51 protein-coding genes and 1 tRNA gene (1 of these 52 running past the window's edge) are annotated in these 57671 nt (G+C 60.3%); 42 read left to right on the top strand and 10 right to left on the bottom strand.

Going from position 1 to position 57671, the window contains the following annotated elements; genetic code table 11:
* The 10 genes from I2E45_RS02065 to I2E45_RS02020 form a co-directional block, all read left to right on the top strand.
* On the top strand, nt 1-234 hold the 3' portion of the coding sequence (locus tag I2E45_RS02065) for an adenylosuccinate synthase (RefSeq protein ID WP_161160904.1). It extends 1053 nt beyond the left edge of the window; only the last 234 of its 1287 coding nucleotides appear in the window; the start codon falls outside the window, past its left edge; its stop codon occupies nt 232-234.
* A gap of 118 nt (nt 235-352) precedes the next feature.
* Entirely contained in the window at nt 353-1657 is a 1305-nt protein-coding gene (gene purD, locus I2E45_RS02060) for a phosphoribosylamine--glycine ligase (RefSeq protein WP_195444037.1), read from the top strand.
* 21 nt (nt 1658-1678) lie between these two features.
* Entirely contained in the window at nt 1679-2374 is a 696-nt protein-coding gene (locus I2E45_RS02055) for an NUDIX domain-containing protein (protein WP_195444036.1), read from the top strand.
* A gap of 184 nt (nt 2375-2558) precedes the next feature.
* A complete protein-coding gene (locus tag I2E45_RS02050) occupies nt 2559-4331 on the top strand; it encodes an ABC transporter ATP-binding protein (RefSeq protein ID WP_195444035.1) in 1773 nt (590 codons plus the stop codon).
* Between the two features lie 19 nt (nt 4332-4350).
* Entirely contained in the window at nt 4351-5316 is a 966-nt protein-coding gene (locus I2E45_RS02045; RefSeq protein ID WP_195444034.1) for a hypothetical protein, read from the top strand.
* A gap of 207 nt (nt 5317-5523) precedes the next feature.
* The gene (carA, locus tag I2E45_RS02040) at nt 5524-6963 is read left to right on the top strand and encodes a glutamine-hydrolyzing carbamoyl-phosphate synthase small subunit (RefSeq protein WP_195444032.1); all 1440 of its coding nucleotides are present in this window, start codon (nt 5524-5526) and stop codon (nt 6961-6963) included.
* A 1-nt stretch (nt 6964) separates the two neighbouring features.
* The gene (carB, locus tag I2E45_RS02035) at nt 6965-10279 is read left to right on the top strand and encodes a carbamoyl-phosphate synthase large subunit (protein ID WP_195444031.1); all 3315 of its coding nucleotides are present in this window, start codon (nt 6965-6967) and stop codon (nt 10277-10279) included.
* A 268-nt stretch (nt 10280-10547) separates the two neighbouring features.
* Nucleotides 10548-11024, top strand: a complete 477-nt coding sequence (locus tag I2E45_RS02030; RefSeq protein WP_006235818.1) for a PTS sugar transporter subunit IIB — start codon at nt 10548-10550, stop codon at nt 11022-11024.
* A 14-nt stretch (nt 11025-11038) separates the two neighbouring features.
* A complete protein-coding gene (locus tag I2E45_RS02025) occupies nt 11039-11815 on the top strand; it encodes a PTS mannose/fructose/sorbose/N-acetylgalactosamine transporter subunit IIC (protein ID WP_006235817.1) in 777 nt (258 codons plus the stop codon).
* The gene (locus tag I2E45_RS02020; RefSeq protein ID WP_006235816.1) at nt 11799-12659 is read left to right on the top strand and encodes a PTS system mannose/fructose/sorbose family transporter subunit IID; all 861 of its coding nucleotides are present in this window, start codon (nt 11799-11801) and stop codon (nt 12657-12659) included. The genes I2E45_RS02025 and I2E45_RS02020 overlap by 17 nt, the downstream gene beginning before the upstream one ends.
* Here I2E45_RS02020 and I2E45_RS02015 read toward each other — a convergent pair.
* A complete protein-coding gene (locus tag I2E45_RS02015; RefSeq protein ID WP_195444030.1) occupies nt 12656-13411 on the bottom strand; it encodes a GntR family transcriptional regulator in 756 nt (251 codons plus the stop codon). The two genes, I2E45_RS02020 and I2E45_RS02015, sit on opposite strands and share 4 nt — an antisense overlap.
* 124 nt (nt 13412-13535) lie before the next feature.
* On the opposite strand from I2E45_RS02015, the gene I2E45_RS02010 reads away from it, so the two are divergent.
* From I2E45_RS02010 to I2E45_RS01985, 6 genes are all read left to right on the top strand, one after another.
* On the top strand, nt 13536-14603 hold the full coding sequence (locus tag I2E45_RS02010) for an alpha/beta hydrolase (protein ID WP_195444029.1): 1068 nt from the start codon (nt 13536-13538) through the stop codon (nt 14601-14603).
* A 331-nt stretch (nt 14604-14934) separates the two neighbouring features.
* The gene (locus I2E45_RS02005; RefSeq protein WP_195444028.1) at nt 14935-15255 is read left to right on the top strand and encodes a type II toxin-antitoxin system prevent-host-death family antitoxin; all 321 of its coding nucleotides are present in this window, start codon (nt 14935-14937) and stop codon (nt 15253-15255) included.
* Nucleotides 15252-15602, top strand: coding sequence for a type II toxin-antitoxin system RelE family toxin (locus I2E45_RS02000; protein WP_006235811.1), 351 nt, complete (start codon nt 15252-15254; stop codon nt 15600-15602). Before I2E45_RS02005 ends, I2E45_RS02000 begins: the two co-directional genes overlap by 4 nt.
* Nucleotides 15603-15938: 336 nt before the next feature.
* Nucleotides 15939-16403: a 5-(carboxyamino)imidazole ribonucleotide mutase gene (purE, locus tag I2E45_RS01995; protein WP_006235810.1), complete on the top strand. Its 465-nt coding sequence runs from the start codon at nt 15939-15941 to the stop codon at nt 16401-16403.
* Between the two features lie 36 nt (nt 16404-16439).
* Nucleotides 16440-17444: a class B sortase gene (locus tag I2E45_RS01990; protein WP_195444027.1), complete on the top strand. Its 1005-nt coding sequence runs from the start codon at nt 16440-16442 to the stop codon at nt 17442-17444.
* A 65-nt stretch (nt 17445-17509) separates the two neighbouring features.
* On the top strand, nt 17510-17929 hold the full coding sequence (locus tag I2E45_RS01985; RefSeq protein WP_229058783.1) for a molybdenum cofactor biosynthesis protein MoaE: 420 nt from the start codon (nt 17510-17512) through the stop codon (nt 17927-17929).
* Between the two features lie 109 nt (nt 17930-18038).
* Here I2E45_RS01985 and I2E45_RS01980 read toward each other — a convergent pair whose 3' ends face one another.
* The gene (locus I2E45_RS01980) at nt 18039-19268 is read right to left on the bottom strand and encodes a putative ABC transporter permease (protein ID WP_195444026.1); all 1230 of its coding nucleotides are present in this window, start codon (nt 19266-19268) and stop codon (nt 18039-18041) included.
* A gap of 297 nt (nt 19269-19565) precedes the next feature.
* Between I2E45_RS01980 and purF the strand changes: the two genes are divergently transcribed.
* From purF to I2E45_RS01925, 11 genes are all read left to right on the top strand, one after another.
* Nucleotides 19566-21236, top strand: a complete 1671-nt coding sequence (purF, locus tag I2E45_RS01975) for an amidophosphoribosyltransferase (protein ID WP_195444025.1) — start codon at nt 19566-19568, stop codon at nt 21234-21236.
* Between the two features lie 156 nt (nt 21237-21392).
* A complete protein-coding gene (purM, locus tag I2E45_RS01970) occupies nt 21393-22496 on the top strand; it encodes a phosphoribosylformylglycinamidine cyclo-ligase (RefSeq protein WP_055251557.1) in 1104 nt (367 codons plus the stop codon).
* Nucleotides 22486-23187 carry a phosphoribosylglycinamide formyltransferase gene (gene purN / locus I2E45_RS01965; RefSeq protein WP_055285383.1) on the top strand — a complete coding sequence of 234 codons (702 nt, stop codon included), beginning with the start codon at nt 22486-22488 and terminating at the stop codon, nt 23185-23187. The genes purM and purN overlap by 11 nt, the downstream gene beginning before the upstream one ends.
* Before the next feature lie 152 nt (nt 23188-23339).
* Entirely contained in the window at nt 23340-23804 is a 465-nt protein-coding gene (locus I2E45_RS01960; RefSeq protein WP_195444024.1) for a PTS sugar transporter subunit IIA, read from the top strand.
* Nucleotides 23805-23974: 170 nt separating this feature from the next.
* On the top strand, nt 23975-25195 hold the full coding sequence (locus tag I2E45_RS01955) for a peptidylprolyl isomerase (RefSeq protein ID WP_195444023.1): 1221 nt from the start codon (nt 23975-23977) through the stop codon (nt 25193-25195).
* Nucleotides 25196-25249: 54 nt separating this feature from the next.
* Nucleotides 25250-25693 carry a GatB/YqeY domain-containing protein gene (locus I2E45_RS01950; protein WP_055310319.1) on the top strand — a complete coding sequence of 148 codons (444 nt, stop codon included), beginning with the start codon at nt 25250-25252 and terminating at the stop codon, nt 25691-25693.
* 247 nt (nt 25694-25940) lie between these two features.
* The gene (locus I2E45_RS01945) at nt 25941-26672 is read left to right on the top strand and encodes an amino acid ABC transporter ATP-binding protein (RefSeq protein ID WP_022094215.1); all 732 of its coding nucleotides are present in this window, start codon (nt 25941-25943) and stop codon (nt 26670-26672) included.
* 8 nt (nt 26673-26680) lie between these two features.
* Nucleotides 26681-27556, top strand: a complete 876-nt coding sequence (locus I2E45_RS01940) for a transporter substrate-binding domain-containing protein (protein WP_195444021.1) — start codon at nt 26681-26683, stop codon at nt 27554-27556.
* Nucleotides 27557-27581: 25 nt separating this feature from the next.
* Nucleotides 27582-28328: an amino acid ABC transporter permease gene (locus I2E45_RS01935; RefSeq protein WP_035136546.1), complete on the top strand. Its 747-nt coding sequence runs from the start codon at nt 27582-27584 to the stop codon at nt 28326-28328.
* 3 nt (nt 28329-28331) lie between these two features.
* Nucleotides 28332-28970 carry an amino acid ABC transporter permease gene (locus tag I2E45_RS01930; protein WP_006235796.1) on the top strand — a complete coding sequence of 213 codons (639 nt, stop codon included), beginning with the start codon at nt 28332-28334 and terminating at the stop codon, nt 28968-28970.
* A 48-nt stretch (nt 28971-29018) separates the two neighbouring features.
* The gene (locus tag I2E45_RS01925; RefSeq protein WP_195444019.1) at nt 29019-29642 is read left to right on the top strand and encodes a cytidylate kinase-like family protein; all 624 of its coding nucleotides are present in this window, start codon (nt 29019-29021) and stop codon (nt 29640-29642) included.
* 126 nt (nt 29643-29768) lie between these two features.
* Here I2E45_RS01925 and gltA read toward each other — a convergent pair whose 3' ends face one another.
* The 6 genes from gltA to glmU form a co-directional block, all read right to left on the bottom strand.
* The gene (gene gltA, locus I2E45_RS01920; protein WP_006235794.1) at nt 29769-31178 is read right to left on the bottom strand and encodes an NADPH-dependent glutamate synthase; all 1410 of its coding nucleotides are present in this window, start codon (nt 31176-31178) and stop codon (nt 29769-29771) included.
* Nucleotides 31169-32008 carry a sulfide/dihydroorotate dehydrogenase-like FAD/NAD-binding protein gene (locus tag I2E45_RS01915; protein ID WP_006235793.1) on the bottom strand — a complete coding sequence of 280 codons (840 nt, stop codon included), beginning with the start codon at nt 32006-32008 and terminating at the stop codon, nt 31169-31171. Before I2E45_RS01915 ends, gltA begins: the two co-directional genes overlap by 10 nt.
* Before the next feature lie 374 nt (nt 32009-32382).
* On the bottom strand, nt 32383-33012 hold the full coding sequence (gene pth / locus I2E45_RS01910) for an aminoacyl-tRNA hydrolase (RefSeq protein WP_195246394.1): 630 nt from the start codon (nt 33010-33012) through the stop codon (nt 32383-32385).
* A gap of 351 nt (nt 33013-33363) precedes the next feature.
* Entirely contained in the window at nt 33364-34491 is a 1128-nt protein-coding gene (locus tag I2E45_RS01905; RefSeq protein WP_195444017.1) for a PDDEXK family nuclease, read from the bottom strand.
* 451 nt (nt 34492-34942) lie between these two features.
* On the bottom strand, nt 34943-35929 hold the full coding sequence (locus I2E45_RS01900) for a ribose-phosphate diphosphokinase (RefSeq protein ID WP_022094252.1): 987 nt from the start codon (nt 35927-35929) through the stop codon (nt 34943-34945).
* 191 nt (nt 35930-36120) lie between these two features.
* Complete coding sequence (gene glmU, locus I2E45_RS01895; protein ID WP_195444015.1) at nt 36121-37533, bottom strand: bifunctional UDP-N-acetylglucosamine diphosphorylase/glucosamine-1-phosphate N-acetyltransferase GlmU; 1413 nt, start codon at nt 37531-37533, stop codon at nt 36121-36123.
* A 205-nt stretch (nt 37534-37738) separates the two neighbouring features.
* On the opposite strand from glmU, the gene I2E45_RS01890 reads away from it, so the two are divergent.
* Genes I2E45_RS01890 through I2E45_RS01880 form a run of 3 tightly spaced genes read left to right on the top strand, consistent with a single transcriptional unit; the run spans nt 37739 to nt 40978 of the window.
* Entirely contained in the window at nt 37739-38617 is an 879-nt protein-coding gene (locus I2E45_RS01890) for an energy-coupling factor transporter transmembrane component T (RefSeq protein WP_195444076.1), read from the top strand.
* Entirely contained in the window at nt 38617-40260 is a 1644-nt protein-coding gene (locus I2E45_RS01885; protein WP_195444013.1) for an ABC transporter ATP-binding protein, read from the top strand. Before I2E45_RS01890 ends, I2E45_RS01885 begins: the two co-directional genes overlap by 1 nt.
* 4 nt (nt 40261-40264) lie before the next feature.
* Nucleotides 40265-40978, top strand: coding sequence for a DUF6580 family putative transport protein (locus I2E45_RS01880; protein WP_195444011.1), 714 nt, complete (start codon nt 40265-40267; stop codon nt 40976-40978).
* A gap of 147 nt (nt 40979-41125) precedes the next feature.
* Here the strand turns inward: I2E45_RS01880 and I2E45_RS01875 are convergent, their stop codons facing one another.
* The gene (locus I2E45_RS01875) at nt 41126-41944 is read right to left on the bottom strand and encodes an exodeoxyribonuclease III (protein ID WP_195444010.1); all 819 of its coding nucleotides are present in this window, start codon (nt 41942-41944) and stop codon (nt 41126-41128) included.
* 135 nt (nt 41945-42079) lie between these two features.
* Here I2E45_RS01875 and I2E45_RS01870 point away from each other — a divergent pair, with 135 nt between their 5' ends.
* The 4 genes from I2E45_RS01870 (at nt 42080) to I2E45_RS01855 (ending at nt 46821) form a co-directional block, all read left to right on the top strand.
* Nucleotides 42080-42832 carry an NAD-dependent protein deacylase gene (locus I2E45_RS01870; RefSeq protein WP_195444009.1) on the top strand — a complete coding sequence of 251 codons (753 nt, stop codon included), beginning with the start codon at nt 42080-42082 and terminating at the stop codon, nt 42830-42832.
* Nucleotides 42833-42927: 95 nt separating this feature from the next.
* A complete protein-coding gene (gene folP / locus I2E45_RS01865; RefSeq protein WP_195444008.1) occupies nt 42928-44670 on the top strand; it encodes a dihydropteroate synthase in 1743 nt (580 codons plus the stop codon).
* Nucleotides 44671-45372, top strand: coding sequence for a hypothetical protein (locus tag I2E45_RS01860; protein ID WP_195444007.1), 702 nt, complete (start codon nt 44671-44673; stop codon nt 45370-45372).
* Between the two features lie 252 nt (nt 45373-45624).
* Nucleotides 45625-46821 carry an ATP-binding protein gene (locus I2E45_RS01855; RefSeq protein ID WP_195444006.1) on the top strand — a complete coding sequence of 399 codons (1197 nt, stop codon included), beginning with the start codon at nt 45625-45627 and terminating at the stop codon, nt 46819-46821.
* A gap of 105 nt (nt 46822-46926) precedes the next feature.
* Here the strand turns inward: I2E45_RS01855 and I2E45_RS01850 are convergent, their stop codons facing one another.
* Nucleotides 46927-47700: a type III pantothenate kinase gene (locus I2E45_RS01850; RefSeq protein ID WP_195444005.1), complete on the bottom strand. Its 774-nt coding sequence runs from the start codon at nt 47698-47700 to the stop codon at nt 46927-46929.
* 196 nt (nt 47701-47896) lie between these two features.
* Here I2E45_RS01850 and I2E45_RS01845 point away from each other — a divergent pair.
* From I2E45_RS01845 to I2E45_RS01810, 8 genes are all read left to right on the top strand, one after another.
* Nucleotides 47897-47973 (top strand) — tRNA-Met (locus I2E45_RS01845).
* A 533-nt stretch (nt 47974-48506) separates the two neighbouring features.
* On the top strand, nt 48507-50537 hold the full coding sequence (gene bilR, locus I2E45_RS01840; RefSeq protein ID WP_229058782.1) for a bilirubin reductase, long form: 2031 nt from the start codon (nt 48507-48509) through the stop codon (nt 50535-50537).
* Between the two features lie 448 nt (nt 50538-50985).
* A complete protein-coding gene (locus I2E45_RS01835; RefSeq protein ID WP_195444001.1) occupies nt 50986-51381 on the top strand; it encodes a helix-turn-helix domain-containing protein in 396 nt (131 codons plus the stop codon).
* Between the two features lie 180 nt (nt 51382-51561).
* On the top strand, nt 51562-54444 hold the full coding sequence (locus I2E45_RS01830; RefSeq protein ID WP_195443999.1) for a proton-conducting transporter transmembrane domain-containing protein: 2883 nt from the start codon (nt 51562-51564) through the stop codon (nt 54442-54444).
* Between the two features lie 12 nt (nt 54445-54456).
* Nucleotides 54457-55044 (top strand): NADH-quinone oxidoreductase subunit B family protein, encoded by a 588-nt coding sequence (locus tag I2E45_RS01825; protein WP_195443996.1) that lies wholly within the window; start codon nt 54457-54459, stop codon nt 55042-55044.
* The gene (locus tag I2E45_RS01820) at nt 55044-55787 is read left to right on the top strand and encodes an NADH-quinone oxidoreductase subunit C (RefSeq protein ID WP_195443995.1); all 744 of its coding nucleotides are present in this window, start codon (nt 55044-55046) and stop codon (nt 55785-55787) included. Before I2E45_RS01825 ends, I2E45_RS01820 begins: the two co-directional genes overlap by 1 nt.
* A gap of 5 nt (nt 55788-55792) precedes the next feature.
* Complete coding sequence (locus tag I2E45_RS01815; RefSeq protein WP_195443993.1) at nt 55793-56881, top strand: hydrogenase large subunit; 1089 nt, start codon at nt 55793-55795, stop codon at nt 56879-56881.
* A 7-nt stretch (nt 56882-56888) separates the two neighbouring features.
* Nucleotides 56889-57230 (top strand): 4Fe-4S dicluster domain-containing protein, encoded by a 342-nt coding sequence (locus I2E45_RS01810; RefSeq protein WP_195443991.1) that lies wholly within the window; start codon nt 56889-56891, stop codon nt 57228-57230.
* Nucleotides 57231-57671 lie beyond the last annotated feature (441 nt).

The raw sequence follows: 57671 nt of genomic DNA, 5'->3' as shown, positions 1-57671 counted from the left end.
GGCGAGCGCTACACGAGCGTGCCCGAGCACCAGGTGCGTTTTGAGCATGCCAAGCCCATCTACGAGGAGCTCCCTGGCTGGAAGTGCGACATCACCGGCTGCCGCAGCTTTGATGAGCTGCCGCAGGAGGCTCAGGACTACGTGGCATTTATCGAGGATCTGGCACACACCCGCGTGACGTTCATCGGCGTCGGCGCCGGTCGCGAGCAGATCATCAACCGATTCTGGAAGTAATCGGGACTATTTGGTTATTGCGATATACCCCTTTGCAGCCCAGATGGGCGGCCGAGGGGTATATTTGCTTGTAATGGGCCCGCGCGGAGCGGGCCGGTAATCCATAGAGGAGGCACCCTTGAAGGCGGACACTCAAACCATCGACATCCTGTTGTTGGGCAGCGGCGGCCGCGAGCATGCTCTGGCAGCCAAGCTCGCAGCATCACCGCGCGCCGGCAAGCTCTACATCGCGCCGGGTAACGGCGGCACCGCGAGCTGCGGCGAGAATGTGGTTCTCGACGATTGCGATCCTGCGGCCGTGGCGGCGTTTGCCCAGAGCCATGGATGCGGACTCGTGGTGATTGGCCCCGAGGCTCCGCTCGTGGCGGGCGTTGCAGACGCCGTCCGCGCGGCGGGCATCCCGTGCTTTGGCCCGGGTGCCGAGGGCGCCCAGATGGAGGGCTCTAAGCTGTTCTCCAAGCAGCTCATGGAGCGCGCCGGTATCCCGACGGCAGCCTATGGCTCATTTACCGACGAGGCTTCGGCTCTTGCCTATGTGCGCGAGCAGGGCGCTCCGCTGGTCGTCAAGGCCGACGGCCTTGCCGCGGGCAAGGGCGTTATCGTGGCAACCGAGCTTTCGCAGGCCGAGGAGGCTGTGCGTGAGTGTTTTGGCGGCACCTTTGGCGATGCCGGCAACACGGTGGTCATCGAGGAGATGCTGACCGGCCCCGAGTGCTCGCTGCTGGCCTTTACCGACGGCAAGACCGTGCGTCCCATGGCCACCTCGCAGGACCACAAGCGCGCGCTCGAGGGCGACAAGGGCCCCAACACCGGTGGCATGGGCGTCTACAGCCCGGTGCCCATCGTGACTGACGAGGAGCACGCCACGATGGTGAAGGTCATGGAGCAGACCGTGGCCGAGCTCGCTGTCGAGGGTATCGACTACCGCGGCTGCCTGTACGGCGGCTTTATGCTCACGCCTGCCGGCCCCAAGGTGCTGGAGTTCAATGCCCGCTTTGGCGATCCTGAGACGCAGGTCGTGCTGCCGCGCCTTAAGAACGACCTGGTCGAGGTCATGCTGGCTTGCGCCAACTGCGAGCTCGATCAGATTGAGCTCGACTGGCGCGACGAGTGGGCCGTGGCCGTTGTCCTGACGAGCGCGGGCTATCCCGGCAGCTACGAGAAGGGCAAGGTCATCACTGGCATCGAGGATGCCGAGGCTATGGAGAGCGTGACGGTGTATCACGCCGGTACTGCCGTGGTGGACGGCGAGCTCGTGACCAACGGCGGTCGTGTGCTCGCCGTGACCGCGCTGGGCGATACGTTCGAGAACGCTCGCGACCTTGCCTACGAGGCCTGCGAGAAGATCAACTTTGAGGGCAAGACCCTGCGCCACGACATTGGCCTGCGTGCGCTGCGCGGCCGCGACGCCTGGGATGCCTAAAATCCGAGAGGAATGAGACGGATGGACGAGAAGAACGAAGAGCTCGTGGACGCGCAGATCGTCGAAGAGGACAGCCGCATGTATGGGCACGCCGAGGGCGAGCCTGGCGGCGAGGTCGCTGACGAGCCGGCGCTGGTGCTGGGCGACGACGACCCGCACGATGCCGAGCTGCACGAGAAGATTCTTTCGGAGGAGTGCGCCTGGAAGGGCAAGATCCTCGACGTCCACCGTCTTGAGGTTGAGCTGCCCAACGGTCGCCGCAGCGCCCGCGATATCGTTCGCCATCCGGGTGCGGCGGCCGTTGTGGCACTGACCGAGAGCGGCAAGATCGTGCTGGTGCGTCAGTACCGCACCGCCATCGACCGCGTGACGGTCGAGATTCCCGCCGGCAAGCTCGATCCGGGCGAGGACCCGCTCGATTGCGCCAAGCGCGAGCTGCATGAGGAGACGGGCTTTAGGGCTGGTCGCATTCGCTTTTTGACGTCGATTGTCACGTCCTGCGGTTTTTGCGATGAGATCATCCACATCTACTTGGCTACCAAGCTCGAGTTTGATGCGCCCGACCCCGACGATGACGAGTTTGTCAACGTCGACCTGGTGTCACTGCATGAGCTGATCGACGCCGTACTCGACGGCAAGATCGAAGACGCCAAGACCGTTGTGGGTGCCTTGGCTTGCGACAGCATTGCTCATCGTTTGGGTGGAGCGGAACTTTAACGAGCGGGGATGATCCCGCAGGTTTGTGTAAGTCAGCGAAAGTGCTCCATTTGAGACAAGGTGGCCTAAAAGAGAAGGGAAGCGTATGGATATACGCGACCGACGATTGAAGGCCAGATTGTCCAAATGGAGCACTTGCAGCGTCGAGACGAAACGCGGTTTGGTAAAACCGCGTAAGGTGACTATGTTTAAGAGGTTTCTTTCGTATTACAAGCCCCAGATAGGGCTTTTTGTTGCTGATACTCTTTGTGCTCTGGTGCTTGCCGCCATTGACCTGGCGTTCCCCATTATCTTGCGCAATCTGACCGGCGGGCTCTTTACTCAGGGTCAGGCTGCTATTATGCAGGCGCTCGGTATGATCGCGGTGGGACTGGTGCTGATGTATGTCATCCGCTGCGCCTGCCGCTATTTTGTGAGCTATTGGGGTCATGTGATGGGCGCGCGCATGGAGTCCAAAATGCGCGAGGACCTGTTCGATCAGTACGAACGGTTTAGCTTTGCGTACTTTGATCGCAACAGCTCGGGCGACATGATGAGCCGCGTGGTCAATGACCTGTTCGATATCTGCGAGGCGGCGCACCACGTGCCCGAATGGATCATTATCTGCGGTATCGAGATCATCGGCTCGTTTGTGATTCTGTTTACCATCGCGCCGGTGCTCGCACTCGCCATGGCTGTGGTGACGGTGGTGTTCGCGGTCATTATGTTTTGGCAGAATATGCGCATGCGCGAGGTCTTTAGCGATAACCGCAAAAAGATTAGCGGCATCAACGCGCAGCTGCAGGATTCGCTGGCGGGCATGCGTGTGGTCAAGAGCTTTGCCAATGAGCAGACCGAGCGCTCTAAGTTTCGCGCCTCGAACAATCGCTACCTTTCGTCCAAGGAGAACATGTATCACGCCATGGGCGTCTATACCGCGACGTATGGCCTGCTCTCGGGAGTGCTTTATGTGATCGTGGTGCTGCTGGGCGGTTGGCTCGTTGCCCAGGGTCAGCTGCAGGCGGTCGATATGGCAACCTTCGCACTCTACATTTCGCTGTTCTGCACGCCGCTCGAGACGCTCGTCAATTCGGCTGAGACGTATCAGAAAGCCATCGCCGGCTTTAAGCGCATGGATGAGGTGCTCTCGACTGTCCCCGATATTCAGGATAAGCCGGGTGCTGCGGATCTGCAGGTGACGGCTGGTGCTGTGGAGTACCGCGACGTGTGCTTTAGCTACGAGGATGTTGAATTGGCCGAGCGCGGCGCCGACGGACGCCCTGTTATCGACCACATGGACCTGTCCATCAAGCCCGGTCAGACCATCGCTTTGGTTGGCCCCTCGGGCGGCGGCAAATCGACGACTTGTTCGCTGTTGCCGCGCTTTTACGACGTTGCCGCCGGCTCCATTAGCATCGACGGCCAGGATGTGCGCGACGTGACGCAGCATAGTCTGCGCCGTGCCATCGGCCTGGTGCAGCAAGATGTGTACCTGTTTGATGGAACGATCGGCGAGAACATCGCCTACGGCAAGCCGGGCGCCACGGCAGAAGAGATCGCCGAAGCGGCCCGCCGCGCCAATATTGATACCTTTATCGAATCGCTTCCGCAAGGCTACGACACCGTGGTGGGCGAGCGCGGCAGCCGTCTTTCGGGTGGTCAAAAGCAGCGCGTCGCCATCGCGCGCGTTTTTCTCAAGAATCCCAAGATCCTTATTTTGGATGAGGCGACGAGTGCCCTGGATAACGAGAGCGAGGAAGCGGTGCAGGAGTCGCTCGAAGAGCTGGCACGCGGCCGTACCACGATCATCATCGCCCACCGTCTCTCGACTATTAAGCATGCTGACGAGATTGCGACCGTTGAGCATGGTCGCGTTGTGGAACGTGGCACGCACGAGGAGCTTCTCGCCCGTGGCGGCACCTATGCCCGTTACTATCGAATGCAGTTCGAAGGTGCGCGTGCGCACGAGCTCGACTGATTGATATGACAGGAAGATCATGGCTGATAAGAACCCTTTGACTCCGGAAGAAGTGACGGAGTTATTCTCCGAAATCGATGCATCCGGCGTCTTGGATCCTACGCTCGCCAAAAAGCGCACCGAGCGCATGCGCGAGAAAGAGGCCGCCGTCAAGCGCGGCGACAAGGCGACGCTGGCGCGGCTGCGCAGCGAGGATCGCGCGAGCCAGGCAAAACATATCGACCCGCTGTCCGAGGACGACCCTTCGGGCTCGCAGGTGAGCCATACCATTACGAAGACCGCCATGGCCGTGGTTATCGGCATTTTGGTGCTGATTGTGGGCGTGCAGATTGGCTACGGCGTGATGCGACGTCTGAATACCGCGAACCTTTCCGAAAGTGTTTCGGTGGATACCGTTTCGACCGCGCTCAAGGGTGGACTTGAATGGGGCAATGGCTTTACGCAGTTCCCGCTCGATTTTACCGTCGACGAGGCAGATGAGCGCACGGGCACGGTTGAGGTGACGGTGCTGGACACATCGTCTGCCAACGAGCTCGAGCTGCTGTCCAACGGGCAGATCCAGGCCGCGGCGCTTGCGACCAACGCGCTGCTCAACGATAAGATCGACCGCGTGGTGTATAACGTTCACGCCTATATCGACGAGGATAGCAACATTCAGCACGATTCCTTCTTTGGCATGTTCCCCGCGCGGGGCCACCAGAGCGCCATTTTGACGTTCGTGTGGACCAAGAGCTCATCCAACGCCACGAGTATCGACTGGAAGATGCGCATCGTGAGTATGGATGACACCATCGCCGAACGCATTCAGAAGCAGGTGAACTCGGTGTCGTCGTTGATTGAGGACCCGGTGGTTAGCCAGACCAAGATTGACGAGGAAAAGGCCGAACGTGACCTGGAGCATCGTCTGCATGGCCGCGAGATTTTCCGCGGTGGCAAGCCCGATCGCTCACCGTCCGATTTGCTGGAGCAGGACAAGAGAAAGTAAGACGTCATCATCCCGCGTGAGCTACAAGCCTCGCGGGATGATTTTTTAATCCCCGTCCCAGAAAAATCATTATGCATAGAAAGTCATAATTATCATTTCGTAAACATTTCGATGAAATTAACGCCATGAGGCATGCTTGCGGTTACAATACCGCGAGGCCTAACTACACACCTTTAAGCCGGTCCTGTGAGACCGGGAAGGAGAATTATGGCGAACAACCATACCGCGGGCGCTGCCGCCCGCACCTTCGCGCCCAGCGAGCTTTGCCAGCGCATGCTGGCCAAAACCAGCAAGGGCACCTGCGGTCCCTGCATCCTGTATCTTGAGGATGGGACCATTTTTTATGGACGTGCATGCGGCGCCGAGGGCACCGCGACCGGCGAAGTCTGCTTCAACACCTCGCTCGAGGGCTACTTTGAGGTCATGACCGACCCGAGTTATGCCGGCCAAATCGTAACCATGACCTATCCGCAGATCGGCAACTACGGTATCGACGAGACCGACGTCCAGTCGGCCTTCCCCGGCGACGCCGTGCGCCCTGCGAGCGCTCTGGCTATGCGCGGCATGATCGTTCGCGACATGTGCGCCACGCCTTCTAACTGGCGCTCGGCCGTCAGCGTGCCGGAGTACCTGCGCACTCACGGCATCGTCGCTATCGAGGGTGTCGACACTCGCGCTCTGGTGCGCCATCTGCGCGACAATGGTTCCAAGATGGGCATTATCTCGACCGAGATCTTCGACGTCGACGAGCTTGCCGAGCGTCTGGCCGCAGCGCCCACGCTGGTAGGTGAGAACCTGGTCAAGACCGTAAGTTGCCCCGCGCCTCACGAGTTTGTGGCCGCCGACCTGCCTGCCACGCATGGCTTTGCGCTTTCGGCTGCCGCTCCTGCCCGTCACAAAGTGGTCGCCTACGACTGCGGTGTGAAGCGCGGCATTCTGGAAGGGCTGGTCCGTGCCGGCTGCGACCTCACCGTCGTGCCGTGGGATACGCCCGCGAGTGAGGTGCTCGACATGAATCCCGACGGCGTCTTTTTATCCAACGGCCCCGGCGATCCCGATGCCGTGGTGGAGACCTATGAGCAGGTGCAGCAGCTGATCGGCAAGGTGCCGGTCTTTGGTATTTGTCTTGGTCACCAGATGATCAGCCTGGCCTGCGGCGCCCAGATGGAAAAGCTTAAGTTCGGTCACCGCGGTGGCAACCAGCCGGTTATGAACCTGGTAAGCCGCCGTGTGGAGATCACCGCGCAAAACCATGGCTTTGGCCTGCTGTTCCCCAGCTTGGGCAAGCTTGTCCCCGAGCTTTCCGGCGGCGAGACCGAGCATGCGGCCGATGGAGATCTGCGCGTCTGGGTGCGCCGCGGAATCGCGCCGGTCGTGATGAACGAGCGCTTTGGTCGCATTCGCCTGACACATGTGAACCTCAACGACGGCACCGCCGAGGGCATCCAGCTGCTCGACGCCCCGTGCTTCTCGGTCCAGTACCACCCCGAGGCCTCGCCTGGCCCCACCGATGCCCACTATCTCTTTACCGCCTTTACGCGACTCATGGACGGCGAGGAGAGCTACCTGGACATCGACACCGCGAAGGACCGCCTGGCTGGCTGGAATTTCGCCGAGACCGCCGCGACCGAGACCGAGGAGAACTAACATGCCGAAACGTACTGACATCAAGCGCATCCTTGTCATTGGTTCGGGCCCCATCGTTATTGGCCAGGCATGTGAGTTCGACTACTCCGGCGCCCAGGCCTGCAAGGTGCTCAAGGAGGATGGCTTTGAGGTTATCCTGGTCAATTCCAACCCAGCGACCATCATGACCGACCCGGGTCTTGCCGACCGCACCTATGTCGAGCCCATCACCGCCGAGTTTATCGAGCGCGTAATCAAGAAAGAGCGCCCGGACGCGCTGCTGCCCACGCTGGGCGGCCAGACCGGTCTGAACGCCGCCGTCGAGCTGGCGAAAGACGGCACGCTGGACAAGTACGGCGTCGAGATGATCGGCTGCGACCTGGCCGCCATCGAGCGCGGCGAGGACCGCAAGCTCTTTAACGAGGCCATGGCCGAGATCGGCCTGGAGGTCGCGCGCTCGGGCTATGCCTACAGCGTGGCCGACGCCGAGGCCATCGCCGAGCGCGTGGGCTATCCCTGCGTACTGCGCCCGAGCTTTACCCTCGGCGGCGCCGGCGGCGGTATCGCTCACACCCACGAGGAGCTCGTCTCCATCGTGAGCCAGGGCCTGGAGCTCTCGCCTGCCCACGAGGTGCTGGTCGAGGAGTCCATCGAGGGCTGGAAAGAGTACGAGATGGAGGTCATGCGTGACCATGCTGGCAACGGCATCATTGTGTGCTCCATCGAGAATCTCGACCCCATGGGCGTGCATACCGGCGACTCCATCACCGTGGCGCCGGCGCAGACCCTCTCCGACCTTGAGTATCAGCGCATGCGTGTCGCCTCGCTCGCCATCTTGGAGAAGATCGGCGTTGAGACCGGTGGCTCCAACGTGCAGTTTGCCGTGAATCCCAACACCGGCCGCCTGATCGTCATCGAGATGAACCCGCGCGTGAGCCGTTCGTCCGCCCTCGCTTCCAAGGCCACGGGTTTCCCCATTGCCAAGGCCGCCGCGCGCCTGGCTGTGGGCTACACGCTCGACGAGATCGTCAACGACATCACCAAGGCTACGCCCGCCTGCTTTGAGCCCACGATCGACTACTGTGTGGTCAAGGTGCCGCGCTTTGCCTTCGAGAAGTTCAAGGGTACCGACCCCACGCTCACCACGCGCATGAAGGCCGTGGGCGAGATTATGGCGATCGGCCGCACCTTTGAGGAGGCCTTCGGCAAGGCCATGCGCTCGCTGGAGGACGGTCACCAGGGCATCTGCGCCGGTGGCAAGGAGGGTGCCGACAAGCTGAGCGACGATGAGCTCGCTCAGGCCGTGGCAACGCCGACCGAGCACCGCATCTTCTTTGTGGTCGAGGCCCTGCGCCGTGGCTGGGACATCGCTCGCATCCATGCCACCTGCGGCATCGACCCGTGGTACCTCAACCGCATCAACGACATGGTGCAGGTCCAGGAGAGCATCCGCGGCCTGCGTGTGGAGGATATCGACGCCGACGCGATGCGCCTGCTCAAGCAGTACGGCACGAGCGACGCCGAGATTGCCGCGCTGACCGGCTCGGACGAGCGCTTTGTGCGCGCCTATCGCAAGGGCCTTGGCGTGGTTCCCAGCATGAAGACGGTCGATACCTGCGCTGCGGAGTTCTCGAGCGCCACGGAGTACCACTACAAGACGTACGAGAACATCTACCGCACGAGTCCGGATGCCAAGAAGTGCGTAGCTCCCGACGAGACCACACCGGCGGACAAGCCCAAGGCGATGATCCTGGGCGCCGGTCCCAACCGCATTGGCCAGGGTATCGAGTTCGATTACTGCTGCGTGCACGCGAGCTACGCGCTGGCGGCCCGCGGCTTTGAGACCATCATGGTCAACTGCAACCCCGAGACCGTTTCGACCGACTACGACACGTCCGACCGCCTGTACTTTGAGCCGCTCACCTACGAGGACGTCATGGACGTTATCGACGTTGAGCGCCCCGATGGCGTCGTGGTGACGCTTGGCGGCCAGACCCCGCTTAAGCTGGCGCGCATGCTCGAGGAGAGCGGCGTGAACATCATGGGCACCAAGCCCGATGCCATCGACTTTGCCGAGGACCGCGAGCGCTTCGCCGCTCTGCTCGACAAGCTGGGCATCATGTACCCGCCGGCGGGCCAGGCCACCTCGTTTGAGGAGGCCGAGGCCGTTGCCGCGCACATCGGCTACCCGCTGCTGGTGCGTCCGAGCTACGTGCTGGGCGGCCGCGGCATGATGATCGCCTACGATGCCGAGCATCTGCGCGATTACATGGCCGAGGCTGCGCGCCTTAGCCCCGACTACCCGGTGTATCTGGACCGCTTCCTGGAGGGTGCGATCGAGTCCGATGTCGACGCCCTGTGCGATGGCGAAGAGGTCTACATCGGCGGCATTCTGGAGCATATCGAGGAGGCCGGTATTCACTCCGGTGACTCCGCGACCTGTATCCCGCCGTTTAGCTTTAGCGAGAGCCTGCAAGCGAAGCTCCGCGAGACCACGCGCCGCATCGCGATGGCGCTGGGAGTCCGCGGCCTGGTTAACGTGCAGTACGCCATCAAGGGCGAGACCGTCTACGTGATTGAGGCCAACCCGCGTGCCAGCCGTACCGTGCCGTTTATCTCCAAGGCCACCGGCGTGCCGCTGGCCAAGTGCGCGGCGCGTATCATGGCGGGCGATTCCATTGCCAGCCTGGGCCTGCCGAGCGACGAGCGTCAGCTCGATTGGTTCTGCATGAAGGAAGCCGTTATGCCCTGGGGTCGTTTTCCCGGTGCCGACGTTATCCTGGGGCCCGAGATGAAGTCGACGGGCGAGGTTATGGGTATCGCCAAGAGTTATCCCGAGGCATACGCCAAGACGCAGATGGCGATCGACTACAAGCTGCCCGATCCCAGCAGCGGCAAGGTGTTCATCAGCGTGTGCGACCGCGACAAGCGCCATATCCTTTCGGTAGCCCGCATCCTGCGCTACCTGGGCTTTGACATCTGCTCCACCGAGGGCACGGCGCGCGTGCTGCGTGGAGGCAACGTGACGTGCGAGGTCGTGGAAAAGATCAGCGGTCCGCACGACGGTGAGCGCCCCAACATCGGTGACCTCATCGCCGACGGCAAGATCGCGGTAATCATCAATACGCCGTACGGCCCGGGCTCGCGTGGCGATGGCTACCTGCTACGCACCGAGGCCGTCCGTCGTGGCGTGACCTGCGTGACGGCGATGTCTGCGGCCAACACGTACGTGAGTGCCATCGAGGCCGTGCGCGAGGACGAGCAGGGTCACGGCAGCGCCAACGACATGGGCATGGACGTCATCGCCCTGCAGGACCTGCCGCAGTACACGGTGTAGTTGACCTGGCCGGCCGGGGCGGGAGGGGCCGAGATTTCCCCCTTTCGCTCCGGCTGCAAGCAGAGTCGCTCAGGAGGAAACTCGGCCCCTCTTGCCCCGACGCACTGTGTCTAGACGGATTGCACCTCCTGTTTTTAGAGATAAATACCATTTAGCGGTGATATTCAACCGTTCAAGATATTATGTAATGGCATATTACGTCATATAACGTAATATGCCATTAGCAGTCAAGGATGATTGTCTGTGTTCAAGTCGAGAAAGGGGCAAAATGATTAAACTGTGTCGCGTCGATAGCCGGTTAGTGCATGGGCAGACCGTGTTCTCTTGGTATCCAACGCTTGAAGCAAACGCTATTCTTGTGGTTTCAGATGAGTACGCCGCAAGCAAAGAGCGAATTCAAGCGCTGCGAATTGCAAAACCCGCTGATGCCAAATTGGTTGTCAAAAGTGTAGAAGATTCCATCGTGGCCCTTAACGGAAGCGCGGTGGATAAATACGAGCTAATTGTTGTTGCGGGAAATGTACATGACGCCTGTGAAGTTGCGCGTGCGTGTCCAAAAATAACGTCTGTGAATTTAGGCGGCGCTCGACCGTTGGGGGATAGCGTAAAGGAGCTTGGCCCTGCTGTGCGCCTTTCCCAATCCGATATTAATGAAATTAAGAAAGCCATGGCTGATGGAATCGAGTTCGAGGTAAGGCAGGTTGCTAGCGAGAAAAAACGCATCGTAACAAGTTTTGATTTGTAGGAAGAGGGAGAAATATGCTGCTTCAAGCTTTTCTGGTTGGTCTTGCCGCTGCGATAGGTCAATCGGATTATTTACTCGGTACTGCGATGGTCGAGCGGCCGATTGTCCTCGGAGCGATTGTCGGTATTTTTTTGGGTGATATTCCGACTGGCGTTATTGTTGGTTTCCAGCTCGAACTCGCGTTCATGGGGGTCTGGCAGGTTGGTGCTGCCGTGCCGCCCAACGTAATTGTTGGTTCAGTTTTGGGAACAGCCTTTGCGATTACTATGGGTGCGGGTCCCGAGACCGCTCTGACTATTGCTATGCCCACTGCGGTGCTTGCCGGCATGTTTGACAGCCTTATGTATAGCGTTGTTACGCCTCCTATGGCTGTCTGGGCTGATCGTGGCGCCGAAAAAGACGACCCCAAAACGATTGCAGCCGCTATGTGGACCAATGGAATTCTCTACATCATTGCGCTTGGCTTGATTTGCGGCGTGGCTTTTTACGTTGGAAATGATGCTGTTCAGGCACTGATTGACGCCATTCCTGATTGGCTTACGAATGGGCTTACGATCGCAACGGGTATTCTGCCCGCGCTTGGATTTGCGCAGCTTATGTCAATCCTGTCCACCAAGGAGCTGAGCTTCCTATTCTTTGGAGGCTTCTTGCTGAGTGCCTATCTAAACATTCCGACGATCGGTATCGTGGCGTTTTCGCTGATCCTGATTGGGATTCTCAATATGGCTCACATTTTTATGCCTGCCAGTGCGGCGGTCGCTAAGGAGGTTGACGATGACAACGAATTCTAATGATGTTCTTGAGCTCTCGCCGGAGTCAAATAAATCGACCGATAAGAGAATAACCAAGAAAGACTTAAAGGCGTTATTTTGGCGTAGCTTTCCACTCAACATCATGTGGAGCTTTGACCGACAAATGAACGTTGGTTTCTGCTACGACATGATTCCGGTAATCAAGCGGTTATACGATAAGCCTGAAGACCGGATCGAGGCATATAAGCGTCATCTTGAGTTCTACAATATTCAAGTTACGTTTAATCCTCTGGTCGCCGGCATTGTGGCCTCCATGGAGGAGGAGAACGCCAACAATCAGGACTTTGACACCGCCTCAATTAACGCCATGAAAGCATCGCTTATGGCTCCGCTTTCCGGTATTGGAGATTCACTGATTGCCAGTACGCTTCGCATGATTGCGACGGGCGTTGTGACAGGACTTTGCCTTTCGGGCAGTCTGCTCGGCCCAATCCTGTTCCTGCTTCTTTATAATGTCCCAACGATCCTGATCCGCTGGTTTGGGCTTCAGTATGGTTATTCGCTTGGCAGTGGCATGATTTCGAAGCTGAACGATTCTGATGTAATGCACAAAGTTACGTCCGGCCTGGCGATTGTGGGACTAATGGTAGTTGGTGGAATGGTGGCGACCACCGTTGCAGTTACCACTCCGCTCGCTCTTAACTTCGGCGACACCGCGTTTAAGTTGCAGGAAACGCTCGATGGGATATTCCCGGCTCTTTTGCCGCTCTGCGCGTTCGGGATCATGTGTCTTTGCAATAAGAAACAGGTCAAAATTATTTGGCAGATTGTGGGCATTCTCGCTGCGGGTATTGTGCTCGGCGTCCTGGGGATTTTGGGCTAGAGAAGGCGTCCATCTTTTGAGATGCTGAACTCGAAGGACGATGCGTCTGCTCGCCAAACGGTTTTTGAATAGTGGAGCGGCATTTCATCGCAGGCATATGTGACGTGCTCGACAACGCTCACGGGGGCTCCAACGATATAACCGAGAAGGTTTGCTTCTTGGAGCCCCGCTATTCCTGCGGTGATTTTGAGCTTCTCAATACCGGTTGCGATGCTGTAATGGTTGGCGATCAGGTTGAAAAGACTGGCATTGTCTGTGAGAAGCTCCAGTAGTCCGGGCAGAGTGCCCTGCGTTGCATAAACGGTGTCGATGGCGCAGGGGGCATTTTCGATATAAACCAAGCGCGCAACTCGTTGCACTACGGTTCCGTTGTCAATTTTGAGCTCCCGTGCAATGTGGGCATCAGCCTTGATCAAGCCTGTTTCCAAGATGGACTTGGTTGTTTTATCGCCGTATTGGGGGTCGGAGCTCAAATTGAAAATGGTGCTTGTTCCTCGTTTCAGGGTGAGCTTCGATGGGTTTACGAATGTTCCCTTGCCTCGCAGGCGGTAGAGCAAGTTTTGGTCAATGAGATTCTGTACGGCGCGTCTTACGGTGATCCTGCTTACTTTGTATTGCTTGCAAAGCTCGGTTTCGGTGGGAATCTGACTGCCGCCGGGGAGTTCGCCAGAAACTATTTTCTTGAGGATATCGTTTTCAACGGTCTGATAGAGAAGCTCTGGCTGAGTGAGCTCGTCTTTTGCTGCAGGCATGGTGGACCCCTTGGTCTTCAGTTTCTTTAGTACATAGATATACGACAACTGAGGACATCATAAGCCGTTATCTCAAAAGTTATAGAAATATCGATTTGGCGTTATCGCCGAGAGGGGATTTAAGATGGGCAGACAATACGACGAGGCGTTGATTGGCGCCATCTCCGGTCGCTCGTTTATAACCGAGAAGAGGGGGCTCGAGGTTCAAATTCGTCCGGTTCCTGATGATGAAAGAGAGCATGTGCTTGACCCACGAATTCTCGAGGTATCTCGCAAGAAGATGCGGAATGTTAGCATGTCTCCGAGCTGGACGAGCCTTATTGGAATGCGCCATCGCCCGGATAAGCCGACATACCGCCTACTCGATGGTGAGGTTCAGCGCGATGAGATCCTCATGGAGGCGGCCGATCGCTATATAGATTTATTCGTCTGGACGCCACCAAATCATAAGAAGGCAAGTCCAGCGCTTGTTTACCTGCATGGCGGCGCGTTTATGGCGGGGAATGTTCTGCAATTTGAACATCAGCTCGAGTTCATCGCCGAAAAGTCTGGTGCAGTGGTGGTTTATCCAGAATACCGCTTGGCGCCGGAGACGGCATTTCCCGGGCAGATCGAGGATTGCGTTCTTGCTCTTGATTATGTGTGCGAGCATGCCGGGGATCTCGGAATCAATCCTCATAAAATAATGGTCGCCGGCGACTCCGCAGGAGGAAGCCTTACTAATGCGTGTGTTCAGCTCAGGGGTGCTGGAGCTGTAGCCCATGCCTTTGAAATCTATCCTGAAGTCGACCTTGCGGGCGAACAGGGCGAGGGATATGAGGATTTTCCTGCGATAGCCGATCAAGAGGACGTTGCGCGTTTTCGCATCGACCATCTTCGCGATTCGGACGGCCCGATGGTCGAACTTTGTGCACACGGAAAAATGTCTCCTCATGACCCGTTGATTTCTGCGCTAATGCTTGAGGACTGCACTGATTTCCCCCCGGTGACTATCGTGACATCCGAATACGATCCGCTTCGTATCCCCGATGAAAAATGGGCTACAAAATTACGGTCTTCAGGAATCGATGTCGAGGTCATCGAATATGCCGGATGTGACCATGGTTTCTTCGATCATTTTGGCGTGTACCCGCAATCGGAAGACGTGTGTTTGTTGATGGCTGAGAAGCTTAAAGAAATGGCTGTACAATAACGTCTCTCGGCGATAAGGGACTGAAGTCGCCTGTGTTTCTGCATTCGTGGTTCTCAGTCTGATTAAAAATGAGGCTTGCTCCTTGCCCGAGTGGGTGGGGAGCAGTTTGTTTTTTGTAGCGATACGAGGTGAGTGCCGCGCACTTTAGATCGCCATTTTGCTTCGCTGTATACCACTTGACGTAATAAAAGAGGCAAGGGCGGTGCGAGGGCCAACAGTCATTCTAAGCTCGGATTCGTATCCTAAAAGGTTGTTTCGGTTGCGTGGTACAATATAGCAAAAAAGAATGATAAAATGAATTCGAAAAAGAATTCATTTTTAGGAGGTATGTATGCCTGCTTTGCAGATGCTCGACAACCTTGTTCCAATTAGCGATTTCAGCCACGGTAAGGGCTCGGCTGCATTTTCGAAGGTTGGGGACGACAATCCAGTTGTGGTTCTCAAACACAACAAGCCAGCGTTTGTGATTGTGACACCCGATGAATATAGGGAAGCGAAGCAAGCGGAGGAGGACCTCGCCTTGTTAACGTTGGCACTTAAGAGAGTGGCTGTGGCACGTGACGATGTGCTTGTTTCCCTGTCTGATGTTATGGAAGAGCTGGGTGTGAGCCAGGACGAACTCGATCAGATGGATGAGGTCGAGTTTGAATGAGTGGGTACGAAGTCGCTTTCTACCCGGATGCTCTCAAGGATATTAAGCGTCTGGACGGCTCCCAACGAAAGATCGTCCTTAAGGCTATAGAAAAAATCAGAACGAACCCATTGCCGCAGAACGAAGGTGGATTCGGCAAGCCTCTTGGAAACAAGGCAGGCACGGATTTGACTGGCTTTATGAAAATCAAGCTCAGGGGAAGTGGCATTCGAATCGTGTACCGCCTCATCAGAATTAAAGAAAAGATGGCCATCGTAGTGGTAGGCGCTCGCGAAGACATGGAAGTCTACCGAACTGCTCAGAGACGAGAACTCGATTTCGAGAAATGGGCGGAAGAGAATATCTAGCTTTAACGATGAACGACGAGTGAGCGTTGGTGGGGCCCTGACGAATTAGATTCGTCAGGGTTTTTCGCTGAACCAATTGCCTTCAGTCTCCGTTGACCTTTCCTTCCAATTCATCAGCCAACGTACGTCATGGCAATTCCCGGTAGGTCGCAGGGCGCTTCGCGGGCGGGCCAGGCTTTATCTGAACGACTTTGCGAAGCAACCGGAGTGAAGATAAAGCCTGGCCCGCCCGCGAAGCGCCACAAAGACCGCAGGGACGGGAGCAGCTATACTACTCTCAGTAGTTAAGGGTCGCGGATCCGCCGCGTCGCCGTTCTCAACAGGAGGTCTTTGTTTATGGCAGATCAAAAGCCGGTTGTCGGGATCATCATGGGTTCCAAGTCCGACCTGGGCGTTATGGAAGGCTGCACCGCCGAGCTCGAGGCGCTTGGTGTGCCCTATGAGCTTGTCATTGCGAGCGCACACCGCACGCCGGCGAAGGTCCACGAGTGGGCCTCGACTGCCGCCGATCGCGGTATCAAAGTGATTATCGCCGCCGCCGGCAAGGCCGCCCACCTGGGTGGTGTCGTGGCTGCCTTTACGCCGCTGCCGGTTATCGGTGTGCCTATGAAGACGAGTGACCTGGGCGGTATGGACTCGCTGCTGTCGATGGTGCAGATGCCTTCGGGCGTGCCCGTGGCCTGCGTTGCCATCAACGGCGCCAAGAACGCCGCCATCTATGCCACGCAGATTCTGGGTGCTTGCGACCCCGAGTACCGCAAGGTTATCGAGAAAATGAAGCAGGAGATGGCCGACGCCTAAGCGGCTTGCCATTCCGCTGCAATCATAGGGAGAGTCATGTCCGACTATCAGGGAAAACGTTTCTCGGCTTCTCAGATCCCCGATCCATCCAAGGCGGGATCGGCCCGCTCCATGCAGCAGGGTCGGGCATCCTCTCCTCAACAGGCTCGTGCGCCGCGCCCCGTAACGCCGACGTCCCATCGCCGTCAGGATACGCCGGCTGCGTATCGCCCCTCGTCATATGGCACGGCAAAGAAGCGGACCCGGACGACGAGGCAACCGAGCGGCGCTCCGTCCAGCTACACCGAGCCGCCGCGCAAGAAACGCCGCTCCATCATCCCCATTCTGCTCATCATCATCGGCATCGGCCTGATTGTTGCCGCCGCTGCCATCTTTATCAATGCTCAGATTGGCTATAAGCAGGCAAGCGATTCGTACCAGAAAATCGAGAAGCAATATGTAAGCGATAAGGACGCCAGCGGCGTGCCGATTATCGACTTCGATGCACTTGCCCAGACAAATCCCGAGGTTGTGGGTTGGATTTACGCGCCGGGAACCAACATCAACTATCCCGTGGTGCAGACCAATAACAACTCCAAATACCTCAACACGCTGTTCGACGGTACAGCCAATGCGTCCGGGGCCATTTTCCTGGATAGCGATGACACCGCGCCGGGAATGGTTGACCAGCAGACCACGATCTACGGCCACCACATGAATGACGGGTCGATGTTCAACGTGATTTCGGACACCACCGACCAAGCGACATTCGATAGCATCGAGTACGTATATTACATCACGCGCGATGCAACGTATAAGCTGCGACCGCTGGCGACCAAGGTGGTCGAGGATACGTATGCCAAGGCGCGCACGCCTAATTTTGAGGGTGACGACGGGCTCAAGAACTACCTGTCCGAGATGCTCGACGGTGCTTCGGCAGTGGCGAGTGATGCAGGCGATCGCGCTGCTTCGGCAACCAAGGTCGTGACGCTCGTGACCTGTCGCTCACTGTCATTTAGCAATACGCGCGCCGTCATGGTGCTCACGCCGGTCGAGGAATAGATTGTTAAGAGTAGCTAAAAGAGCCCCGTCCCAAATGAGCTGCTCGATGACGGTAAAAGGAGGAAATGATGCTCGAGAATGGCAAAACGATGCCTTCGATTGATGCTTGGCTGCGCGAGTCCAAAGCCGATTCGTCGGCGCCTGCGTGCGGTATGTATCTGACGCATAACGGTGTGGTGCGTGCGACGCCCAAGGCCGAGGTGCGCGGAGTTGAGACCGGTGGCGTGGCGCCGGGCCACAAGGTGGGCGGCATGGTCTTTGACTACGACGCCGAAAAGGTGCGGTCTGCCATCGAAGCCACGCGCGCGATGCCCGGCATCGGCTATGTGCGCGTGTGGCTGGCGAGCGGCGAGCTTTCCGTGGGCGACGATATCATGCTCGTGCTCATTGGCGGAGACATTCGTCCGCACGTGGTCGATGCCCTGCAGTCGCTTGTCGGCACCATCAAGAATGAATGCGTGAACGAGGTAGAGCGCGAGGCATAGGGCTTTGCGATCGATTCGAGCCCATCTGTAGCAAGAGCCCGCTGGCAGTTAGATTGAACTGCCAGCGGGCTTACTTGTCCGTTGGAACCGACTTGCAGCAGCGCCAGCGCTATACGCGTGTGGCGTCCTTGGGGCTCATGGTCATGCTCTGGAAGCGATTTTCCATGTATTCATTATCGAAATACTTGCCGTAGAACTGCGCGACGGGAATATCCGGCTCCGTGCCGTTGACGCGCTGGTACCAGTAGTCGAGCGACTGCAGCGTCATGACGCCGTCGACCAGCATAATGACGGTAAAGATGACGGTAGCCGAGTAGCGGCTCTTCCACGGAATCATGTTGATGAGCTTGAGCAGCCTCGGCAGCAGCAACTTGATCCAGATAAGGCCACCCAGGCCCCACAGGCAGGCAAAGCCCGTGCAGGTGCGTCCGCCCGTAAGGACGGCGAGTGGGTCGGGCATGCCGAACAGCTTCATGTGCGAGTAGCTCCACGAGACCACGCCAAATGAGGTCTGCATAAACCAGCCTACAAACACCTCGAAAGCGCCGCCGATCAGGGCACTTACCAGGAAAATGATCAGAGGATTCTTTTTATAGAAGCGGTTGAGCGCCATGGTCATGAGCACCGCGCCAAATCCGTAGATGGGGCTAAAGGGGCCAAATAGCATACCGGCCCGGTCCTGATAGACGCCGGGATCGACGACGACCATATGCCAGACTTCCTCGAGAATGAGACCTAACACGCTGCAGACGAAGAATACCCAGAACAGGTTGAAGTAGTTGAGCTTGATGTAGCCCTCGCCGGTTTCGTCGCGGCCGAGCATCCCCTCGGCGGCGGCATCGCGGTCGAGCATCTCTTGCAGACGGCGCTGCAGTTCGCGCTCCTGGCGTAGCGTGGGGTCGACGGTGGCCGACAGCGCAATGAGGATGCCGAGCTGGATGGCGGGGCGCAACAAGAACGGCCCGATACCCTGGAGCATCACGTCGACCAAAAGCTCAACGACGGTAAATGCGATAAGGATATAGGACAGGCGCGCGGCGTTGCGGCGCTGGTTCTTGATGAGGTCTAGGCCGAAGATGATTAAGATGACCGCGCTCGCCGCCGAGAGCATGATGCCGGCGACGATAAGGCCGATCGCGACGAGCGTGTTGTCGCCGAGCTTGGCGGCGGCGTTGCCGTTGATGAGTGCGGTGATGACCTGCCACATAAAGGCGCCGACCGACGGGAGCGTACCAACACCGGACAGGATGCACAGGACGGCATACACCTTAATGATGAGGGGGATCTTCTTGACCTCCGTGGCGCTGGGGACGCTGGGGTCGAGTTCGTTTCGATCCATACAGAACCTTTCTCGCTTTGTTGTAGGTTACAAGGATACGCCGCCGACCTGCTAAAAGACAGGACGAATGGCCCAATTGCAGCAATGTAGGCCCTAACGGTGGACGAGACGCGCCGCGACGGAGGCATACGGGATCGTTGGTCTCGAGCATAGGTTTCCCAATAAAATGTTTGGCTGCAAAACGGATTATAAGCTCGGTGGGCTTTTAAAAAGCGCTGCTCATGCGCGGGAGTGCTTGTCTTGCCGTGCGTATAATAGGGCAGGTAACGCCAAATAACGAGGCTCTGAGGGGATACCATGTCTCAAGAAACCATCCGCGCGGCCGAGCGTGCCGCGGGACAGGTGACGACCATGTCGACGTATGATCCGGACTCCGACCAGCTGCATGAGGAATGCGGCATTTTTGGTGTGTGGGCACCCGATCGCGATGTGGCTCGACTGACGTACTTTGGTCTGCGCGCGCTGCAGCATCGCGGCCAGGAATCGGCGGGAATCGCCGTGGGCGATGGCGGCACGGTTATGGTTCGTAAAGACCTGGGACTGCTCGATCGCGTGTTCTCCAACGCTGACCTGTCGACGCTCTCCGGCCAGCTGGCCGTGGGCCACGTGCGCTATGGCACCGCCGGCGCCAAGAGCTGGGAAGCCTCGCAGCCGCACCTCTCTACCATCAATAGCGTCATCATCGCGCTTGCTCACAACGGCACTCTGGTCAACACCGACGAGCTGCGCCGTCAGCTGATCGAGCTGGGCGTGCCGTTCCTCTCCAATTCGGATTCCGAGGTCGCGACCAAGCTTATCGGCTACTTTACCCAGCGTACGGGCCATCTGCGCGAGGGCATTCGCAAGACCATGGAGCTCGTGCGCGGCGGCTACGCCATGACACTCATCAACGAACAGGCGCTCTACGCCTTCCGCGATCCACATGGCATTCGTCCGATGGTGCTGGGCAAGCTCGTGGACGAGGGCCTGGACCAGGCCGACGCCGCTTCTGTTTCGCAGCTGCCCTCGCAAGACGATGCCTCGACGGTCGACTCGGCCGTCCATGTTACGCACGCTGGCGGCTGGGTCGTTGCCTCCGAGACGTGCGCACTCGATATCGTGGGCGCCGAGTACGTCCGCGACGTCCGCCCCGGCGAGATCTTGCGCATCAGCGCCGAGGGTCTGGTATCCGAGCAGGGCGTGCCTGCAGCCGAAGAGCCCGCCAACTGCATCTTTGAGCAGGTCTACTTCGCCCGTCCCGACTCCATCATGAACGGCAAGAGCGTTTACGCCTGCCGTTACGACATGGGTCGTCAGCTGGCACATGAGGAGCCCGTCGAGGCCGACCTGGTCATCGGCGTGCCCGACTCCGGCCTGCCGCCCGCGGAGGGGTATTCGCACGAGAGCGGTATTCCCTTTGGCGAGGGTCTTATCAAGAACCGCTACGTGGGCCGTACGTTTATCGAGCCTACGCAGGAGTTGCGCGCCATGGGCGTGCGCATGAAGCTTAACCCGCTGCGCGACAACATCGAGGGCAAGCGCCTCGTCGTGATCGACGACTCCATCGTGCGTGGCACCACTATGGTGCAGCTCGTCAAGATGCTGCGCAACGCCGGCGCCAAGGAGATTCATATCCGCATCAACTCGCCCGAGGTCATCTGGCCGTGCTTCTACGGTATCGATACCGACGTGCAGTCGCAGCTTATCAGCGCCAACAAGACGGTCGACGAGATTTGCGAGTATATCGGCGCCGATTCGCTGGCCTTCCTTTCGGTCGAGGGCCTGCTTAAGGTCATGCCCAAGGGCGGTTACTGCGATGCGTGCTTTACCGGCCGCTACCCCGTGGCGATTCCCGAGAGCTTTGGCCGCGATAAGTTTATGGAGGGCTTTAAGCCCCGCAACCTGGATAAGCCGCTGCACTTTGACGACGACGCCGTGGTCGAGAAATACGACGACCGCAGCTGGGAAGAGGAGCACGGCGAGGCCTAAAGCCTGCCATGTAGGGACAGGTTTATTCTGGTAGGTTTTACCTGCTGTTTTGTTGATATGACGGCGTGTGCTGTTATGGCACACGCCGAAATGAACGCAACTATGAGCACCGTTTGGCGCCCGGGCGGCGGACGGTAGTGGGAGAGGAAGGCTCAGATGAGCGACAGCAAGCATGTGACGTATGAGGATGCCGGCGTCGATACCGCCGAGGGCGGCCGCGCCGTTGACGCTATTAAGCAGATGGTTAAGGACACCAACCGTCCCGAGGTCATCGGCGGCATCGGTGGCTTTGGTGGCCTGTTCTCGGCTGCCGCGCTTAAGGATATGGAAGACCCGATTCTGATTAGCGGTACCGACGGCGTGGGCACCAAGCTCGTGCTCGCCCAGATCATGGACCGTCACGAGACGGTGGGCCAGGACCTGGTTGCTATGTGCGTCAACGACATTCTGGCTTCGGGCGCCGAGCCGCTGTTCTTCCTGGACTACGTTGCCATCGGCCACATCGAGGCCGAGCACATGGCAAAGATCATCAAGGGTGTAGCCGACGGCTGTAAGCTCGCGGGCTGCGCGCTCGTGGGCGGTGAGATGGCCGAGCACCCCGGCGTCATGGCTCCTGCCGACTACGACCTTGCCGGATTTACTGTGGGCGTTGTCGACCGTCCCAAGATGCTCGACCCCGCGAACGTCCGCCCCGGCGACGTGATCCTGGGCCTGCCTTCCACTGGCGTGCACTCCAACGGCTACTCGCTCGTGCGCAAGGTCATTGGCGTCGACGGCATTAAGCCGGGCACGCCCGAGGCCGCCGCTAAGGCCGAGGAGCTGAGCCGTCCGCTCGAGGAACTCGGCGGCGCATCGCTGGCAGACGCCCTGCTGGCTCCCACGCGCATCTACGTCAAGCCGATTCTGGAGCTGCTGCGCGGCGGCGCCAACGTGCACGCTATCGCCCACATCACTGGCGGCGGTATTACCGAGAACCTCAACCGCGCGCTCGCCGACGACGTCGACGCCGTGGTCACCCGCAACGGCGCCGAGATGGGTTGGGACGTTCCGCCCGTCATCACCTACGTGTCGCGCCAGGCCGAGCTCGCGCCCAACGAGGCGTGCAAGACCTTCAACATGGGCGTTGGCCTGTGCCTGATCGTCGCCCCCGAGGACGAGGCCGCGGTTACCGAGGCCCTGGTCGCGCTGGGCGAGAAGCCGTTCCGCGTGGGCGAGTGCGTCGAGGGTTCCGGTAAGGTCGTGTACTCCGATGAGCGCTAACGAGCAGATGGCTGCTGCCGAGGGCCTGGGCTTTGTGCCCTACACCCGTCCGACCGGCACCGATACGGCCGAGCCGCTCAAGATCGGTGTGCTCATCAGCGGTTCGGGTACCAACCTGCAGGCGTTGATCGATCTGATCGCCGCCGGCAAGCTCAACGCTTCGATTGAGCTTGTGGTGTCGAGCCGTCCTTCGGCTAAGGGTTTGCAGCGCGCTGAGCGCGCGGGCATCCAGACGCTCACGCTGTCCAAGGATGTCTATGCCGACCCTATTGCCGCCGACGAGATCATCGCGCACGAGCTTCTCGAGCGCGGCTGCGAGTATGTGGTCATGGCCGGCTACATGCGCATGGTGCACACGCCGCTGCTGGCGGCGTTTCCCAACCGCGTGGTCAACTTGCATCCGGCGCTGCTGCCGAGCTTTACCGGTGCGCATGCGATCGACGATGCCTTTGCGCGCGGTGTCAAGGTGACTGGCGTGACCGTGCATTTTGCCAACGAGATCTACGACAACGGCCCCATCATCGCCCAGCGCGCGCTGGCTGTTGAGGAGGGCTGGGATGTCGACACGCTCGAGGAGCACATCCATGCGATTGAGCACGTGCTGTATCCCGAGGTTGTTCAGATGCTCGCCGACGGCCGTGTCCACGTGCTGGAGAGCGGCAAGGTCGCAATTGATGCGCCCCGCGGCTAGCGGTGCACAGTACAATTTAGCCGAGTAGTCAGGGTGGTCATTGGCGCCAAGGCGCGCGTGGCCACCTTTTGTTTTGGGTAGTCATCGGGGACGGTCTTTAACGACTAGTCATTCAAGAACGCCTCCGATGACTAGGTGAGAGAGGTGAGCGCATGGCGGATAACGAAGCGCTGTTTACGCCTGAGTTGGTGTTTTTTGATTGGGAGTGTGCGACGCCGGATGAGGTGTTCGCGCGGCTTGAGGGCGAGCTTGCACCACATGGCTACATTGCATCCGGTTGGCTCGATGCCGTCCGCACGCGCGAGGATGCCTATCCCACGGGTCTCGCTATGCCGGCGGCAAACATTGCCATTCCGCATACCGATCCGGGGTTTGTGGCCAAGCCCTATATCGCGGTGGTGAAGCCCGCCGCGCCCGTGACATTTAACGCTATGGCTGGCATGGGCGCTCCGGTGCCGGCGCAGATCGTCATCAATCTTGGCATCGCCGAGCCGGGCGGCCAGGTCGAGGCCCTGCAGGCACTCATGAACATCTTTATGGGCGCCGATGCCGCAGCCGACGTGCTCGGCCAGACCACGCCCCAGGGCATGGTCGACGCCATCCGCCGCCACTTCTAAGGTGGGGCTGAGTCGGCACTTGGGGACTGTCCCTAACTGCCGGCTGCCAGAGCTGTCCCCTTTGCACCAAAATGGTGCAGATTAATCTGTCCCCAATGCACCAAGCGTGCCGCGGGGGCTGCGTTGTGACACAATGGCGTTTGTTCGATTCGTTATGCGAAAGGCCAACTATGGCAAATAAGAAAAAGAACTCCGAGGCCGCGCCGACGCCCGAGCAGCAGGCCCGCGCTGCCTCCAGCTCTCGCAAGAAGCAGCGCAAGACGTACGTGTCTAAGACCGTCAAGATCGTTCTGGTGGTCATCGGCGTGCTGGCGATGCTGCTTTCCGTCTCGGCGATGGCGTGCTCCGGCCTTATGTCGCAGGCTGAGGACACCTCGGGCTACAAGCTGACCGGCGGTGTTGCTGCCACTATCAACGGCACCAACCTTACCGAGGACACCGTGACCAAGCAGATCATGAGCATGCGCACGTCCTACGGCTACACCAAGGATGAGGATTGGGCGCAGTATCTGGTTGACAACGACCTCACGCCCAAGAAGTACCGCAAGCAACTCATCGACTCCTACACGCAGCAGATTCTGCTTCAACAGGCACAGAAGGAGAACGGCGTGACGGTGTCGGACGAGGAGGTCGAGAAGGCTTGGAAGGGCGCGTGCAAGAGCGCGGGCGGTGCCAAGGCCTTTAAGAAGACCCTCAAGACCTACGGCTATACCGAGGACACCTACAAGGACTCGCTCAAGGAGAGTCTGGCACAGCAAAAGCTCAAGGACGCCGTGGCGCCCACCAGCAAGCCCAAGGACAGCGAGATTGTCGATTACATCAACGAAAACCTGTCCAGCTACAACGACGCCCGCCGCTCGTCGAACATCCTGATCAAGGTTGATTCCGACGCTTCCGACGAGGACAAGGCTGCCGCCAAGGCCAAGGCGCAGGAGTGCCTGGACAAGATCAACTCCGGTGAGCTGAGCTTTGAGGACGCCGTTGAGCAGTACTCCGAGGACACCGGTTCCAAGGAGAAGAAGGGCGATGTGGGCTGGGATAAGCTTACCACCTTCGTCGACAGCTACCAGACGGCGCTCGAGGGGCTCAACAAGGGCGACGTGAGCGACGTGGTCGAGTCGACGTACGGTTACCATGTCATCAAGTGCACCGACTACTTCCATGTCGATAATCAGGTTGATGATATCAACCAGGTGCCCAAGGCCATCAAGAAGTATGTCTCCAACGTGGTGAAGACGCAGGCGGCCAGCACCGCGTACAGCGAGTGGCTAGAGCAGTACAAGAAGGATGCCGACATCACCGTTAATCCCATGCCCAAGGACGTACCCTATAACGTGAGTCTGAAGGGCGTCACCAAGAGCTCGACCGACGATTCGTCGACGACTGAGTAATCATGGGGCGGTGCTCGCACGAGTGCCGCCCACGCTATTAGAGAGGATTTGCAGATGACCAACGAAGAGCTGCAGAAAGAAATGATCGCGGCCATGAAGGCCAAGGACAAGGTTCGCCTGTCCATCATTCGCCAGGTCAAGGCCGAGGTGAAGAATATCGAGGTTAACGAGCGCCGCGATGTGACCGAGGAAGACGTCAACAGCATGATCAAGCGCCTGATCAAGCAGACGAGCGAGACGCTGGAGATGTCCATCAAGGCCGGCACCGACCAGGAGCGTACCGACAACCTGACCGAGCAGGTCAAGATCCTGGAGAGCCTGCTGCCCGCGCAGGTTTCGGGCGAGGAGCTCGAGGCCCTGATCGAGCAGGTTATCGCCGAGCTGGGCGCCACGTCCAAGAAGCAGATGGGCCAGGTCATGGGTGCCCTGGGCAAGGCCACCGGCGGCAACTTCGATAAGCCGGCCGCAGCAAAGATCGTCGGAGCCCGCCTCGCGTAGGGGCCGAGTGGCACACAGTTGAGGCTGAGGGGGCGTGGCCGTCATGGTCGCGCCCCTTTTTGCTGGGCTGGGCACTCATTGGGGACAGGCTTAAATGAGTGCCCAATGAGCAGGTACTCATTTAAGTCTGTCCCCAATGAGTGGGTGGAAGGTTGCGGGTTCTTTACGGGAATGTAGTGTGGGCTGCGGAAACGTGGTTCTTTCCGTACAATAGTTCAACTCATGTAAACGCAGGGAAGGGACATTCATGGCAGACATGATCGAGATCAAGCATCTCAACAAGTACTTTGGCGACCTGCATGTGCTCAAAGATATCAACCTCACCGTCAAACGTGGCGAGAAGCTCGTAATGATCGGGCCTTCCGGCTCGGGTAAATCGACGCTCATCCGTTGCGTCGATTATCTGGAGGAGCCCACGTCGGGCGAGGTTGTCATCGACGGTACGCCGCTCACCAAAAAGAATCACCTGGAGATGGCTCGCAAGTATAGTTCCATGGTGTTTCAGCAGTTCAACCTGTATCCCAACATGACGGTGCTGGGCAACCTGACGCTCGCGCCCATCAAACTGCAAAAGAAGAGCAAGGAGGAGGCGACCGAGATCGCCATCGCTGCGCTCAAGCGCGTCGGCATGGCACATAAGGCCGGCGAGTATCCGCAGAATCTCTCGGGTGGTCAGCAGCAGCGCATCGCCATCGCCCGTGCCCTGTGCACCAAGCAGCCCATCATCCTGTTTGACGAGCCGACCTCGGCGCTCGACCCCGAGATGGTCCAGGAAGTCCTGGACGTTATGATTGAGCTCGCGCAGGAGGACATCACCATGATCTGCGTGACGCACGAGATGGGCTTTGCGCGCCAGGTGGCCGACCGTGTCATCTTTATGGAGGACGGCCGCATCCTGGAGGAGGGCACGCCCGAGCACTTCTTCGATAACCCCGAGAACCCGCGTTGCCGCGAGTTCCTGTCCAAGATTCTGCACTAGGCGCGGTGATGGACATGACGGATATGACGAGGGCGGCCGTGTCGCGCCGTCACTTTTTGCAGCTGGCGGGCGCCGGTATGCTTGCGCTGACGGGGACCGCGCTTGCCGGTTGCGGCAACTCCACCAGCGGCGAGGGCTCCGACAAGGGGTCTAAGCTTGCGGCCATTAAGTCGCGTGGCCATCTGAATGCCGGCGTTAAGAAGGACGTTCCCGGTTACGGCTATTACGACACCGCCAAGGGCCGCTTTGAGGGCATGGAAGTCGATTTGTGCTACCAGATCGCCGCTGCCGTCTTTGGCGTGAGCTACAAGGATGCCCGTGCCCAGGAGCTTGTCGAGTTTACCGACGTAACGCCCAAGACGCGCAGCCCGCTGATCGATAACGGCCAGCTCGATGTGGTCGCGGCGACCTACACCATCACCGACGAGCGCAAGAAGAGCTGGGATTTCTCGACGCCGTACCGTACCGACTACGTGGGACTCATGGTCAAGAAGCGTTCGGGCTTTACCTCGATTGAGGACCTGGACGGCAAGGTCATTGGCGTGAGCCAGGGTGCTACCACGCAGGGCCTGATCGAGCAGATGATCAAGGACAACGGCTTTAGCTGCGAGCCCGAGTTTAGGGCCTTTAGCGGCTACCCCATCATCAAGAGTTCGCTCGATGCCGGCAATATCGACGTTTTTGCCATGGACCGCTCCACGCTGGCCGGTTACATGAACGAGACCGTTGAGCTGCTGCAGCCCGAGGTCAAGTTTGGCGAGCAGGGCTACGGCGTGGCGACCAAGAAGGGCTGCGACCTTTCGGCCGTGGTCGATCAGGTGATTTGCGATCGCCTGGCCGATGGCTGGCTCGACCAAGAGGTCAAGACCTGGGGTCTTGTATAGGCGCATCGTCCAAGGAAGGAATCAAATGCTCGAAGGATTATTTGACGCCGACCGTTGGTCGACGACATTTCAAAACATGGGGCCCTTCTGGGAGGGCTTTGGCGTGACGCTGCAGGTGGTCGTTGCCGGTCTGCTGCTGTCGCTGGTGCTGGGCACGCTGCTGGGCGTGTTCTCTACCACTCGCTCGCGCGTGCTGCGCGCCATAAGCCGTGTGTACGTGGAATTTTACCAGAACACCCCGTTGCCCGTACAGGTGCTCTTTATGTACATGGCCGGTCCGCAGTTTTTGCAGGCCATAACCGGTGCCGACCAGCCGGTGCGCATCGCGCCGTTCGTGCTGGGCTTCTTGGGTGTGGGTCTGTATCACGCGGCCTACATCTCGGAGGTCATCCGCACTGGTATCGAGGCGGTTCCGCGCGGTCAGATGGAGGCGGCCCAGAGCCAGGGCTTCACCCGTGCGCAGGCATACTGGTACATCGTGTTGCCCCAGACGTTCAAGATCATTCTGCCGCCGCTGTGTAACCAGGCGCTCAACCTGGTCAAGAATACGTCGGTGCTGGCGCTTGTGGCCGGCGGCGACCTTATGTACCGTTCCGACAACTTTGTGAGTCTGTACGGTTACCTGCAGGGATACATCGTCTGCTGCCTTATGTACTTCATCATCTGCTTTCCGCTCGCCATGCTGGTGCAGTGGCTCGAGCGCCGCTCCAAGGAGCGTCCGCGCGGCGTGAGCCTGGCCGAGCTGGGGCTCGACAACGTAGAGGAGGCCTAGCGCATGGAAATCTTCAACGCGACCAACCTGCTCTACATTTGGGGCGGCTTTGTTAAGACGATCGAGATCTCGGCGCTGTCGATCTTTTTCTCGCTCATCTTTGGCACGGTGCTGGCGCTCGTTAAGAGCTATGCGCCCCGCCCGTTCCGTATTTTGGTGAGCGCCTATATCGAGCTGTTCCGTTGCACGCCGAACCTGCTGTGGATCCTGTTTATCTACTTTACGGTGCAGGGTTTGGACATTGTGATTTCGACCATCGCCTTTACACTGTTTACCAGCGCTGTTATGGCCGAGATTGTGCGCGGCGGCCTCAACTCGATTCCGCGCGGCCAGTTTGAGGCGGCGCAGAGCCAGGGCTTTGGCTTCTTTGCCACCATGCGCTACATCATTCTGCCGCAGACGTTTAAGACGATCATTCCGGCGCTGTTTAGCCAGTGCACGACTGTCATCAAGGACAGCTCGTATCTTTCGGGCATTAACGTGGCCGAGCTCATGTACACGGCCAACGTCGTGATGGCCCACGCGATCGATCTGTCGCAGGTGCTTATGCTCTACGGCCTGGTGTTTGCGATGTACTTTGTACTCAACTTTGGTATCTCGCTGCTGGTCCGCGCATATCAGAGGCGAATGGTGGCAGCGTAGAATGTGGCAAAGGGACAGCCCCTTTGTCACATAGAGAAAGGAATCGCGATGAGCGATCTGGAGAATAAGAAGAATCCTGTGGTCATTACCATCGCGCGCGACTTTGGCGCCGAGGGCCACGAGATTGGCCGCATGCTTGCCGACGAGTTGGGGATTCCGCTGTACGATAACGAGCTGCTGGTACGTGCGTCGCTGCGCGCGGGCGAGTCGCTCGATAAGATGGCCGCCTATGATGAGCGTCTGGCCGTGGAGAACATGGCGTTTCTGCCCGACCGCTACGATGCGCGTTCGTACTCGGATAAGTTGTTCCAAAAGATGAGCCAGGTGATTTTGGATCTGGGCGAGACCGAGAGCTGCATTATCGAAGGCCGTCTGTCCGATTACCTGCTGCGCAACAACCCCAACCACATTGCCGTGTTGGTGACCGCACCCTTTGAGGACCGCGTCGAGATTGTGCGCAAGAAGCGTGGCCTTAACAAAAAGAAGGGCGCCAAGCTGGTCAAACAGCAGCAGAAGGCGCGCGAGGCGTTCTATAAGCGCTATAGCGCCGGCAAGTGGAAGATGACGAGCGGTAAAGCCATCGTCGTCAACCGCGCCAAGCTGGGCCGCGAAGGCTGCAAGGACGTCATCGCCGCAGCCTACCGCTACAAGGTGGCCCAACTCGAAGGCTAACCAGTTGAAACCACCACAAAGGGGACAGGCACCTTTGCGGTGGTAGGGCGATCGGCATAGAAAAAGTCCCCGCCGGGCGTGTGCTCGACGGGGACTTTGCCGTTTGGTAGCTAGCGCTGCGGATGATTACTCGCCCAGCAGGCTCTTGGTGATGGAAGCGGCGGCCTTCTTGCCGGCGCCCATCGCCAGAATGACCGTAGCGGCACCGGTGACGATGTCGCCGCCGGCCCAGATGCGGGGATCGGTGGTCTGGCCGGTCTCCTCGTCGGCGACGATGTAGCCCCACTTGTTGAGCTCCATCTTGCCGCCGATCTTCTTTGCGAAGGGGTTGGCGTTGGTACCGATAGCCGAGATCGCGACGTCGCAAGGAATCTCCTCGATGGCGCCCTCGATGGGCACCGGGCGACGACGGCCGGACTCGTCGGGCTCGCCGAGCTCCATCTTCTGTACCTTGACGGCGCACACGGAGCCGTCCTCGCCAGCGACAAACTCGAGCGGGGAGACGAGCGGCAGAACCTCGACGCCCTCGGCCTTAGCATGGTGCAGCTCGGCGCGACGGCAGGGCATCTCGTCCTCGGTACGGCGGTAAGCGATGATGGCGTGCTCGGCACCCAGGCGCTTGGCGGTACGGACGGCGTCCATAGCCACGTTGCCGCCGCCAAAGACGACGACGTTCTTGCCGTGCTTGGTGGGGGTGTCGTACTCGGGGAACTTGTTGGCCTTCATCAGGTTCACGCGGGTGAGGTACTCGTTCGCGAAGAAGACGTTGGGCAGGTTCTCACCGGGGACGTTGAGGAACTTGGGCAGGCCTGCGCCGGTCGCCACGTAGATGGCGTCGAAGCCCTGCTCGAACAGCTCCTCGGCCGTGGCCATGTTGCCCACGACGGAGTTGTACTCAAACTTGACGCCCATGTCCTCCAGGCCGTCGATCTCGCGCTTGACGACCGCCTTGGGCAGACGGAACTCGGGGATGCCGTAGACCAGCACGCCGCCGCCGGTGAAGAACGCCTCAAAGACGGTGACGTCAAAACCGTTACGGGCGAGCTCGCCGGCGCAGGTGATGCCGGACGGGCCGGAGCCGACGACGGCGACCTTCTTGCCGTTCTTGGGGGCCATCTTGGGCGTGGAGGCGAGCTCGGGGCGGTCACCCAGGAAGCGCTCGAGCTGGCCGATGGCCACGGGCTCGGACTTCTTACCACGGATGCACTTGCCCTCGCACTGGTTCTCCTGCGGGCAGACGCGACCGCAGATGGCGGGAAGCATGGAGTCCTCACGGATGGTATCGAGGGCGCCGCCGAAGTCCTTCTCGCGGATCTGCTCGATAAAGCGGGGGATGTTGATGTTGACGGGGCAGCCCTCAACACAGAACGGCTTCTTGCAGTTGAGACAGCGCTCGGCCTCGGCCAGCGCCATCTCCTCGGTGAAGCCCTTGTCGACGGGGCGGAAGTCGCAGGCGCGCTCGGCAGCCGGCTCCTCGTTATCGGGGGTGCGGGGCGACTTCATATCGGCAACGAAACGACCGTTAACTAGTGGCATGCGCAGCTCTTTTCCTCATAGGCCTTGAGGGACTCGCCCTCTTCGGAACGGTAAGCGGCCTGGCGGGCACGAAGGTCATCCCAGTCGACCAGGGTGGCATCGAAGTCGGGGCCGTCGACGCAAGCGAACTTGGTCACGCCGCCCACCTCGACGCGGCAGCAGCCGCACATACCGGTGCCGTCAACCATGATGGGGTTGAGCGACGCGGTGATGGGGGTGTCGTACTTCTGGGCGGTGAGGGTCGAGAACTTCATCATCGGAACGGGGCCGACGCAGAAGACCTGGCTCACGGCCTTGTCCTGCAGCAGGCGCTCCAGCGGAGCGGTTACAACGCCCTGCTCGCCGTAGGAACCGTCGTCGGTAGTGATGTGGATGTGGTCCTCGTCGAGGAGCTCGCGGAACTGGTCCTCCATGAGCAGGAGGTCCTTGGTGCGGGCGCCCATGATGGCGTGCACCTCGTGGCCGGTCTCGACCAGGTGCTTGGCGACCGGGAAGGCAATTGCCAGGCCAACGCCGCCGCCAATGACGGCGCAGGGGCCCTCGGCCATCTCGGTGGGAACGCCCAGCGGGCCCACGACGTCGCGCAGCGACTCGCCGGCCTCGTAGGTGGAAAGCATCTCGGTGGTCTTGCCGATCACCATGAAGATGAACTCGACCCAGCCCTCGTCACCGTTCCAGCCGGCCAGGGTAAACGGGACGCGCTCGCCCGTCTCGTTGGCGCGAACCATGAGGAACTGTCCAGCGTGCGCATGCTTGGCGATTGCAGGCGCCTCGATGCGGAACTTGAACACCTTCTCCGAGAACTGCGTCTTCTCCAGGATCTTATACATAGAACCCCTCTCTTGTTAGGGCCGCCGAACCGTGCCTCCACGGAAATGGACGGTAGCCCGAATAAAACCGTACGCGCACAGGCGTTGTGCAGACATACGGTGCAAATTATACCCTCATGGACATGTCACTTACGTGTGTCTTCGGCGGTTGGGAGCAGGGTTTATCCACTTTGGCCTACCAAAGGGGGAGAGGTTTATTTTGGTCGGTTTTATCAGGTAAAACGGCAAAGGGGGCCGGCCTCGGGCTGTGATGAGGCCGGCCTCCTTTGGGGTGCTATGCATGTATGTCGGCGCGCGGTTGATTGCGATGCCGCAACTGGGGAGTTTCCGCAGGTAAAACTTGCCAAAATAAACCTGTCCCTAAATGATAGGTTTTAGTGCTTGCCGTTGGCGGAAGCGGCGCCGTTTACGTGATCGCGGGCGTAGATTACGCCGTGGACGATGGCCAGACCGGCGGCGTCGGCGGCGCGGGCACAGGTGTCCTGGAAATCCTCGGCCTCGCGGGCGCGCAGCTGCTTAAGCACGTAGTCGGCGACAGCCATCTTGCCGGGAGGGTTGCCGATGCCGGTGCGGATGCGGCTGAAGTCGCGGCTGCCCATCTTGTCGATGATGGAGCGCAGGCCGTTGTGACCGGCGTGGCCGCCGCCCACCTTAACACGCACGTCGCCGGCGGGAATATCGAGCTCGTCGTGAATCACGAGCAGCTCCTCGGCCTTGATCTTGTACTCGCGGCAGAGCTTGGAGATGGGCCCGCCCGAGGTGTTCATGTACGACTGCGGCTTGACCAGCACGATCTGGCGCTTACCGCCCTCTTCCTCGGGATCGTTGATGTTGATGAGCGCGACCTCGGCGCCTGCTTGGTTTTTCCAGTACGTGACGCCGGCCTGACGGGCCAGCTCGTCGATTGCTTTGAAACCAGCGTTGTGACGGGTCTCGGCATATTCCTCGCCAGGGTTGCCAAGTCCGGCAACCATGCGAATCTTAAGCGGCTGTGCAGCTGCCATGTTCATCCTTTCGTTGATTTGTCGCCTGCTATGGTGAGCGACCCTGTTGCCGCTGTCAAATGGAGGGTAATTGAGGGCGTTTAGGGGCGTTTGGACGGCCGTCGAAATCAGAGGTGGACAGTTAGTTCAGATACGTATAAGTTCTGAGGACTCGAAGTGCTCAATTCAATGCCGATACGTTGTTTCGGAGCTTTAGTTAGTCCATATGGCGCTGTTTTGAAGTCTACCCTGCCTTCAAATAGGGCGAATGGTATAGAGATAGCTGCAAAACAGCCTAATTCAATGTGTCCATCTATACGTATCTGAACTAACTGTCCAGTCCTGTTCGGCGGCGCGCGGGTGATTCGCCGTTTAGACCGGCGCAAGGCCGATTCCGGCCCGCAGAGCGTTGAGCCAAGCGGCCTGACGCTTGCGATAGCCCTTGATACGGTATCGGAATCGGACTCCCGCGAGTCGATGCATCGTTTGGGCGAAGGCTTCGAGTGCAACAAGGTCTTTCATTTGGTCGCGATTGATAACCAGGACGTGGATGCCCATTGCCTTGAGGCCATTATTTCGATTGCCATCGTGGATGCGAGCGTTTTGAAGCTCATGCCCAATTCCGTTGTATTCGTTGTCGACTCCGGCGGCCGGGCAATATAGGTCGCAGATGGCGTAAGGGATGCCGGAGGACATGTTGACCGCAAGAGTGTCGAAGTCGATTCGATAGTTGAGTAGCAGGCCTCCCATGGGCAGGCTGCAACATCCGAATCCGCCAAAGCGCATGGGCGCTCCGAGAACGGCAAACATTAGGGATTCGGCTGGGGATGCAGATCCGGGTCGGGCGAGATTGACTGCCGTGCGAAACGAGGTGTATGAGCTACTTTTGGCGAAGCGTGCGACCGCCTCGAGCTCTTCGATAGTTGTGGCGGGCTCGCATTTGTAGTGTGCCTGTTCGTAGCGGGTCTCGTTCTGTTGTTCGGTCGCCGACTGGTCGCCCAGGCAATCAAGATCGCCCGTCGCTGCGCAGTCATCGCCCTTGAGCCAGATGGCGTCATAGGCAATGGGGTATGTTGCCCCGGGGGGAAGGGAGTAGGTTCCGAGCAGTTCCATGAGTAGCATCAAGGTTTTGGCGACTGATTCATTCTTGGAACAAAGCATGGCTGTCATGGCAGGAGACGTAGCGTAGATGTCGGCCTCGACGTGCATAATTGCACCTTCAGGAAGCGGAGCGGAGAGAATATGCTGAAGAAGTCGCTTGTCGGGGCGCCTGTTGTCTTCGTTTGAAACGAGAAGATCGAGTAGTTCGGAATCATCTTCATTCCAGGCGTCGAGTATCGAAAGTGCGCCAAAGTCTATCGCGTCATTGTTGGGAATGCAGCCAGCCAAGGCCTGTGCTTGCTGTTCGCTATCAACGGAGTCCCAGGGTAGGGCAGAGTACGCCCGTCGTGCGCGACGAATTGCGCGGAGGGCGGAGAAATGTGAAATCACGGTCGTCATAGCTATAACGTACTAAGTTGGCGGCAGAATGCGACCGCCATGCCGTTCTTTTCGCTCAGCGGGGCGCTGCGCGCCATGAACGGCTGGGTGTTATGAAATCGGTGGAATCGGTTGAGGGGATTGCGGAAAATTGAGCGCTGCCGCGAAGGTTGACGATAGCTACTGGACAGTTAGTTCAGATACGTATAAGGCGGCGGGCGTTCGAGACGTTTCTAAGGGCCTTCGAGGGCGATTTGAGGGTAAAGATGCGGCGGTTGTACTCAAAAAAGATGAGCTTTGGGCGGCATGGCATCCGCCGGGGAGCTCAGAAGGCTCCGAACGGCCCTTTGGAGCTTTAAAAAATACGTATCTGAACTAATTGTCCAGGGAAGGTTGGCGAGGGATAGAAAAAGGGTCGGAAGCGAGTTTCCGACCCTTTAAAAGCATCAAAGATGATGCGATGTGCGGCAGGCTACAGCGCGAAGTCGCCGCCGACGAGCGTGGAGACGGGCTCCTCGTGGTAAACGGCGGAGATGGCCTGAGCGAACTCCTCGGCGACCGAGATGGTCTTGATCTTGCCGCCGACCTCGACGGGAATGGCGTCGGTGACGAGGCACTCGACGATCGGGGCGTCGTTCAGACGCTCGATGGCCGGACCGGAGAAGATACCGTGGGTGGCGCAGACGTAGATATCGCCAGCGCCCATAGCCTTGAGCTCCTTGACGTTGGCGCACAGGGTGCCAGCGGTGTCGATCATGTCGTCATTGATGATGCAGGTCTTGCCCTTGATGTCACCGATGATGCCCATGACCTCGGCGGCGTTGTGGCGCGGACGGCCCTTGTGGGCGATGGCCAGGTCGCAGCCGAGCATGTCGGACAGCTTCTTGGCGGCCTTGGCACGACCCACGTCGGGGGAGACGACAACCAGGTTGTCGGTGTCGAAGTGCATGTCGTTGTAGTACTGGCCAAACAGCGGCAGCGCGGACAGGTGGTTAACCGGGATATCAAAGAAGCCCTGGATCTGACCCTGGTGCAGGTCGAGGGTAATGATGCGGTTGACGCCGGCGCGCTCGAGTAGGTTGGCGACGAGGCGGGCGGTGATGGGCTCACGCGGGCCGGCCTTGCGGTCCTGGCGGGCATAGCCGTAGTGGGTGATGACGGCGGTGATGGAGCGGGCGGATGCGCGCTTGGCAGCGTCGGTGGCGATGAGCAGCTCCATGAGCATGTCGTTGACGTTGCCGCCGGCCACGGACTGAATCAGGAAGACGTCGGCGCCGCGGACGGTCTCGTCGTAGCGGGCGTAAATCTCACCGTTGGCGAACTGCTTTAGCGTAAGGCCCGAAAGCTCGACCCCAAGGTACTCAGCGATCTTCTGAGCGAGGGGACGGTTGGAGGAACCGGAATACACGCGGATGGACTTGCGCATATTCTCCGACTTCTCGGGATCATTAATCGGCATTACCCTTCTCCTTTATATCGAATGCCATATAGATGCCTTGTTGCATTGTAACCGCGCGGCGGGGTTAATCGGGTCTTGATAACGTCTTTACCGTCAACGGACACGAACCGACCACTCATCCGGTTGCGCAGGTCACGATAGAAAAAGGAGCCGCCCCCATGGGAACAGCTCCTTAGATGCTTGGTAAAACGTTATACCTCGTCGTCCTCGTGCAGACGGCGGCGATAATCGGCGGCCCAGCCCTCAATATTTATCTGGCGGGCACGACCCAGGCCAAGTGCGTCTGCCGGGACCGGCTCGGTGATGACGGAGCCGGCGGCCACGAGCGCGCCGTCGCCAATCTGGGCGGGCGCGACCATCATGGTGTCGGAGCCGATGAAGGCATCCTTGCCGATGACGGTCTTGTGCTTGTGCACGCCGTCGTAGTTGCAGGTGATGGAGCCCGCGCCCACGTTGACGCCGGAGCCCATGGTGGTGTCGCCGATGTAGGACAGGTGCGGCACCTTAGAGCCCTCGCCGATCGTGGACTTCTTGATCTCCACGTGCGTGCCGGCCTTGGAGCCGTCGAGCATATGGGTGCCCGGGCGCAGGTAGGCGCGCGGGCCGCAGTCGACGCCGTTCTCGATGACGGCCTCGACGGCGATGGTTTCATCGATGGTGCAGCCGCTGCCGACGGTGGTGTCGGTGAGGCGGCTGTTGGGGCCGAGCTGGCACTCCTCGCCCACGGTGACGTGGCCGATCAGGTGCGTCTGCGGCCACACGACGGTGTCGCGGCCGATGACGGCATCGGGGCCGATCCAGGCCTGCGTGGGGTCGATGAAGGTGACGCCCTCGGCCATCCAGTGCTCGTTGATGCGGTCGCGCGCGATGGCGGTGAGCTGTGCGAGCTGGATGCGGCTGTTGACGCCCAGGCCGTCGCGGTAGTCGTCGCAGTGGAAGATGGAGACTGCCTGGCCGTGGCCCTTGAGGATCTCGAGCATGTCGGGCAGATAGTACTCGGACTGCGCGTTGTCGTTGCCGATCTCGTTAATGTGGGCGGCGAGCTGCGCGCCGTCGAAGGCGTAGCAGCCGGCATTGCACTCCAGCAGCGTGGCGGCCTGCTCGGGCGTGCAGTCCTTCTGCTCGATGATGCGCTCGATCTGACCGTCGGCGCCCAGCTTGATGCGGCCGTAGCCAAAAGGATCGGGCGGGGTCATGGTCATGACGGTGCAGGCGAGCTCGCCGGTGGCGACGGTCTGCGCGAACTTGGCGACGGTGTCGGCGGTGATGAGCGGCAGGTCGCCGTTGAGCACGACGACGGGACCTTGCGCGATGCCGCAGGCCTCGAGCGCGACCTTGACGGCGTGGCCGGTGCCCAGGCGCTCGGTCTGCTCGACGCACTCGACCTTGGTGGCGCTGTTGGCGTAGGCGCCATCGATAAGGGCGCGCATCTCGTCGGCGTGGCTGCCGATGACGACCACGACGCGGCTGCAGCCGGCCTTGATGGTGGCGTCGACGATCCACTGAACCATGGGCTTGCCCAGGATCTTGTGCGAAACCTTGCAGTGGTTCGACTTCATGCGGGTGCCCTCGCCGGCGGCGAGGATAATTGCGGTTGCGTCCATGTGATCTCCTGTTACGTTATAGAGACGTGTGTTTGGAAACGATACACGGCGCAATATGATACCGCAGGCATATGATGAGCGCGTAACGATTGACGCACGGCAGCTGAGGTTTGGGCCGCTGGTGTGGTGTTTGCGCTGGTTTTGTATGGCGGCGGCGCTGCGGCGTTGAGGTTTGAGCGAGGGGATGGGGGTGCCCGTGGATATCATGCGAGAGGAATCGGGCAACGAACCCGTCGCGGCATTTTCCATGTCGCATCCGGCGGTGCCGGCGCTCTACATGGTGCTGACGTTGGGGCTCACCATGTTCTCGATGCAGCCGGTGCTGATCGCGCTGTCGCTTGCGGGCGGGCTGGCGTACGGGCTTGCGACGCGCGGTGCTGCGCGCACGTTGGGGGCGCTTCGCTGGCAGCTGCCGGTGATTTTGATTATCGCGGTGCTCAATCCGCTGTTTAGCGCCTCGGGCTCGACGGAGCTGTTCCGTATTGGCATGCGTGCGGTGTATCTGGAGAGTATGGTATACGGCCTGTGCATGGGCGGGTTGTTTGTGGCGAGCGTGCTGTGGTTTGAGGCCGCGGCGTCGATGCTCGAATACGACAAGGTGCTCGCGCTGCTGGGCAATGCCGCACCGGTGATTGCGCTCATGATCTCGATGTGCATGAGGCTTATCCCGCAGTTTTTGCGCCGCGGTCGTACGGTGCTGGCGGTGCAGGATGCGATTGATGTGCCGGGCCGCGCGCCCACCGATCCCGTGCGATCGCGCCTGCGGGCGTCGAGCGTGTTGATGGGCTGGGGCATGGAAGATTCGCTGGAGCGCGCGGACGCGATGCGCTCGCGCGGGTGGGGCGCCGCGACGCGTCGTACGACGTATGCGCGGTATCGACTGGGGCGCAGCGACGTTGCCGCGCTGGTCGGGCTCGCGCTGTTTGGTGCCGCCGCGGTGGCCGTGGCGGCGACCGCGACGACGCAGTATTCGTTTTATCCGCAGCTCTCGGTGCCGGCGCCGTGGCTGGGCTATGTCGTGTACGCTGCCTGGATGATGCTGCCTTGCGCATTGCACGCGATTGATGAGAGGAGGTTTGGCTGATGGCTCGGTTGGATAGGGGCCCGGTGTCGGGCGCGGCGTGCGGCCCGGATATGCCGGCGATTGAGGTGCGGAGCCTGAGCTTTGCCTACCCCGATGCTGATGCTGCGGTGCTCGAGGGGCTCGACTGGTCTGTTCCCCAAGGTGCGTTTGCGCTGCTTGTTGGCGGTACCGGATCGGGTAAGTCGACGCTGCTGTCGCTGCTCAAACCCGAGATCGCTCCGGCGGGCGAGCGCACTGGCGATGCGCGCGTGCTGGGCGAGAACGTCGCCGACATGGATGTGCGGGCATCGGCGGAGCGCGTGGGCTATGTGTTCCAGGATCCCGAGAACCAGATCGTGTGCGAAACCGTGTGGCACGAGATGGCGTTTGGCCTGGAAAACTTAGGCATGTCGCGCGACGAGATGCGCCGCCGCGTAGCCGAGACCAGCTATTTCTTCGGGTTGGAGGATTGGCTCCACCGCGATACCGATACGCTTTCGGGCGGACGCAAGCAGCTGCTGTCGCTGGCGGCCGTGCTGGCGCTGCGTCCGCGCGTGCTTCTGCTTGACGAGCCCACGTCCCAACTGGATCCCGTTGCCGAGAAGAGTTTTCTGCATGCGCTGTTCCGCGTGAACCGCGAACTGGGCTGCACGGTTATCGTGGCAACGCATCAACCGCGGCCGATGCTCGAATACGCGACGTGCGCGTACCGGATTGAGGGCGGCCGCGTATGCGAGGTCGCTGACATCGCCTCCTTGGGGCATCGTGAAGAGCTGTTTTCTGGCGAGGTGCCAGGGTGGGGTGCCTCGTGGCGTGCAAAAAACGGAGTTTTCAGCAGCGCCAGTGGCCAGCTGGGCTCTTTGGACCCGCGCGCGGGCGCTCCGGGTGCAGAAAAAGGGCTGAAATCGGACAAATCGGGTGAATTTGAGGCGCAAATACTGCCGCAAGACGACTCGGGGGCGCCATCGCGCGCCGGTGGATGCCGAATTCTCCCAAAAATGCACGCTGGGTCGGCTACTACCCTGGCAGGGAGCTGGTTTCGCTACGATCGAGCGTCCGGCTGGGTGCTGCGTGGACTCGATGCGGCGTTTTCGGCTGGCGCGGTGCATGCGGTTGTGGGCGGTAACGGCTGCGGCAAGTCGACAATGCTTTCGGTGCTGGCCAAGACGGTCAAGTTGCAGCGTGGGCATATGGAGCGCGGGGCGGGATCGGCAGCGCTGCTGCCTCAGAACCCCAAGGCGTTGCTGGTTGCCGAGACGGTGCGCGATGAGCTGATGGAATGGGCTTCGACCTGCGGATATGACGAGGCTGTGGCGCGGGAGCGCGCGGCGAGCCTGGGGCTGTCGGGCCTGGATGGGCGCCACCCGTACGATCTTTCGGGCGGACAGCGTCAACTGCTTGCATTGGCAAAACTGCTGCTGATTGGCCCCGAACTGCTATTGCTCGATGAGCCCACCAAGGGCTTGGACCTGGCCAGCCGCCGCATCATCGCCCGCGCCCTGCGTGGCCATGCGGAGGCTGGCGGTACCGTCATCATGGCCACGCACGATCTGGATTTTGCCGAGCAGGTTGCCGATGACATTGCCATGATGTTCGACGGCGAGATTGCCTGCATGGAGCCGCCGTCCGACTTCTTTGCCGACAATGTGTTTTATAGGGCGTGATGGGATGACGGATTATCGCATCGCGCGCCTGCTCGCAAAACTGGAGATCCCGCTGCTGCTGGCGGTGCCAGCCGTGATGGCCGCGGCGTTGCTGGCGGGCATTGAACAGGCGGCGCTTGCCATGCTTGTCGTGGTAGCGCTTGTGCTTGCGTTGTTCTTTGCGGGCTACGAGGTCTCGCGTCCGGGCTTGCGCCAGATTATGCCCACGCTGGTTCTGGCAGCATTGGCCGCGGCGGGGCGCATCTTGTTTGGCCCCATTCCCGACTTTAAACCCGTGAGTGCCATCGCCATTATCGCCGGGGCGACACTCGGTCGTCGTAACGGCTTTATGGTCGGCGCACTGGCGGCGCTGACCAGCAATTTCTTTTTTGGGCAGGGCATGTGGACGCCATGGCAGATGTATGCCTGGGGTCTGGTTGGCTATGTTGGCGGCGCGCTGGCGCATGCGGGCGCGTTCGACCGTGCGGATGGAGCTGTGCGCATGCCGGCGCTGATGGCGTACGGCTTTGCATCGGGCCTGCTCTACGGCGTGGTAATCAACGCCTACGACATCATCGGTTTTGTGCAGCCGCTCACGTGGGCGGGCGCCGTGGCGCGTCTTGCCACGGCAGTGCCGTTCGATATCACACACGGCCTCGCGACCTGCGTGTTCTTAGCCGCCCTGTACAGGCCCTGGTGTCGACGGATCAACCGCGTCGTCGTGAAGTACGGACTGTAGGGCTGGTTGCGTTCCCTTACGAACTTGCGGTGGAATAGTTCTCGTTTTTGGCTATTTGCTGCCCAAACAGGAACTATTCCACCGCAACTTATAGGGGGACGAGGTCAGATGATCCCTTTTCCTCCGTCCCCAGGGGGTCAGTTGGGGCTAGAACTCTAGGGTGAGGGTGACGGGACAGTGGTCGCTGCCAAAGATATCGCCACGGATACCGGTGTCGCGTACGTTGTCGGCGATTGCGTCGCTTACCAGGAAGTAGTCGATGCGCCAGCCTGCGTTGTTCTTGCGGGCATTAAAGCGGTAGCTCCACCAGCTGTAGACGCCCTCGACGTCGGGGTTTGCCGCGCGCCAGGTATCGGTAAACCCGGCGTTGAGCAGTTCGGTAAACTTGCCGCGTTCTTCGTCCGAAAAGCCGGCGTTGCCGCGGTTGGACTTGGGGTTCTTAAGGTCGATCTCCTCGTGCGCCACGTTAAAGTCGCCGCAGGTTACGACGGGTTTGCCGGTCTCGCGCTCGAGCGCGCTCAAAAAGTCGCGGTAGGCATCGTCCCAGGCCATGCGCACGTCGATGCGGGCGAGTTCGTTTTGCGCGTTGGGCGTGTAGACATCCACAAACCAAAACTTGTCGAACTCGAGCGCACAGACGCGGCCCTCGGTTGCGGCTTGGGCAACGAGCTCGGCGGCCTCGCCCTCGCCGGCGTAGGGCAGCAGCGCGTCGGCGCGCAGCACGCGTAGCGGCTCCTGGCGGCTAAAGACCGCGGTGCCCGAATAGCCTTTGCGCTCGGCGTAGCTCCAGGTTTGGTGATAGCCGGGCAGGTCGATATCGACCTGGCCCTCCTGCAGCTTGGTCTCCTGCAGCGCCAGGATATCGACGTCGAGTTCTTGCGCGATCTGGATAAAGCTCGGGTCCTTTTTGAGCACGGCGCGCAGGCCGTTGACGTTCCACGAGGCGAAAGTGTAAGTCTGAGGCATGGTGTCCTTTCGACGGGGTTGGCAGGCTTAAGATTAGCGCAACAGGGGCGGGGTGGGCTCCGTGCATGCTGACTTAAAGGCCGCATGCTGGGACGTCGCTCAACGCTGCCCGACTAACAAGGACGGAGGACTCATATGACGCAGGCAATATCGGACCCCAGGCAGGCCTCCGCCGCGCTGGCGGATCTGTTTGACACCCACAAGCGCGTGGTCTTCTTTGGCGGCGCTGGTGTTTCCACGGCAAGTGGCATCCCCGATTTCCGCAGCGTGGGCGGCCTGTATCACCAGCAGTTTGCCTATCCGCCCGAGACCATGCTGTCGCATAGCTTTTACGAGGCACATCCTGCGGAGTTCTTCGACTTTTACCGCACCAAGATGATCGCGCTTAACGCTAAGCCTAACCGCTGCCACACCAAGCTGGCCGAGCTGGAGCGCGCCGGCAAGCTCGACGCCGTGGTGACGCAAAATATCGACGGTCTGCACCAGGCGGCCGGCTCGCAGCGCGTGTTCGAGCTGCACGGATCGGTCCATCGCAACATTTGCCAGTCGTGCGGCGCGGTCTATAGCGCCGAGTGGATTTGCTCGCGCGAGCACGAGGACGCCGCGGGCGTGCCTGTGTGTCCTGCGTGCGGCGGGCGCATCAAGCCCGATGTGGTGCTCTACGAGGAGCCGCTCGATGAGCATGTGCTGACCGGTGCCGTTGCCGCCATCGCCGCGGCCGATGCCCTCATTGTGGGCGGGACCTCGCTCGTGGTGTATCCGGCGGCGGGCCTTACGCGTTACTTTACCGGCGATACGCTGGCCATATGCAACCTTGCTCCCACCGATCAGGATGCAAATGCCGACCTGCTGATTTCTTGCGACATCGCGGCCGCGTTTGCGTTCTAGCCCGCGCGCGCGGATACAATAGAAAGACTGAGTGCAAAGCGACCCCGCCGCCAGCTCCCCAGGCTCGGCGGCGTGGGCATTTTAGGAGGATGTTCATGGCGAACGACAGCAAGACATGGCGGTGCGGAAAGTACGAGCTCAGCTTTGACCGTCCGCGCATCATGGGCGTCCTCAACGTGACGCCCGATTCGTTTAGCGATGGCGGGGAGCACTTCGACCCCGATGCCGCCATCGAGTACGGCCTGGCGATGCTCGACGCCGGCGCCGACATCATCGACGTGGGCGGCGAGTCCACGCGCCCCGGCTTTACCCCGGTCAACCCCGACGAGGAGGCTCGCCGCGTGCTGCCCGTCGTGCGCGCGCTCGCCAAAGAGGGTGCCATTGTCTCCATCGACACGCGTCATGTGGCGGTTGCCAAGGCGGCTGTGCGCTGCGGTGCCTCGATCGTCAACGACGTGACGGGTTTCACCGATCCCAAGATGGTTGAGTTCGTTAAGACGAGCACCTGCGGCGTCATCGTAATGCACGCCGGCGAGGTCGCCACACCCGCCCGCACGCACGCGACGGTGCAGCTCGATACCTCGGCTGCGGCGTTTGTTGCCGAGAAGGCGCGCGAAGCGGCTGCCGAGGCTGCGCGCGAGGCCGAGAAGCCGGCCCGTCGCCGTCGCGGCAAGTTGCTGGGCGAGCCCAAGGCTGAGGCCAAGCTTCCGGGCGGCGCGGTGCAGCCCTCGTTGCCGTTTGGCGAACCGGAGCCCACGTCCGAGCCTGCAAGCGAGCAGGAGACGCCGGCCGCCGAGCAGGCTGCTGCCGCCGAGACCGTCGCGCCCGCGCCCGAGGCCGCGCCCGCAGCCACCGAGGCCGCATCGGAGTCCAATGACCGCCTGGCCGCCATGATGCGCCGCAGTGCCCGCCGTGAGGAGGCCTATGTGCCCACCTCGCAGCTCCGCCGCTTTACCCTGCCCGATTCGGCGCCCATCATGCGCCGCGTCATGGGCTTTCTGTCCGACCAGGCCCGCACGCTCATCCATGCCGGCGTGTCGCGCGACCGCATCTGCATCGATCCTGGCCCGGGCTTTGGTAAGTCGGCTAACGAGGACATCGTCATCCAGCGCGAGACTGCCAAGATGGCGTCGCTGGGCTACCCGCTCATGTGCGCCGTGTCGCGCAAGCGCTTTGTGGGCGCCGTCTCGGGCGTGACCGAGGCCGCCGAGCGCGATGCCGCTACGTTTGGCGTGTGCCTGGGCGCCATCCAGGCCGGTGCCAACATCGTGCGCGTGCACGACGTCACCGGCTTTGCGCAGTTCCTGAACGGTTACTGGGCTGTCGCCAAGCCACAGCCGCGCCGTGCGTTTGTGGCCGTGGGCTCCAACCTGGGGCATCGTTGCGACAACATCCGCGCCGCACGCGACATGATCGCCGAGATTCCGCTCACCTGCGTGTCCAACTGCTCGCGCATCTATGAGAGCGAGCCAGCCTACGAGACGCGCCAGGACGCGTTTGCCAACGCCGTCATCGAGATCAAGACCGAGCTGGCGCCGCTGGTGCTGCTCGACGAGCTTATGAAGATCGAGGCCGAGCTGGGGCGCGATCGCTCCAAGAAGGCCAAGGTCAACGGCCCACGCACCATCGACCTGGATCTGCTGTGGATGGACGGCGAGATCCATGGCGGCAAAAAGCTGCGCCTGCCGCATCCGCTGATCGGCGAACGCGACTTTGTGCTGGTGCCGCTCGAGGACCTGATGCACGACCCGGCGCGGTTCTTCCGCTACAACGGCGTCGAGGTCAAGGAGCCCGAGGACCGCGTGGGCCATATCGTGGGCGAATTGGGGCGTATGTAGATGATCGAGATGAATGCTGTAGCCGTCGGCACCGAGCTCGACTCCGCTCGCGACGCTGGTCGCGAGGGTGCGTCTGTGGGCTGGTGTGCTTGGAGCGCGGGCGAGACGTCGTTGACGTTTTCGCTGGTCGTGCGCCCGGACGTGAACATGCATGCCTTCCACGGCCTGCCGTTTGTGGCGGCGATGGGCATGATGGACGCGCTCGTGGGCACGGCGTCGACGCCGGGCCTGGGCCTTGCCGGCAAGGTGGGCATTGAGTGGCCGAGCAATATCGTGTGCGGCGCGCCCGCGTTCGAGACGTCGTTCGCGCGCGCCGCCGTCAACGGCGGTGCCGGTGCCGCGGGCATGTTCGGTGCCGTGACGGTGGATATTGAGCGTTCGGCGCTGAGCGAGCTCGGTGTGGATGTTGCCGACGAAGCGCTGGTCGAGGAGTTGGCTGCCGCCGTGCTGACCCGCGTGGACGCCTGGGCGGTTGTTGCCAACACGCCGCAGGGCGCTGCCGGTCCGCTGGCTCCCGTGCTGGGCGAGTACTTCGACATGGTGCCGCTGCTGGGCCGCCAAGTTGCGGCGGTGTCGCCCAACGGTTTGCCGCTTGCGGTCGGTGTGTTTGCGGGCCTGGACATCTGGGGCCGCGCGACCATTAAGACCGACGCCGGCGAGCAGGAGTTTCCGCCCGAGGCCGTGCGCATTCGCGGGCTGTAGCGCGGGGCGTTCGCGCCCAAAGATAGACATGACAACAAGACCCTCCTCGGCCTGTGCCGGGGAGGGTTTCGCCTATCTGGGGAATGGGTTGCCAGCGCCCTATTCCTCAAAACTGAAAAATTTTCGTTTTTGAGGAATAGGATTAAGGCAGCTCGGTCTTTCGCGAGGTATATTCGCTATAGAGCCTATTCCTCAAAACTGAAAATTTTTCAATTTTGAGGAATAGCGATAAAAGACCGCGAGGAGGCCCCAATGAAACTCATCAATAGAACGTCATATATGGACACGTTGACGAGCCTTATTGGCGTGCCGGACATCAAGGTCATCACGGGCATCCGTCGTAGCGGTAAATCAAAATTGCTCGAGGCCCTCCGCGATTACGTGGAGGCAAATCTGTCCAATTCGAATGTCATCCATATCAACTACAACCTCGATGAGTTCGAGAATCTGCTCGAGTATCACGCGCTGCTCGCCTATGTAAAAGAGCATCGAGTGTCCGGCAAACAAAACTTTCTGCTTATCGATGAAGTTCAGATGTGCGACGGTTTTGAGCGTGCGATCAACAGCCTCCACGCATCCGAGCAGTACGACATATTCATTACCGGATCGAATGCCTTTTTGCTGTCGAGCGATCTGTCGACGCTCTTTACGGGGCGTACGTTTGAGATCGAGGTTTTCCCATTCTCGTTTGAGGAGTATCGACTCTATGGCGACGAGGGCGAGGTCGACCGCGACTTCGATGAGTACGCGAGAACCGGCGGTATGTCCGGCTCCTACCCTTATCCACTGCAGGAGCAGCGTTATCAATATCTCTCCAATGTCTTCAAAACGCTCATCGTGAGAGATATCGTGCAGCGGCATAACGTGAGAAACGAATCGGCGCTGCTGCGCATTGCCGATTACATGATGGACAACGTATCCAACATAACGTCGGCACGTAACATTACGGATATTTTGAACGCGGATGGGCTAAAGATAACGAACAAGACGGTCGGCACGTACATGGGGTGCCTGTGCGATGCGTTTGCCTTCTATAAAGTTCGTCGGTACGACATTCGCGGCAAAAAATACCTTAAGAGCGGCGAGAAATATTACCTGGCAGACCACGCGTTCAAATACGCACTGCTCGGTACACGTGATATGGATTGGGGACGCGTATACGAGAACATGGTGGCCATCGAGCTGCTGCGCCGCGGATACGAGGTATACGTCGGTGTGCTCTATAAAAAGGAAATTGACTTTATAGCAATTAAGCGAAGCGAGAAGCTCTACATTCAGGTGAGCGACGACATCAGCTCGGATAAGACATTTGAACGCGAGATTTCGCCACTGCTGAGCATTGGCGACGCGTACCCCAAGATGATTCTCGCCCGAACGCATCACGAGGCCACGGACCGCAATGGGGTGCAGATCGTGGACCTGGCGAGGTGGCTATGCGGCGAGGCGTAGCAGAAAGCCTATTCCTCAAAACTGATAAATTTTCGATTTTGAGGAATAGGACCAATGCATTGCTTAGTTCGCCGCTCGCGCCCGTGCTCGACTTAAGCCCCTGCTCTATCCCAGCTCCTGCATGCGGCGGTAGATTTCGCAGATACCCTTGATGGTGAGCTGTCCGTCGACCACGTCGAAGGCATCGGTCGAATCGGCGACGATGCTGGCGAGACCGCCTGTGGCGATAACCGTGGCGTCCTCACGACCCAGCTCGCGCTTCATGCGCGCGACCAGGCCCTCGGCCATGGCGGCGGCGCCCACCACGGCGCCGACCTTGATGCATTCCTCGGTGTCGCGGCCGATGGCGTGCTCGGGTGCCTCGAGCGGCACGCTGGCGAGCTTGGCGGCACGGGCGGCAAGCGCGTCCATGGAGATGCGGATGCCCGGCGCGATCGCTCCGCCAATGTAATAACCGTCCTCATCGATGACGTCGATATTGGTCGCGGTGCCAAAGTCCACCACGATTGCCGGCGCGCCGTAGAAAGTCTCGGCCGCAACGGCGTTGGCGACGCGATCGGCACCTACGGCCTGGGGGCGCGCCGCGCGCAGCTTGGTCACCGCGGCCGTCTGCGGCCCGATGACGATGGCGTCCGCGGCAATGCGGTCGGCCACGGCGTGCCATTCGCGCGAGAGCTGCGGCACCACGCCCGCAAAGGCGATCGCGTCGACCGCGTCGAGCGAAAGGCCGTACATTTTAAAGAAACCCATCAGGCGCACATGGATCTCGTCGGCGGTATAAGAGCGGTCGGTGGGCATGCGCCACGACTGCACCAGCTCGTCTCCGTCAAACAGGCCCATGGCCGTCTGCGTGTTTCCCATATCGATAGCGAGCAGCATGTCTACTCCCAGTGTTGGCATAAAAGGACGCGCACCATTGTATACGTGCCGTCGACGGCGCTCGGCTGCGATTCGTTTACGGTGATAGGGGCTGAGGGGTTTAAATATGAAGGAATTATGCTCTACGAGATTTTCCTTGCCGTTTACCGAACTCCCGCGTAATATTCTTTCTTGCGCACATGAGGCGCCCAGACATTGCGGGGTGGAGCAGTCTGGTAGCTCGCCGGGCTCATAACCCGGAGGTCGTAGGTTCAAATCCTGCCCCCGCGACCAAGAACTTGCAGCTCGTCGGCCTAGCCGGCGAGCTTTTTTGTTATTCCGGGACTGTGTTTTCGGTCCAATTCTCGGCCTCTCAAACAAAATCTCGATCTGTAACATCTAGACCCGATTTGGGCGGCTTGGTGTTACAGATCGAGATATACCGGTGGGTTGGGTCGTGTTTGTCTAAATCTGTAACACGAGGGACGGATTTTGCCGAGTAACTGTTACAGATTTAGATTTTCTAGCAGGCGGGTTTGGTTTGTCTCGATCTGTAACAGATAGGGGCCAAAAGTGGGCCTAGCTGTTACAGATCTAGATTGTTGAGGATGGGCCGAGAGGAATGTCTCGATCTGTAACAGTAAGACCCGGTTTTGCCGCGTAACTGTTACAGATTGAGATAAACCGACGGGCCGCCCCGCCCATCCCCATCCACCTGCCGCTGCCTGCTGTCCGCCGATTTCCGTTGCGCTGCTGTATTCCCATGCCATATCCTCTAGACAACTACGCGGCAACATCGCCGCCGCGCCTACAAGAGAGGAATGTCCATGACCACACCTGCATCCAAGCTGCTCCAGCCCATTACGGTTGGCCCCCTTGAGCTCAAGAACCGCATTATGTTTCCGCCGCTGACCACCGGCTACGAGGAGCGTGACGGTTCCATCGGCGAGCGCAGCCTGGCTTTTTACGAGCGCCTGGCCCGTGGCGGCGTGAGCTACATCGTCATCGGCGACGTCGCTCCCGTCATGACCGCGAGCCCCACGCCCAAGCTGGCAACCGACGCCCAGATCCCCACGTTTAAGGCCCTGGCCGACGTCGTCCACAAGCACGGCGCCAAGGTCGCGCTGCAGCTGTTCCACCCCGAGTACGATGTGCCCGGTGTCGGCCGCATGGTCATGGGATCCATGGCCGCCGCCAAGGCCGCGCAGGAGGCCAAGGCCGCCGGCGACGAGGAGACCTTTGCCGCCAAGATGGCCGAGTCCAACGAGATCCGCAACCAGGCCTACGCCAAGCTGCACCACGACATGCAGCACTTTGTGAACGAGGCGAGTGTGGAGCAGCTCACCCAGATCAAGGAGGCCATCGCTGCCTCGGCCGCTCGCGCGCAGCAGGCCGGCATCGACGCCATCGAGGTCCACGGCGACCGCTTGGTGGGTTCGCTGTGCTCGGCTATCCTCAACCAGCGCACCGACGAGTACGGCGGCTCGTTCGAGAACCGCGTTCGCTACGCGCTCGAGGTCGTCGCCGCCATTAAGGAAGCCGCGCCGCAGCTGATGGTGGAGTACAAGCTCCCCGTGATCATGGAGAACCCCGACGGCACGCCGCGCGGCAAGGGCGGCCTGCAGCCCGACGAGGCCTGCGAGTTCGCCAAGCTGCTCGAGGGCGCGGGCATCGACATGATCCAGGTCGCGCAGGCCAACCACACCGGCAACATGGGCGACACCATTCCGCCCATGGGCGCCATGCCCTACAACTGGACGCTGCCGGTGGCCGAGCGCGTCAAGGCCCTGGTCTCCGTGCCGGTGGCCACCGTCGGCCGCGTTGTCTCGGTCGAGGCCGGCGAGAAGATTCTGGAAGACGGCGCGGCCGACATCGTCGCCTATGGCCGCTCGCTCATGTGCGACCCCGACATTGCGCTGAAGGCCGCCACGGGCGAGCCCATCCGCGAGTGCCTCAACTGCAACAAGGGCTGCGTCGACGCGATTCAAAACCGCAAGTACATCTCGTGCGTGCTCAACGCCGAGAACGGCGACGAGGCGACCATCGCCATCAAGCCGGGCGAGGGCGACAAGAAGATCGCCGTGGTGGGCGGCGGCATCGCCGGCCTGGAGGCCGCACGCGTGGCGGCCAAGCGCGGCTACGACGTGACCATCTACGAGGCGAGCGATCATCTGGGCGGCCAGATTGTGCTGGCGGCTGCGCCTCCGCGCAAGGACGAGATCATGCGCTCGGTCGAGTACTACGAGAAGATTCTGCCTGGCTTGGGCGTGAAGGTTGAGCTCAGCCATGCCGCTACCGCCGAGGACCTCAACGCCGCCGACGCCGCGATTGTGGCCGTGGGCGCGCACGACGTGGTCATCCCCGTTCCGGGTGCCGACTCGGACAAGGTCGTCTCGAGCTGGGACGTGCTGGCCGGCAAGGTGGAGCTTACGGGCCGCGTCGCCGTCATTGGCGGCGGCCTGGTGGGCACCGAGACTGCCGAGTACCTGCTGCAGCACGGCTGCGAGGTGGCGATCGTGGAGATGCTCGACAAGATTGCCGCGGGCGAGTCCGAGACCATTCTGCCGCTGATTATGAGCGACTTTGCCGAGCACAACGTGGAGCAGCACGTGAAGACCCGCCTGACCGCCATTACCGACGAGGGCGTGGAGGCCATTCGCACCACCGAGGACGGCGCCGAGGAGCCGGTGAAGATCGCCTGCGATTACGTGGTGATGGCCGTGGGCTCCAAGGCCAATGCGTTTGACCTGGACGGCGTGACGGTGCCCGTGACCTGCGTGGGCGACTGCTCGGGCGAGCGCACCGCCGACATTGCGAGCGCCATTCGCACGGCATATCACGCGGCCAACGAGCTGTAGTTGAACATCGCGGCCAGGCGGGACGGTAGCACGGATCCGTTTCGCCCGGCTGTGTCCCGTCGGGTGTCAATCGGTGCGGGGCCTGCAAGCGCAGCAGGTCCCGCCCTTTTGTTTTGCTCCGGTGGATGGCAATGCGCGGTAACCATGAGGAGTGAGGACGTCTACTACCTTGTAGATCACTCAAAATTATTGGGGGAGGGGTTAATAACTATATCCTCTGTACCAAAGGACACAAAGAGATGCCAATTTTGTTGACAAGCGAATGACGATTAGCTGTGAGTCAGCTACCAGCGTAAATAATCGATAAAGAAATGTCGTAATTTGGTGTCAAATGCCCAGATAACGCCGCGTCTATTTTAATTAACTGCTTTGAGCAAACAGTAAAATGCTACTATCTAACTTGCACGTAAGAAAGCAGATTAACGGTTAAGGCTAAGAAGTGGCAGGTATGTCAGAAGCAACAAGGACTCGCACGCATGCGCCCGAGGTTAGGCAGCGCGCCGTCGAGATCCTCCAAGAGGGGGTCGGTCATCGCGCCCTCGCCGCGGAGCTTGGCATTCCCCAGGCCACGGCTCGTCAGTGGGCCCGCGCGTATGCCGTGGGCGGTGCCGACGCCGTTCTCAATGCCGGTTCGCATCATCATACCTATTCGTACGACGTAAAGCTCGCTGTGGTTAAGGACCGTCTGGAAAGCGGCTTGACGGTTCGCGAGGCCATGATCAAGCACAAGATTCCCAGCGAGTCTTCGGTCAAGGCTTGGTGCCGTCAGTACCGCGAGAGCGGTGAGTCCGCACTGGTCGATAAGCCGCGCGGTCGCAAGCCGCGCGTTAAAAAGGCGGAATAGCAAACGGGATGGTGCGCCCACAGGGGCGCATTTTTCTTGCTGCCCCTCTGCTCCAAAGCGGCCGTGCCCTTGCCCTGTACGCCTAAAACTCCCCAGTTGACCGAAAACCTGCCGCCGCTACTCCTCAATTGAGCTATAACGTTAAACAATTGCAGCGTTTTTGCATGGGGGAGTGATGGTATGACGCTACTGTATTTCCTTACCCTGTTTCCGCTGGTACTGGCGCTGGGCATGCTGCTCGCGCGCGGTGATCGCGCCCGCGATGCGGTGGGGCTCATAGGCTCCGGCATTATTATGGCGGTGACAGTTGTAGTCACCGTCATGTTTTTTAGCACGGGTCCGCAGAGCTTTGAGGTTGCCCCCGGCACCTCTCATGTGCTCTCGATCATCAGCTCCGTCATCGATGTCATCCTGTGCGCCGTCATCCTGTACAACGCGTACAAATATAGGAACGCGCTCACCACGGTGCTCGGCATAGTCCAGCTGGTGGGCTCGCTCGCCTTTGCAGCCATGACGCTGCCCGCGGCCGAAGCCGTCACGGCGACGCCGCTCTACCTGGACTACATGAGTGTGATCATGGTCCTCGCCATCGGCATCGTCGGCAGCCTAATCTGCGTGTATGCCCTGGGCTACATGAAGGACTTCCAAGCGCACGATGAGCACGAGGCCGCGCTGCGCGGGCAGACCGCGCCCGACCGTCGCCCGCAGTTCCTGGCGCTTATGTTCCTGTTCCTCTCGGCCATGTTCGTCATCGTGACGAGCGACAACCTTGAGTGGCTGTTCTGCGGCTGGGAAATCACCACCGTGTGCTCGTTCCTTATGATTGGCTACACGCGCACGCCCGAGGCCATCAAGAACGCCTTTACCCAGATCATCCTCAACATGCTGGGCGGTATCGCGTTCTTGGCCGGACTCATGTACCTGCACGTTAACGGCATGCCGCTGAACATCTCGGGCATGATCGAGCTTTCCGGCGCCGGAACCGCGCAGTCCGCGCTGCTGGTGATGCCGGTCATCCTGCTGTCGCTCGCCGCACTCACCAAGGCCGCACAGATGCCGTTCCACACTTGGCTGCTCGGCGCCATGGTTGCCCCCACGCCCACGAGCGCCCTGCTGCACTCGTCCACCATGGTCAAAGCCGGCGTGTTCCTAATGGTCAAGCTCAGCCCGCTCTATGCCATCTATCCCGTGACTGGCTTTATGGTTACGAGTGTGGGTGCCATCACGTTTTTGCTCGCTGCCCTCATGGCCATCTCGCAGAGCAACGCCAAGCGCGTGCTCGCATACTCCACCATTTCCAACTTGGGCCTCATCAGTGCTTGCTTGGGTGTCGGCGCGCCCGAGGCCGTATGGGCGGCCATCTTCCTGATCCTGTTCCACACGGTGGCAAAGTCGCTGCTGTTCCTGTGCGTGGGCACGGCCGAGCATCATATCGGCAGCCGCAATATCGAGGACATGGACGGTATGTTCAGCCGCATGCCGCACCTGACGCGCCTGATGATGCTGGGCATCATGGGCATGTTTGTGGCGCCGTTTGGCATGCTCGTGTCCAAGTGGGGCGCTCTGGTGGCGTTCGCGCAGACCGGCAACGTGCTCATGATCATGGTACTTGCCTTTGGCTCGGCCGCGACCTTCTTCTTCTGGGGCAAGTGGCTTGCCAAGCTTTCGGGCGTCGACCCCACGGCTCAAAACGTTGAGGTCAATGTCCATAAGACCGAATGGATGGCCCTCAACACCATCGCCGCGCTGCTGATTCTGTGCTGCGTGGCGTTCCCGGTTATCTCGAGCGGTCTGGTGTCGCCTTACTTGGCCATGGTGTTTGGCCGCGTGCCGTACGTTATTGGCAAGGACGCCATGTACCTGATGGTGGTTATCGTGGCGTTTATCGCCGTGGTGCTGCTGACTTCATTCCGCGTGAGCAACAAACCGCACGTCAACGTGTACCTTTCGGGCGTGGGGACCGACAAATATCGCCATTTCCGCGGCTCGATGGGACACGAGGTGAAGGCCGAAAAGCGCAATTGGTACTCGGAGGACGCCCTTGGCGAGAAGCGTATTGGCCCCGCGGGTAGCGTCGTGTGCTGCAGCATTATCTTGTTTGCGCTGCTGTGTTGCGCGTGGATTGGGCCCGAGCGACTTGCCATGAGTGCGCCCTCGGTGCTGCGCGGCAAGTATTTTGAAGGCTCGGGCGTCGTGGGCATTTTTATTGGCACCGTGGCATTTGCCTTACTGGCGCCGCTTGTGGGCGGCATGATCGACGGCGTTGACCGAAATCTTTCGGCCCGCATGCAGGGCCGCGTGGGCCCGCGCCTGCTCCAGCCTTTCTACGATGTGGCCAAGCTGCTGCGCAAGGCCCCCGCCAGCGTAAACACCATGGACGATACCTACATGGCGTGCGCGCTCATCTTTACCGTGGTGGGCGGCGGCATCTTTGTGTCGGGTTCCAACACGCTGTTGTGCGCTTTTATGGTGACCCTCGCTGCGATCTTTGTGGTGTTGGCGTCCGCCTCGACGCAAAGCCCGTTTGCCCAGGTCGGCGCCGACCGTGAGCTGCTGCAGGTCATGAGTTACGAGCCCGCCGTTTTGCTGATGAGCGTGGGCCTGTACCTTGCCACCGACAGCTTCGATTCCATCGCCGTGACGGGGCAGTCGGCCCCCATCATCGTGTACAGCGCGCCCATTTTCCTCGCGCTGCTCGCGGTGCTCACCATCAAGCTGCGCAAGTCGCCGTTTGACCTTTCGTACTCGCATCACGCGCATCAGGAGATCGTCCAGGGCGTCGCCACCGAGATGAGCGGCGGCACGCTGGCCAAGATGACCCTTATGCACTGGTGCGAGACCGTGCTGTTTTTGATGTGGGTGGGCATGTTCTTTGTTTGGGACAACCCGGTGAGCTGGGTCGTAGCCCTGGTCGTGATGGCTGCGACGTATTTTGTCGAGGTGCTGATCGACAACACCTTCGCACGCAGCACCTGGCGCAGCTGCTTTAGGCTCGGATGGGGCGTGGCGCTGGTGTTTGGCCTGCTCAACCTTATGCCCATCCTCGTCGACGTTTTTATTTAGGAGGCGGCATCCATGGATCATAAAATGTCGCGCTCGCCGTGGGTTATTCATTACGACGGTTCGAGCTGCAACGGATGTGATATCGAGGTGCTGGCCTCGCTCACGCCGCTGTTCGATGCGGAGCGCTTTGGCGTGGTCAACACCGGCAACCCCAAGCATGCGGATATCTTTTTGGTGACGGGGTCGGTCAATGCCCAGAACCTGCCTGTCGTGCGCCAGATCTACAACCAGATGCTCGAGCCCAAGTGTGTGGTGGCATGCGGTATCTGCGCGTGCTCGGGCGGCGTGTTTCGCGATGCCTATAACGTGATCGGCGGCGTGGACCGCGCGATTCCCGTGGATGTGTACGCGCCCGGGTGCGCCGTTCGCCCCGAGACGGTGATCGATGCCATCGTGGAGGCGTGCGGCATCCTGGATCAGAAGGAGGCCGTGATGCGTGCTGGCGGCGATCCGCTTACCGTGGGCGGCGCCGCTACCTGGGATGGTGGCGTTGAGCTGGGCGAGGGCGGGTTTGTGGCTGCGGGGGCCGGGGCTGACGATGCGCCTGCTGGGACGTCCGCGGCCGGCGACGCGCCCGCCGCTGCAAAGGAGGGCGAGTAATGCAAAAGGCTATCTATACTACCGTCGGGATCGATGAGCTCCTGTCACATGTCCAGGCGCTCAAGGGCGTCGGCGCGCGCTTTGTGCAGATGCATGCCGAGCGCTGTGTGGACGACGGATCGTATCGCTTGGTCTATACGTTTATCGACGTTCGTGCTGCTCAGGAGCATATTGCGCAGGACGGCAGCTATGCGATCGAGAACCTGGTGGTTGAGGGCATCGACCAGTACCAGGAGATTCCGTCCATCAGCTCGTACTATCCGGCGGTATTCCCGTTTGAAAACGAAACGCACGACCTGTTTGGTCTTGCCATCACCGATATGCAGATTGACTTTAAGGGCTTTTTCTACCAGGTCTCGACTGCCGAACCCATGAGCGTTATCACGCCCGAGGTGAAGGCCGCGCGCGAGAAAGCCATGAAGGTGCGTGCCGCCGCCGAGGCCAAGGCGCGCAAGGCCGCTGCCGAGAAGGCCGCCGCGGCTGCGGCTGCTGCAGGGGAGAGCGCTGCGAGTGCCGGCGATGCTTCGGCTGCGGCGAGCGCCGGCGACGCCGCGGGCGTCGCTGCTCAGCCCGCTGCGGCTGCCGGCTCCGATGCTCAGCACGATGAGGCTGCTGCGAAGGCCGCGCTCAAGGCCGCCGAGATGGAGGCAAAGCTCGCCGCCATGGATCCCGAGAAAGCGGCCAAGGTCCGCGCGGCGCTTGCCGCCAAGGTCGCCCGCGACAAGCAGAAAAAGGAGGCGTAAGGTCCATGGCACATCGCTCCGTTATTCCGTTTGGCCCGCAGCACCCGGTGCTGCCCGAGCCGCTTCATCTGGACCTGGTGATCGAGGATGACCGCGTCATCGAGGCAATTCCTCAGATCGGCTTTGTGCACCGCGGGCTCGAGAAGCTCACCGAAAAGCGCGACATGCATCAGTTTGGCTACATCGCCGAGCGCATCTGCGGCATCTGCGCCGTGGGCCACAGCTGCGGCTATGCCAGCGCCTGCGAGCGCATGCTCGGCATCGAGGTGCCTGGTCGCGTGCAGTATATCCGCACCATTCTGCACGAGCTTTCGCGCATTCACTCGCATCTGCTGTGGCTGGGCCTGCTCGCCGACGCCTTTGGCTTCGAGGCGCTGTTCTATCGGTCATGGACCCTGCGCGAGCAGATACTCAAGATTTTTGAGAGCACTTGCGGCGGGCGCGTGATTCTGTCGATTAACGAGATCGGCGGCCTTAAGCACGATATCGAGGACTCCGAGCTGGCGGGCATTGTCCAGACGCTCGATGCCATGCGTCCTGACTACGAGGCCCTGGTGCATACGTTTTTGGACGACAACAGCTGCGGCGAGCGCCTGCATGGCGTGGGCGTGATTAGCAAGAAAGACGCGCTGGAGCTTTCGATGGTCGGTCCGTTCGGCCGCGCCTCGGGCGTGGACTACGACGTGCGCATGTTCGGTGACGGCGCCTATGCGGACTTGGCCGCGTTTGAGCCCATCGTTGCTACCGATGGCGATTGCTATGCCCGCTGCCAGGTGCGTTGCGCCGAGGTCATGCAGGCCATGGACATCATTAAGGAGCTTGTGGGCAAGATTCCGCACGACGGGATTGGCGGGCGCACCAAGCTTACGCCGGCCGACGGCGCGCGCGGCGAGGTTGTGATTGAGCAGCCGCGCGGCGAGGCTTATTACTATGTGCGCGGCAACGGCACCAAAAATCTGGACCGTTTCCGCGTGCGCACGCCGACGTCGCAGAACTTGGCGGGTCTGACGCATGCGCTGCAGGGTGTGCTCATTGCCAATGTGCCCATGATTATCCTGACCATCGACCCCTGCATTAGCTGCACGGAAAGGTAGGCGCGGCATGAGTTTGCTGACATTTGCCAAGACGGCCTTGGGTTCTATGGTCAAGCGGCCAGTAACGGTGTGCTATCCGCAGGAGAAGCTCGCGGCGCCTGCGCGCCTGCGCGGACATATCGTCAACGACATGGACGTGTGCATCTGCTGCGGCATGTGCGCGCGCCGTTGCCCGGCGGGCGCGCTTGCGGTCGATCGCAAGGGTGGTACCTGGTCGATCGACCCGTATGCCTGCGTGGTGTGCGGTGAGTGCATCGAGAGCTGCCCCAAGCACTGCCTGACTATGGACACCGCTCGTACTCCAGTTGCGGCGGACAAGACCCCCACGGTAGAAACCAAGCCGGAGTAGCGCCGGAATAGAGCTGGGATAGGGGCCGGTGGGGCAAAAATGCCCCACCGGCCCCGCGCTTAAACGCGCGGTTGTGCCGTCGCGAACAAAACTATGTCGGTTTACGGGGCTGGATAGCGAACCTCCGACCATACCGAAAATCGCAAAAACAAAACCGCAGGTAGATTGCTTGCTGTTTTTCAAAAATAGGGGGTATGGATGAGGACTCCGACTTTAGCCCCGTAATCCGGCATAGTTTTGAAATAGCACCATATCGGTGACAGCCCTTGAGCCCCCGGGGACGGAGGAAAACGGATCATTTTGGCCCGATGGCTCTGAGTCGCACCTATTTTCCTGCGAAAACGCCGTGTCTCAACTTTGGTGAGGTAGCGCGCAGAGATGTGGTGTAAGAGGCGGGGCATGCCCCGCCTCTTCCCTTTCTTGAAAGGGAGGGGACACCGC

It is taken from the genome of Collinsella aerofaciens, assembly GCF_015555045.1.
GTDB classification, from domain to species: Bacteria; Actinomycetota; Coriobacteriia; order Coriobacteriales; family Coriobacteriaceae; genus Collinsella; species Collinsella aerofaciens_W.
Note: the sequence above shows the minus strand (reverse complement) of the source record. Positions and strands in the feature narration are given on the sequence as shown.

Coding starts and splice junctions, on each gene's coding strand:
- I2E45_RS01980 (WP_195444026.1), bottom strand. CDS start 19,268: ATGGATCGAAACGAACTCGACCCCAGCGTCCCCAGCGCCACGGAGGTC.
- purF (WP_195444025.1), top strand. CDS start 19,566: ATGTCTCAAGAAACCATCCGCGCGGCCGAGCGTGCCGCGGGACAGGTG.
- I2E45_RS01855 (WP_195444006.1), top strand. CDS start 45,625: ATGAAACTCATCAATAGAACGTCATATATGGACACGTTGACGAGCCTT.
- I2E45_RS01990 (WP_195444027.1), top strand. CDS start 16,440: ATGTCCGACTATCAGGGAAAACGTTTCTCGGCTTCTCAGATCCCCGAT.
- carB (WP_195444031.1), top strand. CDS start 6,965: ATGCCGAAACGTACTGACATCAAGCGCATCCTTGTCATTGGTTCGGGC.
- I2E45_RS01900 (WP_022094252.1), bottom strand. CDS start 35,929: ATGCCGATTAATGATCCCGAGAAGTCGGAGAATATGCGCAAGTCCATC.
- I2E45_RS01880 (WP_195444011.1), top strand. CDS start 40,265: ATGACGGATTATCGCATCGCGCGCCTGCTCGCAAAACTGGAGATCCCG.
- I2E45_RS01905 (WP_195444017.1), bottom strand. CDS start 34,491: ATGACGACCGTGATTTCACATTTCTCCGCCCTCCGCGCAATTCGTCGC.
- bilR (WP_229058782.1), top strand. CDS start 48,507: ATGACCACACCTGCATCCAAGCTGCTCCAGCCCATTACGGTTGGCCCC.
- I2E45_RS02045 (WP_195444034.1), top strand. CDS start 4,351: ATGGCTGATAAGAACCCTTTGACTCCGGAAGAAGTGACGGAGTTATTC.
- I2E45_RS01950 (WP_055310319.1), top strand. CDS start 25,250: ATGACCAACGAAGAGCTGCAGAAAGAAATGATCGCGGCCATGAAGGCC.
- I2E45_RS01820 (WP_195443995.1), top strand. CDS start 55,044: ATGCAAAAGGCTATCTATACTACCGTCGGGATCGATGAGCTCCTGTCA.
- I2E45_RS01985 (WP_229058783.1), top strand. CDS start 17,510: ATGATGCTCGAGAATGGCAAAACGATGCCTTCGATTGATGCTTGGCTG.
- I2E45_RS02055 (WP_195444036.1), top strand. CDS start 1,679: ATGGACGAGAAGAACGAAGAGCTCGTGGACGCGCAGATCGTCGAAGAG.
- I2E45_RS01915 (WP_006235793.1), bottom strand. CDS start 32,008: ATGTATAAGATCCTGGAGAAGACGCAGTTCTCGGAGAAGGTGTTCAAG.
- I2E45_RS01930 (WP_006235796.1), top strand. CDS start 28,332: ATGGAAATCTTCAACGCGACCAACCTGCTCTACATTTGGGGCGGCTTT.
- I2E45_RS01945 (WP_022094215.1), top strand. CDS start 25,941: ATGGCAGACATGATCGAGATCAAGCATCTCAACAAGTACTTTGGCGAC.
- I2E45_RS01960 (WP_195444024.1), top strand. CDS start 23,340: ATGGCGGATAACGAAGCGCTGTTTACGCCTGAGTTGGTGTTTTTTGAT.
- I2E45_RS01925 (WP_195444019.1), top strand. CDS start 29,019: ATGAGCGATCTGGAGAATAAGAAGAATCCTGTGGTCATTACCATCGCG.
- I2E45_RS01810 (WP_195443991.1), top strand. CDS start 56,889: ATGAGTTTGCTGACATTTGCCAAGACGGCCTTGGGTTCTATGGTCAAG.
- I2E45_RS01885 (WP_195444013.1), top strand. CDS start 38,617: ATGGCTCGGTTGGATAGGGGCCCGGTGTCGGGCGCGGCGTGCGGCCCG.
- I2E45_RS01870 (WP_195444009.1), top strand. CDS start 42,080: ATGACGCAGGCAATATCGGACCCCAGGCAGGCCTCCGCCGCGCTGGCG.
- I2E45_RS02005 (WP_195444028.1), top strand. CDS start 14,935: ATGCCTGCTTTGCAGATGCTCGACAACCTTGTTCCAATTAGCGATTTC.
- I2E45_RS01825 (WP_195443996.1), top strand. CDS start 54,457: ATGGATCATAAAATGTCGCGCTCGCCGTGGGTTATTCATTACGACGGT.
- pth (WP_195246394.1), bottom strand. CDS start 33,012: ATGGCAGCTGCACAGCCGCTTAAGATTCGCATGGTTGCCGGACTTGGC.
- I2E45_RS02000 (WP_006235811.1), top strand. CDS start 15,252: ATGAGTGGGTACGAAGTCGCTTTCTACCCGGATGCTCTCAAGGATATT.
- I2E45_RS01940 (WP_195444021.1), top strand. CDS start 26,681: ATGGACATGACGGATATGACGAGGGCGGCCGTGTCGCGCCGTCACTTT.
- I2E45_RS01815 (WP_195443993.1), top strand. CDS start 55,793: ATGGCACATCGCTCCGTTATTCCGTTTGGCCCGCAGCACCCGGTGCTG.
- I2E45_RS01835 (WP_195444001.1), top strand. CDS start 50,986: ATGTCAGAAGCAACAAGGACTCGCACGCATGCGCCCGAGGTTAGGCAG.
- folP (WP_195444008.1), top strand. CDS start 42,928: ATGGCGAACGACAGCAAGACATGGCGGTGCGGAAAGTACGAGCTCAGC.
- I2E45_RS01830 (WP_195443999.1), top strand. CDS start 51,562: ATGACGCTACTGTATTTCCTTACCCTGTTTCCGCTGGTACTGGCGCTG.
- I2E45_RS02010 (WP_195444029.1), top strand. CDS start 13,536: ATGGGCAGACAATACGACGAGGCGTTGATTGGCGCCATCTCCGGTCGC.
- I2E45_RS02050 (WP_195444035.1), top strand. CDS start 2,559: ATGTTTAAGAGGTTTCTTTCGTATTACAAGCCCCAGATAGGGCTTTTT.
- I2E45_RS02020 (WP_006235816.1), top strand. CDS start 11,799: ATGACAACGAATTCTAATGATGTTCTTGAGCTCTCGCCGGAGTCAAAT.
- I2E45_RS01875 (WP_195444010.1), bottom strand. CDS start 41,944: ATGCCTCAGACTTACACTTTCGCCTCGTGGAACGTCAACGGCCTGCGC.
- I2E45_RS01850 (WP_195444005.1), bottom strand. CDS start 47,700: ATGCTGCTCGCTATCGATATGGGAAACACGCAGACGGCCATGGGCCTG.
- purM (WP_055251557.1), top strand. CDS start 21,393: ATGAGCGACAGCAAGCATGTGACGTATGAGGATGCCGGCGTCGATACC.
- gltA (WP_006235794.1), bottom strand. CDS start 31,178: ATGCCACTAGTTAACGGTCGTTTCGTTGCCGATATGAAGTCGCCCCGC.
- I2E45_RS02030 (WP_006235818.1), top strand. CDS start 10,548: ATGATTAAACTGTGTCGCGTCGATAGCCGGTTAGTGCATGGGCAGACC.
- I2E45_RS01890 (WP_195444076.1), top strand. CDS start 37,739: ATGCGAGAGGAATCGGGCAACGAACCCGTCGCGGCATTTTCCATGTCG.
- carA (WP_195444032.1), top strand. CDS start 5,524: ATGGCGAACAACCATACCGCGGGCGCTGCCGCCCGCACCTTCGCGCCC.
- I2E45_RS02025 (WP_006235817.1), top strand. CDS start 11,039: ATGCTGCTTCAAGCTTTTCTGGTTGGTCTTGCCGCTGCGATAGGTCAA.
- purN (WP_055285383.1), top strand. CDS start 22,486: ATGAGCGCTAACGAGCAGATGGCTGCTGCCGAGGGCCTGGGCTTTGTG.
- I2E45_RS01955 (WP_195444023.1), top strand. CDS start 23,975: ATGGCAAATAAGAAAAAGAACTCCGAGGCCGCGCCGACGCCCGAGCAG.
- I2E45_RS01860 (WP_195444007.1), top strand. CDS start 44,671: ATGATCGAGATGAATGCTGTAGCCGTCGGCACCGAGCTCGACTCCGCT.
- I2E45_RS01935 (WP_035136546.1), top strand. CDS start 27,582: ATGCTCGAAGGATTATTTGACGCCGACCGTTGGTCGACGACATTTCAA.
- glmU (WP_195444015.1), bottom strand. CDS start 37,533: ATGGACGCAACCGCAATTATCCTCGCCGCCGGCGAGGGCACCCGCATG.
- I2E45_RS02015 (WP_195444030.1), bottom strand. CDS start 13,411: ATGCCTGCAGCAAAAGACGAGCTCACTCAGCCAGAGCTTCTCTATCAG.
- purE (WP_006235810.1), top strand. CDS start 15,939: ATGGCAGATCAAAAGCCGGTTGTCGGGATCATCATGGGTTCCAAGTCC.